Origin of the sequence: Paenarthrobacter nitroguajacolicus (genome assembly GCF_029952445.1) — a bacterium.
Taxonomy (GTDB): domain Bacteria; phylum Actinomycetota; class Actinomycetes; order Actinomycetales; family Micrococcaceae; genus Arthrobacter; species Arthrobacter nitroguajacolicus_B.
Window position 1 is genome coordinate 1 of record NZ_JAQPPK010000034.1, and the last position, 48,361, is coordinate 48,361.

53 protein-coding genes and 1 pseudogene are annotated in these 48,361 nt (G+C 59.9%); 23 read left to right on the forward strand and 31 right to left on the reverse strand.

Annotation, left to right across the window (positions count from 1 at the left end; translation table 11 throughout):
• The 7 genes from PJL15_RS19660 to PJL15_RS19690 form a co-directional block, all read right to left on the reverse strand.
• A partial coding sequence (locus PJL15_RS19660; protein WP_281452821.1) for a hypothetical protein occupies positions 1-987 on the reverse strand: 987 nt, incomplete at its 3' end.
• Positions 980-1,717: a hypothetical protein gene (locus PJL15_RS19665; RefSeq protein WP_281452822.1), complete on the reverse strand. Its 738-nt coding sequence runs from the start codon at positions 1,715-1,717 to the stop codon at positions 980-982. The genes PJL15_RS19665 and PJL15_RS19660, both read right to left, overlap by 8 nt.
• Before the next feature lie 10 nt (positions 1,718-1,727).
• Positions 1,728-2,048 carry a TrbC/VirB2 family protein gene (locus PJL15_RS19670; RefSeq protein ID WP_281452823.1) on the reverse strand — a complete coding sequence of 107 codons (321 nt, stop codon included), beginning with the start codon at positions 2,046-2,048 and terminating at the stop codon, positions 1,728-1,730.
• Positions 2,045-2,527, reverse strand: a complete 483-nt coding sequence (locus PJL15_RS19675; RefSeq protein ID WP_281452824.1) for a hypothetical protein — start codon at positions 2,525-2,527, stop codon at positions 2,045-2,047. Before PJL15_RS19675 ends, PJL15_RS19670 begins: the two co-directional genes overlap by 4 nt.
• Positions 2,527-3,048: a hypothetical protein gene (locus tag PJL15_RS19680; RefSeq protein ID WP_281452825.1), complete on the reverse strand. Its 522-nt coding sequence runs from the start codon at positions 3,046-3,048 to the stop codon at positions 2,527-2,529. Before PJL15_RS19680 ends, PJL15_RS19675 begins: the two co-directional genes overlap by 1 nt.
• Before the next feature lie 11 nt (positions 3,049-3,059).
• A complete protein-coding gene (locus PJL15_RS19685) occupies positions 3,060-4,133 on the reverse strand; it encodes a CHAP domain-containing protein (RefSeq protein ID WP_281452826.1) in 1,074 nt (357 codons plus the stop codon).
• Positions 4,130-4,348 carry a hypothetical protein gene (locus PJL15_RS19690; RefSeq protein WP_281452827.1) on the reverse strand — a complete coding sequence of 73 codons (219 nt, stop codon included), beginning with the start codon at positions 4,346-4,348 and terminating at the stop codon, positions 4,130-4,132. Before PJL15_RS19690 ends, PJL15_RS19685 begins: the two co-directional genes overlap by 4 nt.
• Before the next feature lie 224 nt (positions 4,349-4,572).
• Here PJL15_RS19690 and PJL15_RS22755 point away from each other — a divergent pair, with 224 nt between their 5' ends.
• Positions 4,573-4,830: a MarR family transcriptional regulator gene (locus PJL15_RS22755; protein WP_432443843.1), complete on the forward strand. Its 258-nt coding sequence runs from the start codon at positions 4,573-4,575 to the stop codon at positions 4,828-4,830.
• A gap of 77 nt (positions 4,831-4,907) precedes the next feature.
• Here the strand turns inward: PJL15_RS22755 and PJL15_RS19695 are convergent, their stop codons facing one another.
• The 4 genes from PJL15_RS19695 to PJL15_RS19710 all read right to left on the reverse strand — a co-directional run bounded on the left by PJL15_RS19695 (position 4,908) and on the right by PJL15_RS19710 (position 8,022).
• A complete protein-coding gene (locus PJL15_RS19695; protein ID WP_281452828.1) occupies positions 4,908-5,294 on the reverse strand; it encodes a hypothetical protein in 387 nt (128 codons plus the stop codon).
• Positions 5,295-5,366: 72 nt separating this feature from the next.
• Complete coding sequence (locus PJL15_RS19700) at positions 5,367-6,293, reverse strand: alpha/beta hydrolase family protein (protein WP_281452829.1); 927 nt, start codon at positions 6,291-6,293, stop codon at positions 5,367-5,369.
• 242 nt (positions 6,294-6,535) lie between these two features.
• Entirely contained in the window at positions 6,536-7,519 is a 984-nt protein-coding gene (locus PJL15_RS19705) for a hypothetical protein (protein WP_281452830.1), read from the reverse strand.
• Positions 7,519-8,022, reverse strand: a complete 504-nt coding sequence (locus PJL15_RS19710; RefSeq protein ID WP_281452831.1) for a hypothetical protein — start codon at positions 8,020-8,022, stop codon at positions 7,519-7,521. The genes PJL15_RS19705 and PJL15_RS19710 overlap by 1 nt, the downstream gene beginning before the upstream one ends.
• 491 nt (positions 8,023-8,513) lie before the next feature.
• Between PJL15_RS19710 and PJL15_RS19715 the strand changes: the two genes are divergently transcribed.
• A complete protein-coding gene (locus tag PJL15_RS19715) occupies positions 8,514-8,747 on the forward strand; it encodes a hypothetical protein (protein ID WP_281452832.1) in 234 nt (77 codons plus the stop codon).
• A gap of 391 nt (positions 8,748-9,138) precedes the next feature.
• Positions 9,139-10,788 (forward strand): MarR family transcriptional regulator, encoded by a 1,650-nt coding sequence (locus PJL15_RS19720; protein WP_348651500.1) that lies wholly within the window; start codon positions 9,139-9,141, stop codon positions 10,786-10,788.
• A gap of 158 nt (positions 10,789-10,946) precedes the next feature.
• Here PJL15_RS19720 and PJL15_RS19725 read toward each other — a convergent pair whose 3' ends face one another.
• The 4 genes from PJL15_RS19725 to PJL15_RS19740 form a co-directional block, all read right to left on the reverse strand.
• The gene (locus PJL15_RS19725) at positions 10,947-11,618 is read right to left on the reverse strand and encodes a hypothetical protein (protein WP_281452833.1); all 672 of its coding nucleotides are present in this window, start codon (positions 11,616-11,618) and stop codon (positions 10,947-10,949) included.
• Positions 11,619-11,624: 6 nt separating this feature from the next.
• Entirely contained in the window at positions 11,625-12,560 is a 936-nt protein-coding gene (locus tag PJL15_RS19730; protein ID WP_281452834.1) for a ParA family protein, read from the reverse strand.
• Positions 12,561-13,108: 548 nt separating this feature from the next.
• Entirely contained in the window at positions 13,109-13,549 is a 441-nt protein-coding gene (locus PJL15_RS19735) for a hypothetical protein (protein ID WP_281452835.1), read from the reverse strand.
• A 761-nt stretch (positions 13,550-14,310) separates the two neighbouring features.
• Positions 14,311-14,886, reverse strand: a complete 576-nt coding sequence (locus PJL15_RS19740; RefSeq protein ID WP_281452836.1) for a recombinase family protein — start codon at positions 14,884-14,886, stop codon at positions 14,311-14,313.
• 229 nt (positions 14,887-15,115) lie between these two features.
• On the opposite strand from PJL15_RS19740, the gene PJL15_RS19745 reads away from it, so the two are divergent.
• From PJL15_RS19745 to PJL15_RS19760, 4 genes and pseudogenes are all read left to right on the forward strand, one after another.
• Positions 15,116-15,616, forward strand: a complete 501-nt coding sequence (locus PJL15_RS19745; protein ID WP_281452837.1) for a hypothetical protein — start codon at positions 15,116-15,118, stop codon at positions 15,614-15,616.
• A gap of 36 nt (positions 15,617-15,652) precedes the next feature.
• Positions 15,653-16,016, forward strand: a pseudogene (locus tag PJL15_RS19750) (integrase core domain-containing protein); the annotation flags it as partial.
• A 68-nt stretch (positions 16,017-16,084) separates the two neighbouring features.
• Complete coding sequence (locus tag PJL15_RS19755; RefSeq protein WP_281452838.1) at positions 16,085-16,627, forward strand: hypothetical protein; 543 nt, start codon at positions 16,085-16,087, stop codon at positions 16,625-16,627.
• 250 nt (positions 16,628-16,877) lie between these two features.
• The gene (locus tag PJL15_RS19760) at positions 16,878-17,882 is read left to right on the forward strand and encodes an AlbA family DNA-binding domain-containing protein (protein ID WP_281452839.1); all 1,005 of its coding nucleotides are present in this window, start codon (positions 16,878-16,880) and stop codon (positions 17,880-17,882) included.
• A 135-nt stretch (positions 17,883-18,017) separates the two neighbouring features.
• Here PJL15_RS19760 and PJL15_RS19765 read toward each other — a convergent pair whose 3' ends face one another.
• The 3 genes from PJL15_RS19765 to PJL15_RS19775 all read right to left on the reverse strand — a co-directional run bounded on the left by PJL15_RS19765 (position 18,018) and on the right by PJL15_RS19775 (position 21,774).
• Positions 18,018-18,743, reverse strand: coding sequence for a DUF5677 domain-containing protein (locus PJL15_RS19765; RefSeq protein WP_281452840.1), 726 nt, complete (start codon positions 18,741-18,743; stop codon positions 18,018-18,020).
• 80 nt (positions 18,744-18,823) lie between these two features.
• Positions 18,824-20,812, reverse strand: coding sequence for an SIR2 family protein (locus tag PJL15_RS19770; RefSeq protein WP_281452841.1), 1,989 nt, complete (start codon positions 20,810-20,812; stop codon positions 18,824-18,826).
• Positions 20,813-20,994: 182 nt separating this feature from the next.
• Positions 20,995-21,774 (reverse strand): DUF6414 family protein, encoded by a 780-nt coding sequence (locus PJL15_RS19775; protein WP_281452842.1) that lies wholly within the window; start codon positions 21,772-21,774, stop codon positions 20,995-20,997.
• 56 nt (positions 21,775-21,830) lie between these two features.
• On the opposite strand from PJL15_RS19775, the gene PJL15_RS19780 reads away from it, so the two are divergent.
• Positions 21,831-22,298: a hypothetical protein gene (locus PJL15_RS19780; protein ID WP_281452843.1), complete on the forward strand. Its 468-nt coding sequence runs from the start codon at positions 21,831-21,833 to the stop codon at positions 22,296-22,298.
• Positions 22,299-22,437: 139 nt separating this feature from the next.
• On the opposite strand, the gene PJL15_RS19785 is transcribed toward PJL15_RS19780, so the two are convergent.
• Both PJL15_RS19785 and PJL15_RS19790 read right to left on the reverse strand, forming a co-directional pair.
• Positions 22,438-22,827 (reverse strand): hypothetical protein, encoded by a 390-nt coding sequence (locus PJL15_RS19785; protein WP_281452844.1) that lies wholly within the window; start codon positions 22,825-22,827, stop codon positions 22,438-22,440.
• Positions 22,828-22,913: 86 nt separating this feature from the next.
• A complete protein-coding gene (locus tag PJL15_RS19790; RefSeq protein WP_281452845.1) occupies positions 22,914-23,609 on the reverse strand; it encodes a hypothetical protein in 696 nt (231 codons plus the stop codon).
• A gap of 200 nt (positions 23,610-23,809) precedes the next feature.
• Between PJL15_RS19790 and PJL15_RS19795 the strand changes: the two genes are divergently transcribed.
• Positions 23,810-24,172, forward strand: a complete 363-nt coding sequence (locus PJL15_RS19795; RefSeq protein WP_281452846.1) for a hypothetical protein — start codon at positions 23,810-23,812, stop codon at positions 24,170-24,172.
• Positions 24,173-24,276: 104 nt separating this feature from the next.
• Here PJL15_RS19795 and PJL15_RS19800 read toward each other — a convergent pair whose 3' ends face one another.
• The 5 genes from PJL15_RS19800 to PJL15_RS19825 all read right to left on the reverse strand — a co-directional run bounded on the left by PJL15_RS19800 (position 24,277) and on the right by PJL15_RS19825 (position 27,046).
• A complete protein-coding gene (locus PJL15_RS19800) occupies positions 24,277-24,420 on the reverse strand; it encodes a hypothetical protein (RefSeq protein ID WP_281452847.1) in 144 nt (47 codons plus the stop codon).
• A 9-nt stretch (positions 24,421-24,429) separates the two neighbouring features.
• Entirely contained in the window at positions 24,430-24,828 is a 399-nt protein-coding gene (locus PJL15_RS19805; RefSeq protein ID WP_281452848.1) for an antitoxin Xre/MbcA/ParS toxin-binding domain-containing protein, read from the reverse strand.
• Complete coding sequence (locus PJL15_RS19810; RefSeq protein WP_281452849.1) at positions 24,828-25,136, reverse strand: hypothetical protein; 309 nt, start codon at positions 25,134-25,136, stop codon at positions 24,828-24,830. Before PJL15_RS19810 ends, PJL15_RS19805 begins: the two co-directional genes overlap by 1 nt.
• A gap of 516 nt (positions 25,137-25,652) precedes the next feature.
• Positions 25,653-26,402: an ATP-dependent DNA ligase gene (locus PJL15_RS19820; RefSeq protein WP_281452851.1), complete on the reverse strand. Its 750-nt coding sequence runs from the start codon at positions 26,400-26,402 to the stop codon at positions 25,653-25,655.
• 320 nt (positions 26,403-26,722) lie between these two features.
• Positions 26,723-27,046 carry a hypothetical protein gene (locus PJL15_RS19825; protein ID WP_281452852.1) on the reverse strand — a complete coding sequence of 108 codons (324 nt, stop codon included), beginning with the start codon at positions 27,044-27,046 and terminating at the stop codon, positions 26,723-26,725.
• A 1,473-nt stretch (positions 27,047-28,519) separates the two neighbouring features.
• On the opposite strand from PJL15_RS19825, the gene PJL15_RS19830 reads away from it, so the two are divergent.
• The 9 genes from PJL15_RS19830 to PJL15_RS19870 all read left to right on the forward strand — a co-directional run bounded on the left by PJL15_RS19830 (position 28,520) and on the right by PJL15_RS19870 (position 35,961).
• Positions 28,520-29,524, forward strand: a complete 1,005-nt coding sequence (locus PJL15_RS19830) for a DUF4192 domain-containing protein (RefSeq protein ID WP_281452853.1) — start codon at positions 28,520-28,522, stop codon at positions 29,522-29,524.
• A 223-nt stretch (positions 29,525-29,747) separates the two neighbouring features.
• On the forward strand, positions 29,748-29,882 hold the full coding sequence (locus PJL15_RS19835) for a hypothetical protein (RefSeq protein WP_281452854.1): 135 nt from the start codon (positions 29,748-29,750) through the stop codon (positions 29,880-29,882).
• A 532-nt stretch (positions 29,883-30,414) separates the two neighbouring features.
• Positions 30,415-31,323, forward strand: coding sequence for a DNA-processing protein DprA (gene dprA, locus PJL15_RS19840; protein WP_281452855.1), 909 nt, complete (start codon positions 30,415-30,417; stop codon positions 31,321-31,323).
• Positions 31,324-31,904: 581 nt separating this feature from the next.
• Positions 31,905-33,245: a ParB/RepB/Spo0J family partition protein gene (locus tag PJL15_RS19845; protein ID WP_281452856.1), complete on the forward strand. Its 1,341-nt coding sequence runs from the start codon at positions 31,905-31,907 to the stop codon at positions 33,243-33,245.
• A gap of 244 nt (positions 33,246-33,489) precedes the next feature.
• On the forward strand, positions 33,490-33,858 hold the full coding sequence (locus PJL15_RS19850; RefSeq protein WP_281452857.1) for a hypothetical protein: 369 nt from the start codon (positions 33,490-33,492) through the stop codon (positions 33,856-33,858).
• A gap of 450 nt (positions 33,859-34,308) precedes the next feature.
• Positions 34,309-34,515: a hypothetical protein gene (locus PJL15_RS19855; RefSeq protein WP_281452858.1), complete on the forward strand. Its 207-nt coding sequence runs from the start codon at positions 34,309-34,311 to the stop codon at positions 34,513-34,515.
• Entirely contained in the window at positions 34,515-34,772 is a 258-nt protein-coding gene (locus tag PJL15_RS19860; RefSeq protein ID WP_281452859.1) for a glutaredoxin family protein, read from the forward strand. Before PJL15_RS19855 ends, PJL15_RS19860 begins: the two co-directional genes overlap by 1 nt.
• 5 nt (positions 34,773-34,777) lie before the next feature.
• The gene (locus PJL15_RS19865) at positions 34,778-35,644 is read left to right on the forward strand and encodes a single-stranded DNA-binding protein (protein ID WP_281452860.1); all 867 of its coding nucleotides are present in this window, start codon (positions 34,778-34,780) and stop codon (positions 35,642-35,644) included.
• 53 nt (positions 35,645-35,697) lie between these two features.
• On the forward strand, positions 35,698-35,961 hold the full coding sequence (locus tag PJL15_RS19870) for a ParB family protein (RefSeq protein WP_281452861.1): 264 nt from the start codon (positions 35,698-35,700) through the stop codon (positions 35,959-35,961).
• 106 nt (positions 35,962-36,067) lie between these two features.
• On the opposite strand, the gene PJL15_RS19875 is transcribed toward PJL15_RS19870, so the two are convergent.
• Both PJL15_RS19875 and PJL15_RS19880 read right to left on the reverse strand, forming a co-directional pair.
• Positions 36,068-36,610: a CPBP family intramembrane glutamic endopeptidase gene (locus tag PJL15_RS19875; RefSeq protein ID WP_281452862.1), complete on the reverse strand. Its 543-nt coding sequence runs from the start codon at positions 36,608-36,610 to the stop codon at positions 36,068-36,070.
• A gap of 733 nt (positions 36,611-37,343) precedes the next feature.
• On the reverse strand, positions 37,344-37,679 hold the full coding sequence (locus PJL15_RS19880; protein WP_281452863.1) for a hypothetical protein: 336 nt from the start codon (positions 37,677-37,679) through the stop codon (positions 37,344-37,346).
• A gap of 207 nt (positions 37,680-37,886) precedes the next feature.
• On the opposite strand from PJL15_RS19880, the gene PJL15_RS19885 reads away from it, so the two are divergent.
• The 4 genes from PJL15_RS19885 to PJL15_RS19900 all read left to right on the forward strand — a co-directional run bounded on the left by PJL15_RS19885 (position 37,887) and on the right by PJL15_RS19900 (position 42,456).
• Complete coding sequence (locus PJL15_RS19885; protein WP_281452864.1) at positions 37,887-38,270, forward strand: plasmid mobilization protein; 384 nt, start codon at positions 37,887-37,889, stop codon at positions 38,268-38,270.
• Between the two features lie 3 nt (positions 38,271-38,273).
• Positions 38,274-40,043, forward strand: coding sequence for a relaxase/mobilization nuclease domain-containing protein (locus PJL15_RS19890; RefSeq protein ID WP_281452865.1), 1,770 nt, complete (start codon positions 38,274-38,276; stop codon positions 40,041-40,043).
• Complete coding sequence (locus PJL15_RS19895) at positions 40,043-41,146, forward strand: hypothetical protein (RefSeq protein ID WP_281452866.1); 1,104 nt, start codon at positions 40,043-40,045, stop codon at positions 41,144-41,146. The genes PJL15_RS19890 and PJL15_RS19895 overlap by 1 nt, the downstream gene beginning before the upstream one ends.
• A 356-nt stretch (positions 41,147-41,502) precedes the next feature.
• Positions 41,503-42,456, forward strand: coding sequence for a hypothetical protein (locus PJL15_RS19900; protein ID WP_281452867.1), 954 nt, complete (start codon positions 41,503-41,505; stop codon positions 42,454-42,456).
• Here the strand turns inward: PJL15_RS19900 and PJL15_RS19905 are convergent.
• From PJL15_RS19905 to PJL15_RS19915, 3 genes are all read right to left on the reverse strand, one after another.
• Positions 42,442-42,855 (reverse strand): hypothetical protein, encoded by a 414-nt coding sequence (locus PJL15_RS19905; protein ID WP_281452868.1) that lies wholly within the window; start codon positions 42,853-42,855, stop codon positions 42,442-42,444. The two genes, PJL15_RS19900 and PJL15_RS19905, sit on opposite strands and share 15 nt — an antisense overlap.
• A 422-nt stretch (positions 42,856-43,277) precedes the next feature.
• The gene (locus PJL15_RS19910; RefSeq protein WP_281452869.1) at positions 43,278-44,198 is read right to left on the reverse strand and encodes a nucleotidyl transferase AbiEii/AbiGii toxin family protein; all 921 of its coding nucleotides are present in this window, start codon (positions 44,196-44,198) and stop codon (positions 43,278-43,280) included.
• Positions 44,195-45,289: a type IV toxin-antitoxin system AbiEi family antitoxin domain-containing protein gene (locus PJL15_RS19915; protein ID WP_281452870.1), complete on the reverse strand. Its 1,095-nt coding sequence runs from the start codon at positions 45,287-45,289 to the stop codon at positions 44,195-44,197. The genes PJL15_RS19910 and PJL15_RS19915 overlap by 4 nt, the downstream gene beginning before the upstream one ends.
• A 562-nt stretch (positions 45,290-45,851) precedes the next feature.
• Here PJL15_RS19915 and PJL15_RS19920 point away from each other — a divergent pair.
• Positions 45,852-47,183, forward strand: coding sequence for an SEFIR domain-containing protein (locus PJL15_RS19920; RefSeq protein ID WP_281452871.1), 1,332 nt, complete (start codon positions 45,852-45,854; stop codon positions 47,181-47,183).
• 379 nt (positions 47,184-47,562) lie between these two features.
• Here PJL15_RS19920 and PJL15_RS19925 read toward each other — a convergent pair whose 3' ends face one another.
• Positions 47,563-48,159 carry a hypothetical protein gene (locus PJL15_RS19925; protein WP_281452872.1) on the reverse strand — a complete coding sequence of 199 codons (597 nt, stop codon included), beginning with the start codon at positions 48,157-48,159 and terminating at the stop codon, positions 47,563-47,565.
• Between the last annotated feature and the right edge of the window lie 202 nt (positions 48,160-48,361).

Consider the following 48,361-nt stretch of genomic DNA (forward strand, 5'->3'; position numbering starts at 1 on the left):
CGCCACCCGCGTCGGAAGCCGCGGATGGGTGTAAGCGACAGCTCCGGGGCCTGCGCCGGCTGCGGAGGCTCCCGAGGGGGCACCGCCGGTGGCTACCGCTGCGCCAACGGCGACGCCGGCGCCCACGACGGCTGCCGTCATGCCCATGGCCATCACCGCGCCGGCCATCTTGCCCATCGCGGCAGTGACCGGAGCGATCAAGCGCAGGAGGGCTGGCAGGGCCAAGACGGCAAGGACTATGAGGATCCAGCCGTTCACCAGTCCTCCGATGCCCTCATCCCCGTTTTTCAGCCGCCATGCCAGTGCGTAGATGCTTGCCGCCAGGGGGCTGTAGACGATGAAGGCGAGGATCCATTTGGTGACGCCCTCGAAACTCTTCTTTCCGCCCTCCAACATTGCTGACGCAGCCGCGACGGGCCAGTAACCGGAAAGAAGTGGCAGGAGCGCGCCCCGAAGAAACATCAACGCCCACTGGCACAGAACCGTCAGGATCCCGAACAAGCCGATAATGATGGCCAGACCAGGGGCCGACGCCACCGCTGCACCACCGACGGTGAACGTTCCGGTATCCAGCCCCGCCGAGTCCAGAATCCACTTTCCGTAGGCGTCCCCGGCAGTGACGAACACCTGGATCGACAAAGAGCCGGCGACGGTCACGAAAACAACCCGGCCAAGCGCTTCAAACACCTCGCGTGCGGGCCGGCCATTCCGGTCCTTGAACGTCTGGATCCCGGCAACCATCAGACCGATGGTCACGAGAAACAACGTCACGATCGAAGTCGAGGCCTGAAACCAATCAACAGACGGGCCATTCAAATCAACCACGATGCCCTGGCCCAGCCACGACGTGGCGAAGTCCTTCAGGAGTTTGTCGTAACCGGCCATCATCTGCTGGCCCAAGTTGTTGGCCCCGTCCTGGGTGACCTTCTGCACGCCGCATTCGATGGCATTGATCGCGATGGCCGCGGGGTTGCTGCAATCAGCCATTGGTGGGCTTCCACTCGACGAACTGCCCCTTCACCGGAGCCGAGGGCGAACCTGCCCAGGTCGCTCCACTGTCGAGGACCTTCAGCCGCCAGTCGCTGTCCTTCCACACCACGGTGTATGGGAGCCCCGTGTATCCGGTCTGCGAATTGGGTGTGCTGAGCACGACCGTGATCTGAGCTTCCTCGGGGGTGAAGGAGTCGACGATGAACCCGGCGCTCGTCCATCCCTGTTCAGATACTTTCTGGGCCACGCCGCTTGGGCTTTTCTGCAGGATCTTTTTCCCGGGGGAATCGATCGCATAGACATCGACGACCTGGCTGACGGGGCCGGTCCACATCCGGTAGGTCAGGGTCGTGCCGAAGAGCGCCGCGCCCAAAGGCGACCGGGCGAAGCAGGCAGGGTACCCGCCGCGGGTTTTTGTCGGTCCGGCACTGGCCGAGACAGGCCAGGTGAGCCCCTGGGACGCCTCCCACCGAAGATCCGTGGGGATCTTCGGCCGCAGAGAGGTCTCCCCTTCCGGGACGTTGCATGTTCCGACCCCATTGGTGGGCTCTGCCGTTGGAGACGGCAGGGCCGGGCTCTCCTGTGGTGCTTGGGCTTCTGGTTTCGTCGGGGCTACGAAGGAGGCCACGATGGCCACGATGACGACCAGCAGCACCAGTGCCAGGACGATGCCTGCCGTGATGCCGGCGCCTTTGGAGTTCCAGGCCCGTTTAATCGGGTTCAGCATGGGCTGCTCCTTAGCCGTTGAGGGTGTTCACGCAGCCGGTGTTACTGGACGGGATGAACACGGTCGCGATGCCCGCAGCGGCTGAGACCAACACGACGCCGCCGATCCACCAGCCCAGGGCTTTGAGCATCTCGCCGCCGTCGCCGCGCCTGTGCTGGAAAAACATGCCGATACCGACCAGGATCAGAGCCACCACCGCCAAACCAGCGGCGACAACGGTGCACCAGAACTTGGCCGTATCCAGGGCTGTGGTGACCTGGGTGGGCATGCACAGCGGGGCGGCCGGGACACGGATGATGACCTCGGCCTTCAAGTTTTCGAACGCGCTCATTGATCGTTTCCTCTCGTTGTTTCTACGACTCCTCGGGGAACCCGCACCCGGGCCTCAGCCAAGCGATCCCTGACCCGTTGCACGGGTTTGGCGATCGCCGCCGCAACAGCCTGGGGATTTTCCAGGCCCCGAAGCTTGACCATCCATGGCACCTCGACCACCGGCACCACGGAGGAAAGAACTTTGATCCCGCGGACAGCTGCGGGAAGGGCACGGCCTGGGGCGTCAGCGACCACCAGCACGGCCCGGACACGGGCGAGCCCGTGCGAACCGATCAGTGCCTTGGTGGTGTTCAGCGCGGCAGGGGTTGCCCGGCACACTGCAACCACCGCACCTGCCTCCGGGAACGCCAGGCCGTGATCGGTTCCACCCAACAACGTCGCCCACGTGGACGTCCCGGCCCCGGGATGGACACCCACGAACATCTCCCTTGGGACGGTGAAGGTCCCGGCAGGGAACAGCCACTCGGATGCGCCCATCAGATGGCCTCCAAGGGCAGCACGTTCGAGGCCAGCCACGGCGCACCGGAGGCGGCGCGGGTCATGATGACCGCCCACTCCCCCGCGTTGGTGCTGAACTTGACCCGGACCTGGTGGCCGTCCGGGACCTCCGCCGGAACGACGGACCCGGCTGAAGTCACGGTGCGGGCTGACAGGCGGGGAGGCTGGATGTACTGCGCCTCGTGGGCGTATGCGGTCGTGATCAGCGGCGCCAAGGCCCTGAACCATTCCTCTTTGGTCTTGCCGGTGTCCGTGTAAGCGGCCATCACCTTCACGGCCGCGTTGATGGCTTCATCCTCCGCGGCAGGGTCCAGGGCCAGCGCGGACGGACCGGCATGGTCGGCCTGGGGCACGTCCTGGCACGAGACAATGCAGGACACCGAAGCATCCGGCGTCGGAGACTCCGACTGATTGGTCCCCGTCGCTCCGCCCCAGCACCCAGACAGTGCCAGAGCCACCACCGCGGCCGCAGCAGTCAGTGCCGCTGTCTTCTTGAGCATCGGGTTCTCCATCACATGGCCGCCTTCTCGAACTGTTCCCGGGTGGGGATGTACAGGTACCCGGCCGGGGCGCCGGGGTTGATCGTCATCGTGTAGTACGCGCCGTTGGGAGGAATACCGAAGTTGTAGCCCTCCTCGATGACCTTCCCATCGGCGGTGATTTCCTTAACCACCGCCACGTGGCCGTACTCGCCCGTGGTGTACCAGGTGATGGCGCCGACCTTAGGGGTCTTGCTGATCGTCCAGCCCGCCCGGGACCACGCATTGCCCCAGGTCTTGCCGTTGCCCGGGCCGAGCCTGGAGGAACTGACCGGCTGCAGGCCGAGCTGTTGGGTAAGCCGCCACCACGCGAAATCGGTGCAGTTCCGGTACGCCAGACTCGTGACAGGGTTGTTCGCGTTGTGCTCCGCGCCCCTCCACGGATAGTCGTCCCCGGACCCCGTGGTCCCGACGGCGAAACCGCCCGCGGCGCAGCCACCGGACCCGGCCGTGATCTTTCCCGCCGTGACCGCTGCCAGCACTTCCCGCGCAGCCGGGATGAACTTGGTGTACCCGGCCGGACTGTAATTGCCCTGGACCCGGTGACCGGCCACGTCCGGGGGCATGGCCTCCCACCCGGGGAGTCGCATCAGGGCCTTGAAGAACGTCGCCGCGGCCTTGGCCGGGTCCGTTACCTCAGCTTTGGTACCCCACGGGTTCCCGGGGAGGCACCACTGCTGCTGGAACAGGCCCAGGCTGCACGTCAGTGAACCATCCGGGTTGGTCACGCCGTGAATGTCATCGCCGTAGTTGAGGTTTTTCAGGCTCGACTCACCCATGGCGGTCATGACACCCACCAACAAGCCCTCCGCAGGCACGTTCAACTGCTGACCGGTCTTCACCACCACGGCAGCGTTCGCCAGCTGGTCGTCCGCATAACCGGCGACCACACCCCCAGGCGCACTCACCGTTACGGTCCCGGCCGGGGCGCAGGCCGCCAACGCGCCCTCTTTCCCGCCCGAACCGAGCATCATCACCAGAACCAGCACCGGCACCATAACGGCCGCCAACACCGCCCCCGCAGCTGCTCCCGCTCCGCCCTTCATCGCCGCCACCACCGACCACCCGAGCCCGGTTTGATGACGGGTTCCGAAACGGAACCGTCCACACCGAGCAGAAGCTCCATGACCTCATCCCCGTCAGTTACCCGCACGGGCCAAGGGCCGGGTTCTGTCACAACGGATGCCACATGGGCGATGACCACATAGGGAGCAGAATCTCCGGCAGGGACGACCACCGGGCGGCCATTCACAGACCACATCGGCCCCACCAAGTGCGCTACCTCGATCAAGACAATTGCTCTCTGACGCGCGTTGTCGTGCAGATTTCGCTGGAGAAATGCCAAAGAGGCCTAACTCTATTGTTTAGTAATAGAGTGATGTAAATTTGAGTTGGCTGCACCTGTGAGCTGTCCGGCAGTATTGATGCATGCCGCGACTGATTCGACCGAGCTTGCCCCTGGATGTAGAGACCGCCATCGCCTTCATGGGAAGTCGGGCTCAGGCGGATGTCCTGCGCCAGCTGGCTATCCTCGGACCCTCGACCATTGGTCAGCTGCAGAGTGTCGTTGATGTCAGCCGACCGAGTCTGAATCGTCTCCTGGATGCCCTCGGGGCAGCTGGTCTTGTTCTGACTGACCCTCCCGAGGGTGCTCGACAAGGGCGGGATGTGGTTTATGAGGTGCGACGAACCCGAATCCGGGACCTGTCGCGAGCATACGTCGATTACATCGAAGGTCGCTGATGCTGACGGAATCAACCCGTCGAACCTGGTGGCCATGATCCAACCCTAGCAGGAATGAAACATGTTTCGAACATGATTCAAGTGTCGCTTGGGTTGTTTTTCTCGAGCTCTTCCACGTCGTCCAGGAGGGCGTTGATCGCATCCAATGTTTTGGCGTCGATATCGCCCAGGGTCCTTGCTGCAATATTTTTCAGCTTGCTTCGTCGCATGCTCCTGAGGAGTTGTAGTTCCTTCTCGATGCGTTCCGGAAGTTCACCAGACTCATCAGTGAGATAGACAGGGTCGATGTCGAAGAACTTCGATAGTGCAACGAGAGCCTCGGTAGGCACCGTTTCAGGAGACTCCCCCGTCCTTATCCTCCACCACCTGGTTCTGGATAGCTCGTACCCATGTTCACGCACTCCGGCTTGAATGTCTGCGAACTCATATGGCCTGCCACCCTCCGCCACTACGACGTCAAGCAACAAATTCACCTTTCGCGAAAGAGCCTCTGCTCGAGCCAGCCGATCTCGAGCAGTTTCACCGCCAGCCATTATTCAAACCCCATTCGAATGTCCATCGGCAGAGTTCGCCGACTTTTTGTGAGCCGTACCGGTATGGAAGCACCTTTCATACCAGCGACGAACTGCCAAATCCCACCCTACCGGGTCTGAATTCCACTCCTGCGTATGGCCGGAACAGTCGAACTCGACTAGTTCAACCTTCTCGCTTCGCCGGTAGGCGAGGCGCCTTGAAGTCTCTATCGGTACAGACCAGTCATTTTTGCTGTGAAGAATAAGGATGGGAACTTCAATCGGCATTTCCAGCCTCGAGGCATCCGCGCCTTTCACATCGATCGTCTCGCTGAACCCTAAAAGTCGACTGGTCCGGTTGGCGGAAATAAGGGATGTCACGAAGGATCCCAAAAAGCCAGGCCATCCTTGATGTCGAGCATTAGCTCTAAAGACGTCTTCCCAGCGCAATGCAGGTGCCACCATGACAATCCCTCTGATCATGCCGCCGAGGCTGGAACGTTGGGTCGTATTGATGGCAATCGTAGCCCCTAGAGACCACCCGAAGATGACGCATTTTGTACCTCCTTGAGCGGCGATGAATCTTAGCGCATCCTCTAAGTCCTGCCATTCCGTCTCACCGAGGTGTGAACGACCGTCACTTGCTGAGGGGCCTTCGCCGTCGTTTCGATATGTGATGACTAGAGAAGTTAAATCAAGGGACGTTGCTGTCTTAAGTCCGCGCAGAGTCTGCCGCCGGTCAGAACCTTGACCGTGCACGTGAACGGCCCAAACATCGGAGCCACCATTTACGATCCACGCTGGGGCTGGCCCCAGGGACGTCTCAAGCACTACATCTTTGTATTCCGACTCAGGGAAAATCGCGGTTATGCCGCTCCACCTGCACTGTGAACCTTGCGATAGGGCCAGCGGACGATGCAGCAGACGGCGCTGAACGGCGGTTGTGGTCATGGAGACGACGTCTCCTACCACCGCAGGCTCATCTCCCCCAGCTATATGAAGTCCAAACGTGCCCGGCTCGATAGTGCGCCTGGTGATGGGTAAATCAATCGCATGGTCGGTAACTCGTCCGGAAACGAGATCATAGCGACGCCTGTAGTCCAACCGGACAGCTTGGTGGACTGCCCATGTTAACAATCCGACGACAGACGACACGGCCGCGACAGCCGCGACAGCTGCGATGCAGGCGGTCGTCATTTTGGACGACATGTAAGTCCCTCCAGAAACTCAGCAGCCGTAGATAGCTTGTCCATCCCGTCGGTGCCGATTCGGTTGGCGGTCGATGGGTCTCTAGCCAGGGAGTCTTGAATCTCCACAACCATTCGATGTAGCTTGCGTCGGGGCTTTTCTGGATGATCAGGCACCACACGCAGGTCCAGAGTGACGCCTCTATTGCCACGGATCGCTTTGGCCCAGACGGGTTCAAGCGTCCTCAGTACGGAGTTCGTCTCCGTAACGTCCCTGAGCCCAAGAATCCTCCGACGTGCGGGGGGGAGTGCCAGACCGGTGCACAACAGAGCGAAAGTTGCAGAATTTAGCGCCCCATAAAGGCTGTCAAGTGAAGACATCAACTGGAGCTGGCCAAGGAGATGCAGGACGTCAAGCATAAGAACCTGTATGACTAGGAGGACTGCGGAGGCGCATCCGCTGCCGATCAACGCAAAGGCCAGGGTGTAAACACCGGTGCTCCAAGATTTTCTAAACTTCAAGCATGTGTATCCAGCCGTAGCCATTACGGATCCGATGTACACGTATTGGACCATTGAGTAAAGCGCCGCGAAAGGCTGAGCTCCGTAGTCACGCATGAACGTCGTGGAAGTCGCAGGGGCATCGATAAGTGCGAAGAAGGTAGCCGCAAGGGTCGCTGCCAGAACGACGCTGCTCTTTCCCAAGAGACGTGGCGACGATCCGTCAGCTGGCGTTGGACTGGCTGCCCGGTGGATTGCCCTTGCCAGGAAGTAAATGCCTACAAGCAGCAACAGGTTGGCCCCTAGATCCGTGTAATTTCGTCCACCAAACTTCTCGTCCACGTAGATGTAGACATGGTTGAGGTTGAGAACAAGAGATAGGGATATCAACACAGCTGCCCAAAGAATGCTCGTGTCCTTGCCTTGGCGGCGAGTGGCCACGACGATCAGGGTCAAGAGAACCATGATGGTTGCAACAAAAGCTTCCACTAGCCGAAAACCTCTTCAAATGCGCCTGGCTCCCCCGGAGCCTCTCTGAGCGCTTCAGCCATTAGATCCGCTAGATACTCAGCTGTAGCTTCTTCCACTGTCCTGAACTCTGTTCTCATTAGAGCCCTTCTGACAAGTTCGGGGGACAAGTTTTGAAGGCCTTCATGGAGAAGCGCTCCGGCGCCGGGGTGCGCATCATGTCCCAGGATCATATGAGCCAACTCGTGCAGTATGAATTGCTGCCGTTGCAGTTCCCACGGAGTAGGAGGGTGGAAAACCCATTCTCGACTCTTCCCGGGCAGCCAGAGACCACAGATTGCCGTGCCGGCCAACTTCTCTGTGGCACGGATGCTTATTCGGCGGCCTCGGATGACTTCAACTGCCCGGATGATCAGCTCCAGGCTCAGCCTTTTCGGCAGCCCCAAAAGGGCAAAGGCGTCGGACGCTTCTCGAAACGCCCGCTGGGATGAGGACAGAGACAGCCCAAGAACGGTCTGCGGCACGGGCGACGACTCCTTAAACATGTCGGGTCGGCTAGGCTAGGATGAAACATGTTTCAAACAAGTTCCATAGTAAGTATGGCCAAGCGAGTGGCGGACCAAATTGGGGCAACCTTATCAAGTCGCTCGGGCGCGCGCCTGTCACACGAAGGGAGGGATGCAGCCTGGATGCCAGCTGTATCAGTGTTTCGGATACTCGTCCTAGCGAGGGCTGGAGTCCGCAAAGAGTCGTTGCCAGCGCAGGCCTCCTCGGCGATGAACTGCGACGTCTCACCGGATTCCGCAACCGAAAGTTAGGCTTACGGGACTTGGGAAGCAGCAGGCGACACGCTGATCTGTTTTCTGTAAACAAATCCCCGAAACACCTCTCCGGCAGTGTTAGGTTCGAGGCAGTCGATAGCTGTAAACAGAAACCCTGCATCGATCGGCTGTATGTGGCACCAACGATGAACCAGCTACAACCAAGAGTTGTACGAGATTCAAAGGACCTGACGATGAGCGCAGTAATCAATCGTGGAGGCGGTAGACCCAGCAAGGGTCTACGCAAATACATTGGCTTCCGCACCCCGGCCAAAACTGCCGAGGACGTTCATAAGATCGCTGCCGCCAAAGGCATGACCGTCACCGACTACGTTGCTTCTGCAGTCGACCGATCATTGCGTGAGGATCTGGCATTGCTGGATCAATTTAGCCAGCAGGATGAGTTACCGATCCGTATGGCCTCATAAACGAGGAAGGCCCGCACGAAGCGGGCCTTCAAAGCTGTAGATTCACGATCCGGAAAGCTTGCCGGCGAACAGATCGTAAATCGAAATATAAAGACCTTGGACAGGTCTTCCTTTTTGTTGTAACAACCGATCTTGCAGGATCGGTCCCTACGTATTCCCTGGCAGGAACAAAATCATCGTACATCAGCACGCTCGCGTGCTGCCAGCACTCATACCCGCTGGCGTGTCTCGCGACTCCTCCCCCGGCTCAGACGCCGTTCAGGCGTGGGCAGCACTTGCGCCTCTTCTCGCAGGTCAACCCCGCGTCAGACTGTCACGCGACGGCGGAAAAACGTACCCTCAAAAGCACGAACGCAGCCTGACTGAGACGCTCCCCACATTTCCAGCCGCCGTGAAAATCTTTGGCAAAGACGGCACTTGTGCGGCTATCTTCTTAGACTTTGACTCCGCAGTCGCTGGCATTGATTCGGTCGACGCCGACGTGCGCGCGCTTCAGTCGTGGCTACACAACTGTGGTGCTCGCTGGATCGAAGATCGATCTCCGAATGGCGGCCGTCACATCTACATTCCGCTCAAGAAGCGCGTTCCCTTTTCTGAAGCAAGAGATTTCGTAGAAGCCCTCGGTACTCGCTACCGGACTTTGGACAAGACTCCGCACCAGAACCTGATGCACGGTTGCATGAGGACGCCGGGGTCGCCCCACAAACGTGGCGGGTACCAGGAATTGGCCATGAGTTTGAATATGGCCTACGACGTTGCACGCCGCCCGAACAGCGAGAGTGTTTGGGAGACCATGCGCTCGGAGCTGGAGCACGAGATCACCGGAATCCGGGCCCTGAGGCTTACTCAATCGCTCCCGTCTTCAGACCAAGGGGTTGAGAGCTCCATGCCGGCCACCAGGATGTCTCGTCTCATGCAGCAGATGGCACAGACCGGCCTCTACGATGCGAACCGCTACTCTTCGGACTCCGAAGCCCGTCAGGCAATCCTGACAGCGGCTGCAGCTGCCGGCATGAAGCTCGTAGACGTGGAACGCAGGATTCTCCAAGGCACTTGGCCGGGGCTCGCCTCGTTCTACGCGCGCTATTCTGCACGCCACCGACTGCCGGCGCTAAAACGAGACTGGACCAACGCCGTCGTCTACATACAAAAAAAGCAGGCTTCCAAAGCAGCGAATAACAATGCCCACAAATCCCCCACAAGCAAGCCAAATACACAGCCCCTGCTACCTGGGGCTGTGACATCAGATCCCAGCTCAGAACACCGCTACATCCGGACCTGGAGAAGTGCACTTGCACTTCGGGAGCACATCTACTCAGCTTCCCGAAACGGCCTGGCGAGAAGGATGGTCCTGCGTGCATTAGGGGAAGCTGCTCACATGACAGCATCTCGCTTTGTTGAGTTTGGAGATCGTTCCCTGGCAGTTGCAACGGGACTCGATCACACAACTGTGGGTTCTCACCTGCGGGCGCTGCGTGCTGAGGCGGATCCTCTAGTTACGTTGGTAGAACGAGGCAGAGGGACAAAGGGCGATCTGTACATATTGTCGATCCCCCAAGACCTGCAAGCGGCCGCTGAGGATTTGTCTTGGCGGAAGGGAAAACTTCATGCTTTGCGGCCCGTGTTCAGGGAATTAGGGCTACCTGCTGCCTTTATTTACGAGGCTCTAGAACGTATCGCTGGAGGTCTCACCACGGCGGAAATCGTAACTTTGACTGGGTTGTCACGAACGGCAGTGAGTGAGGCCGTGGAGCTTATGGCCGCATGGAATATGGTGTCTCGTGATTCCGGACGTTCATGGTCAGTGGTGTCCACGACATCTTTGAGAGAGCTTGCGGAGTCTTTTGGGGTCCTTGAGGCTGTGGCTGCTCAGCTTCACCGATACCAAATAGAAAGAACGATTTGGCGAGAATGGTTGTCGAAGAACGTTACTACGGTCTCTGAGCTCCTCTCCCCCATTGACGACTATCCGTGGGAAGAGTACGAAGGCCCACCGGATGAGTGGGCCCTCACAGATATGGTATTTACGCGTGTGGCTTGAAAGGGGTGGTTCCCTTTTGCGGGTCCCGCAGGCGTTGTCCTCAGATAAATCAACCCTGGGCAACGGTTTCATGCCATAAACTAGGCCATAAGCACTATTGGCCTCCATGCCATAACGTCAGCCCGTACGTTCATCGCGCTGCTCATCTTCTTTTCGGCCTAACTGGAGAGATGAAGCCTGTAGGCAGCAGAGACTAGTGCACTTCGTGACGGCGCGTTGAACTCGACCACCTTGTCATCGAGCCACTTAACCTGATGGCCATCCAGTCGCACCTGGATCTGGATCCCCGCTTCTCCCCTCCGACGAGGGATTCGCCGCGGCATCCCTGAAGACGAGGGTACGTACTCTGCCTCAAATTCATGGGCGATGGTTTCAGCGGGCACGGCATCAAAGGCGTCTAAGAGAAGGTCAGCATACGTTGTTCGCTGGGAATGTATCGTCTCCTTGACGGTGTCCAGGAGATCTGGAGCCAAGTACACCCCGACGTTGCGCAAAGCGCCTGGAATAGATTCCGAAGCGGTTGCTTTGGTTCGACTGGCCGGCTTCTGCTGTTGTTGGTCCACTCCCCCGCGATTTTCGACGCCGGCCTTACTTGATTGTTTGCCCCCAGCGCTTGATCTGCTGGGTTGGCCGGTCGAATCTGCAGCTGTTGGTGATTCGTTGGGCAGGTCCGGAACAACAGAGATTGGTGTGGGATCCGGCGTAGTGGCTGCTTCTTGATGCGACTCATCCGACTTCTTGCGTTTCGGCGGCAGAAGACCTTCCAGTTTTGCACCACGTGGAGAGGCAGGGGCGAAAGCCTGGGAGAGATTAGGGCGGCTGTTACTCATCTAGGTTCATTCGCTTTCAATAGAGTTGAGTCGGGCCAAAATTTCACCGGTCAATTGCTCAAACTCTTCTGCCAAACCACCAGCATTTCGGGAGAAGAATCCGTCGGCCGGCTTTTCCCCAGCACGCAGCGCCTTCAGTCGTTTCTTCTGAGCATCCGTGACCGCCCCCTCGAGCTCATGAAAGAGCAATCCCTTGCGTCGGGCGTCTGCACTGGCGCTTTCAAGGCTTCGAATCCTGGTCTCGAAGACAGGGGCCACCTCGCCCAGCATCTCGGTGAGCGTTTCGCGAACGCTGCGCTCAAGACGCATCGATCTCGGACCGACACCAAACAGGACAATGCCAGCCAATTGCAGGGAAGGGTTGCGGTCCCGAACTGCCATGAACCTTCGAGCAATGCGTTCTACGCCGTCAATGCTCGCGTCGTCTGATTTGGTCGGAATCACTACCGCGCTGGAAATTGCGAACGCTCCTTCAACAAGCGTCCTCTCTCCCGGCGGGGTGTCAATGAGGATTAGGTCATAGTCTTCGGCAAGCGGCGAGAGTACCGCATAAAGCATGTCGCCGAAGTCGGGTGCGTCAGCACGGTTCGACCTTGAAACCATGAGTCCTTGGATATCCTCCAGGTCCTGCCCGCCGGGAATGACGTCCAGGTTCTCGCGGACATTCCGCAGTACCCGCGGAGGGGTGCCGGCAATAAGCGCTTGGAACAGTTCTCGTCCAGATTGACGTTCAAAACCAAGGTCTCTGGCCAGGTCTCCCTGCGGATCCAGATCAACCATCAGAACTCGGGATCCAGCAAGAGCAACATACCCGCCCACGTTCGCTGCAGTGGTTGTTTTGCCCACACCCCCCTTGCCGTTAGCGAACGCGATCACGCGATCTATGGCTCGCGCTTGGTTTAGCTGCGTATTGCCTTCGGCCTGCGGCGATGTTCGTGCCATTGCTTCTGACTCCCCTACTAGTTTCAATCTCTACGGTTCAGCCTATGAGGTGCCATGCGTTTTTGATTGCTGTGACACGCGCATGAAGTGATATTCGACCTCAAATGGTGATTCTCGTTTATCACCTTATGAGGTTCGTCGTAGGGGCACTTGTGTGGCAAAGGGTGTGATCACCAGTTTTTGTTACAGCATTGTGTACCACTGGTGCTTAGGTTGGTGATCCTGTAGTCGTCCGTGTTGAAGTCATGGCCATGGCCTTTGTTGATAGCGATGCGTGTCTCACCACCTTTGTTCTAGCTAGTGGTAAGGCGCTATTAGCAGTTGAGGGATCTGTTGACCGATTGGTGTGAAGGTCAACCTGTCCTATAACTGGACATTAGGTGTGTAGCTAGGCTGCCTTATTCATGGGTGTTCCAATAGTGGTTATGGCATTTGTTATGGCATGAACCGAAGTTCTGGGGGAGATCGGTGACGAAAAGGCAGGCTGCATGAGTTCAGGCCGCTGCGTTACAAGGGTTGTGAAGGCGGATTGGCGTCAGGCCAGCGTCTCATTCGCTGTTCCTCCAGCGAGCATGCGCAGACTGGCGGGATACCCCTAGCGCTGACGCTATGGAGCCCCAGGACAGTCCAGTGGCACGACTGTTCGCAACAGCTTCGGCGAGTCGTAGTTCAGCGGTGAGGAGGACGTTTTGGGCGAACCGCAGTTGTTCCAACGCGATGCGCTCATGAGCGTGGTGGTACCACTCTTCCTTCATCTGAACTTCTGCGGACAGCGGGGGAGTGGCAAAGCCCAGGTAGGGTACAAATGCCCGCCTCTCCTTGAGGCGCTCTTCGTCCTTTGACGCAACTCTGGACCACAAAGGGCCAAGCCATCCACAGCGGCAAGTGCTGCGCCAGCCGACAACGTCGTCGTCATCCACAATTTCGTGATCCCGCTGGACTGCATCTCGAGGGTACTTGCCGCTGACGCCCTCGACTAGAACTCCCATTCCACCAATTTCGTACGAGAGACGCCCGTCCGGCACGACAGCACCCAGCCGACCTTCATGTAAGTCGTTGCCGACGTCCCAATGCATTCATGCTCCTGCTCGCTGCTTTAGTGTCAGGATATCCTGACACGCGAATGACTGTTGGGCGGGGCCGCTGCCAACCTGGGGCCCGGCTGCCAGATGTCTAGATGCACGTTGGTAGCCTGCGCCGCATGTCTCGACGGGTCATCACACCACAAAGGGTTCTTGCCTTCCTGAGGTGGAGGAGCTGACGCAACAAGTTCCGTAGTGGATTTAATGCCAGGTGGACGTCAATTCCAGGACGGTGCGACGGAGGCCGCCAGACAGACTGGCGGCCTCCGCTCCCACTAAGGGATGTTGTGCCAGAACAGGCGGGCAACATCAACGGCTAGCCTGATGATGTTGACTACCAGGTTCCAAGCGCCCCATGGTTCCTCGCGTTTCCGTTTGGATTCCATGCCGGACACCTCCTCCCGGAGGAACAGGGCACGGCTCGCACGTGTTTATGGGCACAACAGCGTTGCGCCCGACGCGCGTAGGGCCATAGACTCAAAGTGTGATGTTCGAGGTTCTATAGCCCTCTTACCGCACCAATGAGCGCACCGCGCTGAACGAAGACCCGAGGCCTAAGTCGGGTCTTCAGTTCGTTAACGGCACAGCAGGCTGTCGCCTGATGGTTCAAGCCTATAGGGCCGCGGTATTGTGCCCAGCACGATGTATCGGGTTTTGCCGGTGGAGTCTTACGCGGCGGGGGAGCGGGGCGGCAGGTGTCGGTACAGGGTGGTTCGTGCAAGGCCAGTTTTGGCGACGATCTCGCGCATGGGTGCACCCCTCTCACGCAACATGAGGGCGTGTTCGAGCTTCGCAGCGTCAACCACGGAGGGCCGGCCGGTGCGGCGGCCGTTGGCTGTGGCCACGGCACGGGCATGTGCGGCCCTTTCGGCCGCGTAGGTGCGTTCCATCTCAGCGAAGAGTGCCAGCATAAGGACGGCGAGCTGCGCCATTGGGCTGTCCGGGTTCGAGGTGTCGATGCGGAGCGGATCGGCCAGCGTCCGGACGCCTACGCCCCGCTCCTTGAGTTCGTGCAACAGGTTCAGGGTGTCCCTGACGGTGCGGCCCAGCCTGTCCAGGGTGTGGACGACGATTACGTCGCCGGCCCGGGCGTGCTCAAGTGCAGCGTGAAGGCCTGCCCGGTCGGTTGTGGCCCCCGATCTTTTATCGGCGAACACTTTGGTGATACCGACGGATGCCAGGGCATCGAGCTGCCGGCTGAGGTCCTGTTTGGCCGATGACACGCGGGCGTATCCGATATCCATGCGTGCACCGTACCGGAAGTTGCGCCTGTGAGGGTCGTCTTTCTGGCGAGTTTTGGTATTACATCCGGTACAAAAATTTTTTGGGAAGTTACGCGGATCCAGTTACGGGAGAGGCGTCCCATCCTGGTGTGTTCCACTTCCAAGGAAGTGAGACACCTTTGTAGTCCTACTTAGACCACCAAAAACTCCCCCGGTAACGACCAGTTTTGGGGAACGTAGGAAGTGAGGAATGATTCTGGGAATGACACCAGTTCTTACCTCAGCTCAGACCAAAGAGAATCGGAAGGGGTTCGGGACCCTAACCTCGATTTCTGTATTGACCTTCATCGTATTTGCGGTAATGGTCCAGCCACCTATAGCGAACTTCGTCGGAGCGATGTTCGTGGGAGTTGGAGGCATGCTGATGGTCGGGATTCGCTTTTTTCAGCAGAACGCTGCAAGGGCATTGGAGGAAGCCGAGAAAGTCAGCCCAAACAAGGCTCCGACACTAAGAGCCCCGTGGGGCTCTCGCCCGGTAACTGCCCTGGTTAGTTGGGTCAAGCGCCCGTCATCCGCAGCAAGAAATGCGGAGCGCGAACGCGTGAAGGCGGAAAAGAGTGAGGCCATGGCAATAAAGAAGGCAGTCGAGGCCTTCGAAGATCTAGGTTTTGGCCTGCTGGGTCTCGGTGGTCTGATAGTCGCAGCATCCGCCCTGCAGGGCTGTATCGATGTACTCTTCGGATCTGCCTGACGACTTTTGTAGCCCGTCGCTGGACGCTCAAATCGCGCAGCAGCGATGCTCAGGCGGGCACTGTCCTGGTTTTGCCGCCCGCGGCGTCACCGTCGAGAGAGTCCTCTCCGACAACGGATCAGCCTACAAGTCCCACCTTTGGCGAGACACTTGCCGGGAGCTGAACATCAAGGTAAAGGAGACCCGGCTGTACCGCCCGCAGACCAACGGAAAGATCGAACGCTTCCACCGCACTCTCGCCGACGGGTGGGCCTTCAAACGCTTCTACGCCACGGAATCAGCCCGCAGAAACGCGCTCCCCGCATGGCTGCACCACTACAATAACCACAGATCCCACACCGCAATCGGAGGCCGCCCGCCCATTAGCCGTTCAACTAACCTGTCTGGGCAGTACAGCTAGTCCAGCCATCAGGGGTTCCAAGCAGGCTGCTCGGTAACCTTCTCGAGGCAAGCCATAAAGGAGATAGCGTGATCGACACTTCGCGCGAGGACGGTGAACAATATTCCTCGCGCTATAAGCGAATTACTGGTGACTTTCGTTCGTGGCATAACTGGGAGAATGAGAAGTCGGTCTATCGCGAGATCTACACTCGTAGTATTTCGGGTCTAGTTGTTGCGATTATTGGCTACTTCTTTGTAGCACTTGGAACCTCACTGAGGTTCGAGCCGCTTTCCTACATCGCTTGGACAGTCGTAGGCATTTCCTGTGCGATCGTGCTTTACACGTTGGTGGCCAAAGCGATTCGTCTGATGCGTGATGCCATAGGCCGGCGAAAGTTGGGAGAAACGGCCTGGCTAAGTGACTGGCAGGAACTTTCTCGAGACGAGCAACTGAAACTTGTTGAGGAAGAACTAAGGAACCCCCATCGACGCCGATACAACCAAGAGATGCGTAATGCAGCGCGACGGAGTGAGAGAGCGACCATTGTGAGAGGGATGATAGGCGTTTTTGGCGGCGTCGCAATGGGCATAGTAGTCAATTTGGCTTCCCAATGGCGGATCGCCCCGTGATCCGGTGACCCGCCTGACGCTGATCAGGCAACACGCGTCGTAGTGCTGTCATTACCTCAACGGCAGCAAGAAAGTAACTGGGAATGAGTTTTTCACCGTCCGCTAAGGAGCTCCAGTATCTAGCGACGGCGCCGCGCAGCAGAATATCGCCCATCCACATCGGCTAAGGGAGCGGGCGTTCGGTGAATGACCGACTAATGGACGGTCACCTCGGCTACCGATTTCCAGAAATGACTGGCACGATCATGATGTGGTTCTCTCAATCGACTCTTCGCGTGCGTTGCGCACCCCAGATCAGGTCCTTTCACTCGTTCAAGCTGTCTTCGAGGCAGCGCCCGAAGACGAGAGTCGATCCATCGAATGGAAGTCGGCATATACAGATCTCACCAGCACAGAAGCGTCCTTCGCTATCGGTCGCGCGATTCTCGGCTTGGCCAACCGTCCCGTCGCCGTCGCGGCCGCGTCCTTCGAAGGCGTGGGGTACGTCCTGGTCGGAGTCGAGCCGGGGTCACTGGAAGGGCAACAAGTCCCCGACAGCGCGGAGCTGCTAAATGCCATTCACCGATATACAGGGCACGGGTGGCCTTATTGGGACGCTCGGACACTCACGTTCAACGATGTGACGGTCCTCGTCATAACCGTGGAGCCTCCGCGAGATGGCGACCGAATCGCCTTGCTGCAGAAGTCATTTCAGGCGGCGAAGGGGCCAATGGTTTCAGAGGGAACGATATTTGTGCGGCGATCGGGAGCCACTGAGCGTTCTTCTCGTGCCGAGCTGGAGATGCTACAAGATCGGTTGCTCGCGGGTTCTTCAGAAGAAGGCGCCGCAGTGCGTGAGGAGACATGGAAGAGGGAACTTCGCGACATTGTCACAGAGATCGTGCAAGCGGGCAGTGGCTGGGCAGACACGATGCAAATCTTGGTGATGGCCAGTGCAGGCAACAAATGGAAGCCACGCGATTGGACGGAATGGGTACATACCGATGCCGGACGAGAGATGACGCGGAACGCTCAGTCGGTGACTAATAACATCAGGAAGCTTCGTCTCCACACGGAGGATCAAGACCTTCTACGGCCGGCGTTAGAGGCGCAGGGGAGGATCCAAGGCGGGAAAGCATTTAATGTCATTCATTCCAGTGCCACTGGCGACGAGGGCGACCGGGTTTCCGCATACCAAGAGATAAATGCAATCAAGGCAGACTTGGCGAAACTGGAGCACACCGCCATCAACTTGCTAGCTGGCTCCTGGAACTAGTCCCGGCGAACGGTGAGTGGCCGCAGGCGCTTATTGCTCGTCCAGGTCCGAACGATGAGGGAGGGCCTCAGATACGCCTAGTCGGAACCCTGGCTCAAACCACCAGCCCGAGTACGCGCGATGCCGTGCGGATGCTCAATGTGAGGGCTGGTCAATGAAGTAAGTGGAGTGCTGGTCGAGGATGGAGTGTAGCGCTGGTGCGAAATGTTCTTCCAAGCCTGTGATGCGGGAGTATCCATGAGCGGCACCAATGAGTGCCAGTATTGACACGGCTGCACAGTCGGCAGCAGCTCGTGGTCGGGACGTGGAGAGCAGTGCCATGTAACTGCTTCTCGGCTTTCTATCGATGTAGGGCTCGGCGGAGTCGATCGATGGGTGGCTTGCAGCTGTGTAAGCCAGCCACGCCAAATACATGCTCTTGAGCCGAGCTCTGATTTCCTCCGGGCTCTTGTCAATCACATGCTTAAGGTGTTTTAGATCAGCTAGGTCCTTGAATTCGTCGGTGTCCGTATCTACGTGTTGTTTGAGGTGATCGGTCATTGCCTCATCGAAACGCCAGCCCTCATGCTGGACAGCAAGCATCCTCTTGCTTGTGTCCTTCTTAGCAAGCATGGCTATTTCAACGAATTGTCCTTCACCTGAGTCGGCCCATACAAGGCGGATTGAGTGCTCAAGCGCAGATCGGAGGAGCGGGGCGGCCTCACTTCCGTACCCGCTCTTCTCCAGTTTGATCGCGGCTTCCCCGCTGCGAAGTGTCCGTTGTAGCCATCCCCAAGCCAGACCGGGAGCTGCTCCCCTTCGTTGCTCGCTGCCGGTTTCACTGTCTATCCAGATCGGTTTTGGTTTGGGCGCCTCATTCACGGTACGAACCAGGCTCCGGTGAATGGCATACCCGCGGTCCTTGTCCGTGGTCCTGGGCCGGTCTGACTTCTTACGTCTGCTCATATGGTCGAATTCACCAGATTCCCCGCGTAGGAGCGTTCGTCCAGCCATCGCGGGTCCATGTAAAACGAGGGCTGACCTTTGCTCCGTTGGAGGAGCGCGTGGGCAGCTGCGTGGCCTGCGACATCGACAGCGCGGAGAGCCACTACGAGATCGGTCTCTGACGTGGCGAAGCCAGCACGCAGCAAGGCCTCAAGGGTCCACGCGTCAGCTTGTATCCGCCGCACCTCAGGGACGTAGATCAAATTCTCGTTGAAGTCCTCGACTACTTCGATGTGGAGGTGTTCGGCATTTACCGATCCTCTTAGGGACGCAAGCGCACTCGTCGAATTTTGCCATGCCTGAGACAGGGCGAGCTGCGGGATGTAAGTGTCCTCACCTGATGCTCGCGCCTCATCACGGGCTCTTTGGGCCGTTGCAAGTGGTTCGTCGAGTTTTCGAACTTCCTCAGCCAGCCTGGAGAAGGCCGGATTGCTCAATACTTGATGTGCTAGGCGGAGGATTTCGAATCGTTCCCAAGTCCTCTCGACTGATTCGCTGCCGATAGCGAGAGTCTCGGTGAGGAGCGGCTTCACGATCTTGTAAAGGTCGGCCTTCAAACGTCCTATCGGGCCTGGGGCGGCTAGCACGTCAACTACCCGTTCGACTCGCTCACGCCTGCGTTTACCAGGCGTTTCAAGCCGGAGCAGTTTTAGGAGAAGGTCCCATCGTTCGGCAGCCACGGCAGCTATACCCGCTCCATAGTAGAGGCTTTGCCCTGCGACCCGGGACATCCCACCGATATCTGGCTGCGGGTGGGCCGACAAGGGGGTTGAGAAACGTGATATCGCATCCAGCAGCAGCTTCTCGTATTTGTCCCCATCACCCCAGTAGGCGAGACAGGTCACCAACGCCGTGGCCGATCGTGCCGCTTCCGCGGTGCGCATCGCCATATTCTGCGCACCACCCATTGCAGCCAGAGCATCGGACGCTTTGCCGGGATCTTCCGGAAGGGTTGTTTCCGGCAGAGCTGCTATAAGGCTGAGTTCGCTGTGGAGGGTGTCGTGGAGGTGGATCGACACAGGTTCCCTGGATAGTTCCCTTTTCGCTGTCGCGACCGCGACGTGGACGGCCAAGGGGTGCCGGCTACCCTTCGCGGCCATCGAGACCACAGCGTCCTCAAGGAATCCGAGTGCTTCGTCAGCGTTGCCTTCGATGCGAGTGGCTTTGAGCTGCGTGACGAGATCAGTCGCGTGTGAGGAGAGCGCATAGGGTTCGATCCAGGTGGGCGTAAACCTGCCGGGATAGTGCTGCTCGATGAGAGATTTGAGCGCTGGGTCGTAAACGGCTGACCAGCCGGCGACGATGAGGCCGTAGTTGGTGAGGATTTCTCGAAGGAATTCTTGGAGGCTGGCGTCATAACTCTCAAGTTCATCGTCTGTGTTGAGCATTGCTAACGGGCTCAGGTAGTCACCATGAAGGTGGACAACAACACAGTCAAGTGTGTGCAACGGTGAGAGACTGGCTCCGAGCTTCGACGGAGTCTCGATGACGGTCGGGTGGATACCAACCTCGTTCAGGGCGTCTTCCATGAGCTTGTCGAAATTCAACGTCAGGATTACCCGCACCTTGCGGTTCTTGACGAGCTTAGCGATGGCTCTGTGCGCGGCGGTAGGACGGCGCCCACCGTTGGACTGCGGATCGAAATGGGGCCGTAGCAACCGCTGCCGTTCTTCGGCTGTTGGGGCGAATTCCGCAAGCACGCCCTGGTAAGTGGGCTTTTTTCCTTTGCTTGCCTGATACCAGGCCTCAGGGTCTTCAGGCGTGTTACCGCCTGCAGAGACCTTGGCTGCATCAGTTATGAGGCCCTTTACTACATCCCAAGCTCCGGGAATCCCTGAACGGATTGAAACGCCAGCTCCGAGCAACACCGCATATGCACGAGGGTTGTTATTGACGGAGAACGCGAGAGAGATCAGCGTGTCCTGATCTTTGGAAGTAAGCCCCATACGGCCACCATATCCGTCCCGCGTCAACCCCAGGAACTTGCCTTCGTGCAGTGACCAAGGAGCGGCAACCGTCGAAGGGGTCAGGATCAGATCCTGGCCCCTCCCTTCTCCTAGTCGACCCCGGCTGAGTAACCCGACCGTGACCGCTGCCATCCTCCGCTGCCGGCCTTACTGGTACCGAGCTATCTGTAAATAGCAATAACATCCAGCATATAAGCAGGTCCTTCTAAGTATTGGCCCTGCTGATCTTTCTCAGGTTTTTTGGCTTCCAGCTCACGACGCTTCTCGCGAGATACAAGGTTCAACCCCGGCAGCGCCAGAAGTGATTTCCATCTATTTTCGCCCCAGTAAGAAGTTACCTTGCCAACAACTGTGGCCAGTCCATCGATATCAGCATTTCGATATTTATCGATCAACTTCCCAGCGACTCTTCGGCCGGATTCATCATGTTCGCCTACGGCAATCAAATCCGAGCCCAGTACACCCGAAATAGACTTCATCGCCTCGATTTGACTTTTTGGCGGTAGTTGTAATTTGTCCAACCCAAAGGCATCGGCACTATTTCCGAATAGTTCCATCATGTTGATCATGTCGCCGAGTCCACTAGTGCTCGAAAGCGCGCGAACAGCTTCTGGGACATAGACATCACATCGAATTTCGACTATCGTGCCCGTTCGCACGGAAGCAAGATCAGCATCATCGTCAGGGATGACTGTCCATCCAGTAGCCTGAGATTGCTCCGAAGCGAGACGCTGGAGGCGTTCAAATCTCGATTCTGGGGTATCGACCCGCGAATTAACCTGATGCAATCCCGCTTCTCCTCCTCCGTGAATGCCTTCGACGGGCTCTTGAACTTGGTTCTTCGTGATGGTGTCTTCCGCCGATGCTCGCAGACCGTCTTCGAGGCTGCTGAGGTAGCTGTCAACGGACTGAGAGTTCAGATACAAAAAGTTCTTAAGCATGATCCATGGTATCCGAGTAAATGCAGGAAATGGACAGTGTGTTCTAAACTGCCCCCATGACAGATCCTTGGACTAAATCTAGTGCAGTAGTGGCCGTAGGCGCTTTGGCCATCACCATAATTCAGTTCTTCCTGGGGGCTCCGCCCTCTACCAGAGAAGTAACATTGATGGCTTTGGCAAGTATTTTCGGCTGCTGCATTGGTTGCATCCTCGCTTTTCGTATTGAAGCTGCTCGAAGACCCAAAGCCATTACTCGCGCGCAGCGCGTAAAAGACTTGGATGATGAGATTGAGAGTGCCGAACTTGAAAGTGCTGCACTTCAGGGAACTATTGAGGTACTTCAGGGAGAGCGTGCAAGTATCTCATACATGAATCGACAAGACCTTACTGCAGATTATGATGCCAAAATTAGAAGTGCACGATTAAAAGCCACGCAGACCGAGCGAACCGTTAGGAGTTTGGAGGCCGAACGCCTACGAATGCTTCAAATAAGCAATAGAAAATTCCGCAAAGAATTTTCATAACCATTCTGCGCCGTAAGGGAATGTAGATCCAGCATCTTCAAAGGTGTGCATGAGAAACCTCGGCCGCCTTACTCCATGTTCGCTTCCTCGGTACATGATCGTGAGCAGGAACGATCGCTCACGAACCGGGACTGTATAGCTAACGGATAATTTGGACTTCGACGTCAGTTTGCCGGTCACTGCCGGCATAGTTCAGGTAGCCGCGAAGTTTAGGGGATTGCCCAAGGTCATCAAGCGGGGGCGAGGGCAACGGTGTGTGGATTACACGCGGATCGTCGCCAACTGGAACGTACTCGAAGTTTTCTTGCCGCGCCGCGTTGTGGTCGAACACAAAGTTAGCAATGCATTTGCCATCCAGGAATTTGATGCCTAACTGCCGAACAACCTGGCCGTCTTGGCTTGCGCCGTGGACGCCTACGAGGAAGGTATCTGACGAGGGGACTGGTCCGCTCAGCTCATACTTCACAATGAAGGAACCGTTACCTGGGTACAGCGAAACAGCGGTCAGCGAAGGCACAGGAGTTGTCATGATGCCAGCCTACTGCGGGCGTGAGCGGGAATCGGCCCAACCGGCGACGGCACACCAAATGGCGTTTCGGATTTGACGAGGTGGAGTTACGCCGATTCTCTTGGCGCAACAATGAATTGCTCTTCACAGTCACCGTGTCCCTCCAGGACGCGAAGTGTCGTTGTCGTGATGCTCCGGATCCCTTGGGCTGTGACGATTCTCTGGTGACTGACGAAGTGTCCCAGTTCTTCGCCTTCGAGGGTGAAGACAGTGCGTCCGATGTGGTGTGGACCGAAACTCTTGGCCTTCATTGGCCGGACCGGGAAACTAAACGTCTTGCGATGATGGTTCAGCTCCGGGGAGCAAGCAGTACACGCGACATAGCTGTTGAGGGCTTCGGCTTCTTGGCGAGTGAACAGCCGAGGCATTTTAGTCACGCTGAGGGTGGCGGGCCGGAGCGTGGAGTATCCATGCACTACTGGTGCCCAAGCTTCGAATCGATCGAGTGTGGGGCGGACATGGTGACAGGTCGTAATGTGCACCCTATTGGGGCCGTAGGCCGTGACTGCGTATATGGGACTGCCTGATTGCAGTTTGTCATCAATGATTGCCTGTTCACGCCGGATCTGTTCCTGGATGTCCTCCAAGCTGGGCTTGGCACGGTACGAATCTGATGGCCAGTAGGGGTCTTCGTCAGGTTCCTCTTGAAAGACGGTGGAACCACGACCTGCCGCAATCGCATCGATGAGGTTCACCCACTCATCAGCGCTCAGCCGCTCCGGGCCTTCAAATTCGTGGGTCACGGCCCGTCCTTCTGTGTTTTGTACATCGACCAGTTCATTTTCTCAAACAGTTACGGTGTGCGACAGCCAAGTGAAGGGGTGCGGATATTCGATATCGTGGCGAGGTGTCTGCTGTTCCCAGTCCCTCGATGCCTGGTGGTCCAGTCGCGTCCGCTCAGCAGATCATCGCGTTCTACCTAGAGGTCGGGACGTTACCGCGCGTGACGGCCGCTTCTGGCGGTGAAGAGGAGGAGCTGTACCGCGCGCTGAAGCGCATGCGGATCCTGCAGCGTCAAGGTCGATTCGACCCGGAAGCAGCGTCGTTGCTGGACGCAGGTTGCACTGGTTGGGCGAACGGGCGGGCTTTCGGCAGTCAGCGCTTGTGGCAGGAACGACGCGATGAGCTGCTCGACTGGACGGCGAAGAATGGGCGGCGGCCGCATCCGTCGGCCGGTGACGAGACTGAGCGGTCTTTGACGAGCCTTGTGGCCGCGTACCGTAAGCATGCCCTGCGCGGCCGCCACCCGGAACGCATCAAGGAGCTGAACGAGCTGATTCCCGGGTGGGCGGGGACCCCTGAATAGGTGCCGAAGGCCTGACTGGCGCACCTGGGAAACGAGTGAAGGTCGCTTCCCTGTAACCAGCACTGCACTGTCCAGCACAACACTTCCAAGGAAACGCCCTGGGATTATGCTGTGCGGATGGCGATGGCTTTTGAGCCGTCGGGGATCTGGGTTTCGGCGGCGACCTTGGCTGCTTCGTAGGTGTCGGCTTCTGCTTCGACGCGGCTGAGGTCGCCGTTGCCGGCCTGTACGGTCAGGGTTACTTTCACTCCCATATTTTAGGCAACCGCCCGCGCCAGCGTTGACTCCAGCGCCGCGTGCAGGGCTGCCCTATCGCCGGGTTTGAGCCGGTCGACCGGGCGGGATCCGTCCAGTGCGGGGCAGGGCGTCATCATCCACAGTGCGAGATAGTTGTGGGGGATCCGCAGCTCCATGGCCCGGTCGAACAAGCCTGTCACCACGGGGTTGAGGGTCAGGTCCGGCTGGAACTGGTAGCCGGGGCGGTAGGTTCCTTGGTCGTGAATGAAGACACGCACGAGCCGCCGCATCACCGGCTCCGGATTCTGCGACACGGCGGTGAGGCGTTCCCTGACCTGCTCCAGGGTGGGCAGGCCGTATTCTTCCCGGATCCTGTCCCACAGCTGGGGCGGGATGGGGGAGCGGTACAGGTCTGGCATTAGCTGATGGAATCCAGCAGCCACTGGTCGGTGCCGGGGTTCCGGCGCAGCAGGAAGGTGCGCAGCTCGGCCCGGGCGGAGAGTTTGACCTGGACGCGCCAGTACTCGATGTCCACGATGTTCCCGACTCCGACCGGGGCGGCGCGGCGGGTTTCCCACCAGGAGTCCCTTTCGAACCAGTGGACTGGTTCTTCGGTGATCACCCAGACGCGCCCGTCATACCGGACGGCCAACGGCCGGCCGGTCGGGCTGAACCGGACCTCGACCACGGTGCCGGTGCTGGTGTCGTGGGCTGCTGTTGCTGTCACGGTGTACGCGCTCTCCTAGGTTCCTGCTGTTGATCTCGTCGCGGCGGGTGACAGCTGACGCCCACACCCATGTCCGGTAGGTCATGGGCCCGTCCTGCCATCTGACTTCCGCGGCCTTCGTTGTCCAGGCGAACACTTCGCCGTCGACGAGCTCGGCGCAGTTCGGGAACCTCATCCACGCCTTCACCGGGATCCCCGGGAAGCCATGGGAGACAGGAAAGTTCTTGAAATCAAGCTCCTCCAAGGTGAGCCCGAACGGCTGCGCACGCTTGGAGTACCGCGCGTGCAACGCCTTCACCGACTCATCTCCCATTACCACACCTATTCGAATATATATTCGAATGACACGCCAAAAGTATAGCGGCCCGTAAGGTGGGCCGCTGGACCTAGCCTCCATTGAGGCCCTGACATTTAAGGCCAGGGGCGGGTTTCACACAGTGGTGGACAACCTGAGCTGCGCGGAGGGCTCCACCTGACCACCATGTGCAAAACCCGCGCCTGCGCGACGAACGGGGGCTACTGGGTGGGAAGCTGCGGCGGGATTTCGACGTCGGCGGGGTCCAGGTCGGGGCGGGCCCGGACGTAGCTGATCGGGTGCCGGTAGGCGTTCCCGGACCATGCCACATCTGTTGTGACTTCGAGGACGATCGGATCGATGAAGGTGAGGTGGACGGGGCTTTTGTCTTTGCTGAACCTGTTCAGCGCTGTTTCGCTGATGTCCTCGGGCCAGGGGTGCCCCGGCTTCGCCGGGCGCAGGTACTGGCGGAGTTCCCTGGCTGTGACGGTGGACAGGACGGTGGAGCGGCCGACGATGCGTAGTTGCCCGTCCACGGGGAGCCCGGCGATGAAGGCCTGGGGCTGGGTGATCGGTCCGATCACCGCGGCGCACGCGATGTCGGTGAGGTCTTTGTGTTTGAGCTTCAACCACGCCCTGACCCCGCTGTGGTAGGGCTGGTTGCCTCCCTTGAACACCAGCCCTTCGACCCCTGTGGCGGGCAGCTCCTTCAACCACGTCTTCGCCAAGTCCATGTCCGTGGTTGTGGGGGAGAGGTTCAACGGCGCGGCCCAGTCCGTGGCCAGTTCCTCGAGCAGAGCCCGCCGGTTCGTGAACGGGATCTCCCTGATATCGTGTCCGGCGACGGCAAGGACATCGAAGGCCGCGAACGCGGCCGGCAGTTTCTTGACCACGCCCGGGGGCGCCGCCCTGGCGGTGACCATGCGCCGCTGCAGCGCGTCGAAGTCCAGCCTGTCCCCGTTCCGGATCACCGCTTCACCACCCCGGCGGCACCTGCGCTTCCAGCGCCCGGGCGTGGTCGGGAAAGACCCGGGTGAAGTCCTTGCTTTGCCGGGAGAACAGCCTGACCCCGTCGGGAGCGATGAACGCGATTGATCGGCATGCATGTTAATTGCCCACTTGGGTTTGGCGAAAATTCCACCCGGAAGGGCATTGGGTCCGGGGAATGCCTTTACGAGTTTCGCCAGGGCAACTGCAACCGGTGGTTGCAGTGCCGGTGGGATGGACTCGCTCATCGATCCCTTTCCGTTCGTGCCGCGACGTGCGGCCCGGCCATGGGAGTGGCGCCCGGTTAGAACTCCACGGGGTGCTCAACAGCGAACCGCACGGGGGACTCGCCTTTGACCAGGTTCTCCGGTTCGGGATTCATGACGGACATGGTGATCTGATCGATGAAGTATTCAATATCCGCTTCGGGGGCGTCATCGCGGGGTTCCATGGGGCCGGGCCGGCCAACTTCGAAACCGGTGATCTCGTCGTACTCTTCCACGGCCATCTGCAGGGTTTCGTGAACTGCGTTCGCGAAACCCTCTGCCGTCTCCTGATCCAGGAAGCCCTGGATCTCCAACTCAGCGTTTTTGTCCTCGTTTTGTACGTTCACTTTGAAACCAAGCATGCTGCTCCTTTGAAGTATTCGGGATGTTTGAGGATGGCCTTGCTCGGCCAGCCTTAATCGCCTGGCATTTGCCAGCAGACCGTGCAGAATGGGCGTCTCTGGCTGCGCTCACCCTTCCCAGGCTCAAACCTATGGGCCACAACGAGGGAAAGCCGGTGGGTTCCTCGCACGCGGCATATGAGGCCGCCCAGTCGATAGTGCGCCCTGGCTCGCATCGGAATCATGGTTATCCCTCTCATTATTGCTGGATACTCATCCAAGCATGGGCCAGGGCTCCGACAGGATAGCGGCCAGCTGTTCCCACATACCGAGGGGTGCAACCATCTGAAGACAGGTTCCGCTGCGCTTCACCAGGAAACGGACCCTCGCTTCGCTTCGGCCTGCAAAAGCCTCTTTTTGCCTTACAGATGGCTGGCTTGTTCTCCGTACAAGGCCACTGATCGTAGCCGTCCGGGGGCCCGACCCGTCAACCCACGCGACCGGGGAATCCCGCCCGGTCGCTGCGCTCCCTTATTTCGCGGGATTGCCCGCTCACTCTTCGGGGTTGACGGCCCACCCTCGACCGGCTGCGACGTGGGGGCCTCGCACGGCGGGGCAGAAGGGGGGTGGCTACATGAGCATCGACGAAGCGATCAAGCTCGCGACTTCGGTCGTGAGCCTGATGACAGCTGTCATCGCTCTACTCTCCACGCGGAACGCGCGCTTAAAGAGCAAACGCTCCCGAGCTGGAACTCGGAAGCGGAAGCGTAAAGCGAGGAGGTAGTAGTCACACAATCCGGTGGTCGTGACCGCTCAGGTTGCGGCCACCGGTCTCCTTTCTCAGGATATGGCCAACTCACCGATAAGGAAACCTCATGGAACCGATGACCATCGTGAATTTCGTTCTCTCACTCACAGCACTGGGAGCTTCGATCATGGCGTACCGCGCCAACTCCAGGATCCGCAACGACGAAGGAAGTTAACCGGACCCATCGCCTTCCTCTCCCTCTAAGAAAAGTGTCCCGCCTGGGATTGGGGGAAACCAGGCGGGACGTTCCTTACCTTAGTGGCCCAGACTGACAGTTTCGGGAATAAGGCATGCTCGCGGGGCTCGCACCCTTTTGGGCGTCCACTTCGCTTCGCTCCGTGGCCGGCTGTTGGGTCCAGGGCGCGCCGTCGCAGAGCTCCGGACACCCTGCACCTTTGTGTCTACGACGTTTTTTGGCTGCTGTCCTTCGGATTCTATGTGTCCGCTCCACCCCGTCTAGCCCCTCCGCAGGCTCCGGGGCCTGCGGTGCAGGAATTTCCCTACGGCGCTCCTGCGTCGCTTATTTCCTCCGGGAATTTCCTTCACCTTGCCCAAGGGTAGACAGGCCTCCGTCGGCCACAGCTCCGCAAGCTTCGCCAGCAGCCAAAAAACAACGGGGGAGGAAAGAAAGTAGCTGGCCGGGTCACACCGCTCCCTCACCATTCCTCTGCAAAAGGACACAAACCATGAACGAGCCCCTCAACATCAGCACCCCCGCCGACATCCTGGCCTACGTCCCGCACATGCTGGGCGAGACCCCCAAGGAATCCTTTGTCCTGATCACCATGCAGGGCAACGCACTCGGCGCCACCTTGCGCCTTGATGCCCCGCTTTGCTTCGAACCCAAGGCATTCGCCCAAACCGTCGTCAGCTACGCGACCGCCGACGAAGCCGCGACGGGAACTTTGTTGGTCATCTACACGGACGAGAACACCACGGCGGACCCCCGCCCGTTCTCCGAATACGTGCAGGCGCTACGGATCGAGTTGGAGACAGCGCGGATGCCCCTGAAAGACGCATGGATGGTGACCTCAGAAGTATGGAGCAACTACCTCTGCATGGACCCGGTTTGCTGCCCCGAGCGGTCACTGGACGAGATCACCAACAGCAGCGGCAACGCAGCCCTGATCTACCGGGGAAGCAACGTCACCGGCTTCACGAACCCCGAGCCGTTCACCGGTGAGGCCGCAGCCCGCGAAACCATCGCCGCACACAAGCCCGACGGCTGGCCCGAGAACACCGAAGCACGACGCGCCCAGTGGGCCGAACTCCTGCAAAACCCCAAAGGCCTCACGCATGAAGCCGCGCTGGAACTGGCAGGAGCGTTGCAGCACCCCATCACCCGGGATTACCTGATGGCGGACACCATCACCAACGCCCCGGATCAGTTCACTTCCGTGCTGCTGGGTGTGTTCGTTGCCCGGCCCGACTGGACCCGCGTGGACACCGCCCAGGAACTCGTATTCGAACTGATGAAAGTCACCCCCGATGGACAACGTGCCCCGATGCTGAGCGTGATCGGCTGGATTGAATGGCTCAAAGGCAAGTCCAGCTTCGCGGCCCGCTACTTCAAGCTCGCACTGGAGGACGTAGAAGGGTTCCGGTTCGCCGAACTCATGGCCGATCTGGTCAACCGTGGCCTGCTGGCGGACTGCGTAAGAGACCCGAAAAAGGCCTACACCCGCCCATAGGCCGCTAAACAAAGTAGGGCCGGACCCCAGCACAAGGGTCCGGCCCTACCCGTGGGATCTCGCCCAGGGGCGCGCGGCCTCCCCCGCTCCGCTCCGCCGGCCGCGATAACGCTGCCGCGGGCGTAGCCACTATCCAGCCAAACCGCAGAAACAGCCGATACGGTGAAAGGACAAGCAGCCCAACACCCGAAGGCAGGTCCCCGCCGTGGCCGAAGAGATCCGCATGACCGAGGCAGACACCGTCGCCCCCGACGCCAGCCCAGCCGAAGACGTCCTGGAGCTGCGCCTACTCACGGCCGGACCCGTCACCGGACCAGTTGACCGGCCCCTGGTAGACCACCGGTTAGACGAGCTGTAAAGCACGCAGGGCTGACGCTGCCCCCACAATTTTCTTTTGCCGAGAAAACAGTAAGAGCCGGCCCCGGTGGGGCCGGCTCTTTCGCCTTACCAACTAAGGGCAACTTGGGTGGATCCGCGGGGACCGGGGCAGAAGCATGCTCGCGGGGCTCGCACCCTTTTGGGCGTCCACTTCGCTTCGCTCCGTGGCCGGCTGTTGGGTCCAGGGCGCGCCGTCGCAGAGCTCCGGACACCCTGCACCTTTGTGTCTACGACGTTTTTTGGCTGCTGTCCTTCGGATTCTATGTGTCCGCTCCACCCCGTCTAGCCCCTCCGCAGGCTCCGGGGCCTGCGGTGCAGGAATTTCCCTACGGCGCTCCTGCGTCGCTTATTTCCTCCGGGAATTTCCTTCACCTTGCCCAAGGGTAGACAGGCCTCCGTCGGCCACAGCTCCGCAAGCTTCGCCAGCAGCCAAAAAACAACGGGGGAGGAAAGAAAGTAGCTGGCCGGGTCACACCGCTCCCTCACCATTCCTCTGCAAAGGACACAAAACCATGAACGATCGCGTTGCACGCGCCGCCCTTACTCGGCACTTTGACCCCCAGGACACAACAGGCCGCGCCCTCGTGCGAGCGTTGGGCGCATTTGCGGCGCTGAGAGTGGCCACTGGGGAACAACCGCCCCACACTTTCCGGCACATCACAGAAGCGGACCTCACCGAGGCGCTGCGGCGATGGGCACCCCGCATCCAAGACGTGGACCCTGAGAACGACTTGGCTACCATCGAACGCTTGGGCGGCGGTTTCCTCATCCCGGGAGACGAGCACTGGCCCATCGGCCTCGATGACCTGCCCGATGCCCCGTACGGCCTCTGGTACGTCGGGAACATCGCCCACGGGATACCCCCGGTGAACCGCGCGGCCGCGGTGACCGGATCCCGAGACTCGACCAGCTACGGCGCTGCCGTGACAGGCGAGATGGCCCACGGACTGGCCCAACGCGGCCTCTGCGTGATCTCCGGCCTGGGGTATGGCATCGACGCCCACGCTCACCGCGGTGCCCTCGCTGGCTCTAACGGCAACGTCACGGCGACGATCGCCGTCGCCGCTGGTGGTCTTGACCGGGTTTACCCATCCGGAAACGCGGACCTCGCGGCCGCGATCAAAGCCACCGGCCTGATCATCTCAGAGCAGCCCCCAGGAAACGCGCCGACGCGGCACCGTTTCCTCCAGCGCAACCGCATCATGGCCGCCCTGGCCGGAGTCACCTGCATCGTCGAAGCAAGGTGGCGTTCCGGGGCACTGAGCGCAGCGCACCACGCCGAAACCATCGGCCGTCACGTCGCCGCAGTACCGGGCAGCGTGCACAGCGCCAACTCGGCCGGATGCCACAAGCTCCTTCGAGAAAGCGGTGCCTTTCTGGTCAGTGACGCCGCCGACGTAGCCGAGATACTCGCCGACTAACCCCACTGGTGGCCGGTCCTTCGGGGCCGGTCGCCTTGTGTGGGCGGGCGGTCCGCCGCAGCTGGCCGGCCCTTGTGGGTGGTCGCCGGCGACGGACCGCCGTCCCGCGACAGGTCCGGCCGTGGTCACCTAATGCGCGCGGCAAGCCCACGCCTGGAACAACTTGGGCGGATCCGCGTGGGGGCCAGGGCAGAAACATGCTCGCAGGGCTCGCACCCCTTTTGGGCGCCCACTCCGTGGCCGGCTATTAGGCGCTGCCGGTCCGTCGCAGAGCTCCTGCCCGTCATCACCTGCTTGTCTACGACGTTTTCTGGTTGCTGTCCTCCGGATTGTAGGCGTCCACTCCACCCCGTCTAGCCCCTCCAAAAGCAGTCGGGGCCTGCGGCACTGGAATTCTTCGACGGCGCTTCGCTTATTTCCTTTCGAAGATTTCCAGCACCTTGCCCTGCGGGTAGACAGGGATCCGCTGGCCGCCAAGCAAGCAAGCTTGCCAGCAACCAAAAAACAACGGGGGAGGAAAGAAAGTAGCTGGCCGGGTCACACCGCTCCCTCACCATTCCTCTGCAAAAGGACACAAAACCATGAACGCAGCACCAACGCTGGAAATGCTCGACCCCACCACCCTGACCGTGGATATCAACGTCCGCAAAGACGCCGCCCTGACCGTTGACTTCGTTGCCAGCATCAAAGAACACGGTGTCATGGAGCCAGTGATCGCCCACCGCAAGGACGACGGCACCGTGCACGTGCTGATGGGACAGCGTCGCACCCTCGGAGCCGTCGAAGCCAAGCGCCCCGAAATCCCTGTGATGATCATCAACAGCCCGGAAGAAGCCGAACGCATCGTCACGCAAGTGGTGGAGAACATCCAGCGGGCCGAACTGACCGACGCGGACGAAGCCGACGCCTACCACCAGCTGTCCCTGATCGGCGTATCGGCGGCAGCGATCGCCAAGAAGACCGGACGGAAAAAGGCCACCGTGGAAGGCGCATTGAAAGCCAAAGCATCCGAGGCCGGAACCGCCGCCCTGGGCAGAGGCTTCACCATCGAGGAAGCCCTGATCCTCGCCGAATTTGAAGGCGACGAGGAAGCAACCCTTGAACTGGAAACGGCCATTCAGGACGAACCGGACCAGCTGTTCCACGTCGCGCAGCAGCTCCGCGACGACCGGGCAGCAGCCGCTGCCCTCGCGGCGTACACCGCAGAGGTTGCAGCAACTGGCGAAACCATTGTTGAAAGGCCCGGTTACGACGATGAAGAAACCGCCACGGTTACGTCGCTGAAGCGGGTAGACGGAGAACCGGCCACCGAAGAGGACGCGAACGCCGTCTACATCAGTCAGGACTATCGGGGTGAATTCTCCACCGTCCCGGTGATCGTCGGGTGGAAGGAACTTGGTTTCACCCAGCGGTATGGCTACCAGTCGTCATCGGCCAATAAGGGGCCGATGACTGAGGAACAGAAGGCCGAACGTAAAACCCTGATCGCCAACAACAAGGCCATGGAATCGGCCACCACCGTTCGTCGGGAATTCGTCAAAACCCTGTTGGCGAAGAAGCAGGCACCGAAGGGCTGGCAGTACTTCACTGTCCACGCGATCACGCACCACTCCGACGTCGCCCGGACTTACGACGGAGAAGTTGCAGCCGAAATGGTCAGCGCCAAGATCGAGGGAGAGAAGTCATGGGCGTGGAACCCGCTGAGGGACCACGTGGCAAAGTCCACAGCCCGGCCCGAGTTCTCCCTGATTGCGCTGGTTTGCGCCGGATACGAGAAGTCCATTGCCAAGGACTCGTGGCGGTCCCCGTCCAATACCCACCGGGACTATCTGAACCAGCTCGTCACATGGGGCTACACGCCGAGCGAGGTTGAGCAGATCATCATCGACAGCGGAAAACCAGCCGAAGAAGAAGCGGCCTAGGAACCCCTTGCCGGGCGGAACCCCACCGCCCGGCAAGGCCCCCGCCACTCACCACTAGCTGGGCCGGGAACCTCCCAAACGTCGGGCGGGCCGTCGCCCAGGGCGAACCACAGTAGCCACTCACCAGCGACGGACCGCCGTTCACCGCCACCAGGCAATCACCCGCCAAAAGCCGCGTTTCGCCGGCCACCTGGCTACTCCATCGACTCGCCACCGCGAAGCTCATCCCATGGCAGGAGTCACCATGACCAAGCCACCGATACCGGATAACCCCCTCAGCGACTTCATGAACAGCGGCTTCGCCGGGACCTTCGACTGGTCACTGCTGGCCATGCTCCTAATGAACGCCGTCCTTGTTTTCGCATATGTGGCAGCTGCCGCAGCCTTCCGACAGGCACCACTGCGAACCATCGGGAACCCCGCAGGCATCGACCTCGCTTTCGGCACGGCGATCGCAGTTCCCCTCGCGTCCCTGATCGCGCAAGGCAGCCGCGGCCTGTTCGGCGGCCTGATCGTGGGAGGCTTCGCATCCGCTATCGGCGTCTTCCTGTGGGGACAGGCGCACGACCGTAAGCCACAGGCCCGCCAGCAGAGCAAAGCCAAAGTCCGCTAGACTGAACCACAGATTTCCTTTGCAGAGGGAAAACAGGAAGGGCCGGCACTTTCAAGTGCCGGCCCTTCCGCTCTTAACCCAAGGACCCGCCGAACGGGCACCTTCCCCATGGTCCAAGCCAACCGCCGCCGTCGTACCGGCCGCCGTGGAACAGTTCTTTCAGCCTTGACGACACACTGGGGGAGCGGGGCCGACCTGACACAGGCATAGGAACCACACGCACAGGGCAGCTTTCACAGCGGCCGGGGGAGTTCCGATGGACTACTACCCGCGATCTTCCAAAACACACCAGACGCCTGAATCACCAGAAAAACAACTACCAAAGAGAGGCAGAAAACCCCTAGATTTCGGGGTAAAACCCTAGTTATTCAGGTGAATAAACGCTAGAATATAAGTATCAAGTCGCCCAGACGAACCTAACCAAAACTCATACGAAACCGAGGACTGAAAATGACTACCTCCACCACCGACACCGCAGCCCGGGACTTCGCCATCGCAGAATTCTTCCTTGGCCTCGCAGCAGTCGCCCAAATCGCCGTCGCCGCACTCGGAATCTGCGCAATGACCGGCCTGGGCGTCGTCCCGACAGTGGCCATCACCGTGATCGCCACCCTCGCCGGTGCCGCAGCATTCATCATCGGCATGGGGAGGAAGTAATGGCCACCGCATACACGGTCTACACCAAGCCGAACTGCCGGAACTGCGACCGCACCAAGGAATACTTCGACTCCAACGGAGTCACCTACACGACCGTGGACATCACCGAAGTACCCGCCGCCCTGGAATACATCACCACGGAGCTTGGCTACTCCCAGGCACCCGTCATTGTGAACAACTCCGATGACCAGGACCACTGGTCCGGACTGCGCCCCGACAAGCTCGTCCAAGCAGCCATGAGCCACAAGGCAGCGTGAAGACCATGACCACACCGCACCCGGTGGACGGGTTCAAAATCAACCCACGGATCCCGCTGGAAGTGGACCTGTTCCGGCAGGGCAACCCCAGCGGCAGGATCACCCCCGACCCTGTGGAACCCGAGGTCATAGACCTGTACGACGGTTTCTATGCCGTCCCTTACCAAGGAGGAGATGACCGGTACCTGGAGGCGATCACCCGCGCCCCACTCGGTGCCGGCGGTCTATGGGACGAACACACCGCAGACCAGCACCAACCCAACGACCTCACCCACGATGAACCACATGCGACCGAACCTCAGAACGAAACCACAACAGACATCGAGAACACCACCAGCACACGAGGAAAAGGAACCATCATGGCCGGCGAAACCACCATTACTGTCATTGGAAACCTGACATCAGATCCCGAGCTGCGCTTCACACCTTCGGGATCGGCGGTCGCGAATTTCACCATCGCGTCAACGCCCAGGACCTTTGACCGTCAAGCCAACGAATGGAAGGACGGGGAGACGTTGTTCCTCCGCGCCAGCGTATGGCGGGAAGCGGCCGAGAACGTGGCCGAGTCCCTGACCAAAGGTACCCGCGTCATCGTTTCCGGCCGGTTGAAGTCCCGGTCTTACGAAACCAAAGAGGGCGAGAAGCGCACCGTTATTGAACTCGAGGTAGACGAGATCGGCCCGTCCCTGCGATACGCCAACGCCAAGATCAACCGCACCCAACGCACCAACCATGGCGGCGGAAATGGGGGAGGGTTCGGCAACCAGGCAAACACCGGACAGCCCCGCCAGCAGGATGACCCGTGGGCCGCGAACTCCGCAGCCAACTCCGGTTCCTGGGGCAACGGCCCCGACTCCGAACCGCCGTTCTAAACCTCCGCAGCCTGATGGCACTACCGGCAAGCTGCGAAGAAGGATGACCAGCCATGACTAGACCCACGGGTAGGGAAAAGGGCTCGTACTTCACCGAAGACGACCTGAAACAGATCCGCGCCGCCGTCGCTGCCGTCGGCCAGCAGGAAGGTTACGTGTCGATCGCTGACTTCGTCGAAGCAGCTGCACGCAGGGAACTGCGTCGGCTGCAACGCAAATACAACCATGGCCGGAAATGGCCGGGGGTTGAAGCAGGCCAACTCCGACCAGGGCGACGGACGCGCGCCGAAGCGGCAGCGAAAGAGGACCACCCGTAAGTCAAGGGTTTGGCGGTGAAGAACGGGTGAAATGGCAGAAGGAGGAGGCCCATCGGCCTCCTCCTTCTTTGGTGTCTGTGGACGCTGGCGAACGCGGGTTTTAGGGCTAGTAGAGAGTGACTGGGGCGTTGTACAGGGCGTGGGCGATGATGCCGGGAATGAGGCTCTTGAACCGGATCGTCATGATGGCTGCCGCTATTCCGAAGGTTCCGGCTGAGAGGACGTTGCAAACGCCTGAGAGGCTGTGCACCGAGGCGAACCAGACGGTGGTGACAGCAGCCAAGGCAACGACGAAGACGGTCATCATTCTGACGGTGATCTTTTGCCGGGCGGTGGCAAGGTGGAGTACCCACATGCCGACGACGAGCGGGCCCCGGTAGAGAAGTTCTTCGGACAGGGGAGCGTACAGAAGGCCGTGAACGAAGGTCATAGCCGGGGTCGCGTTCTCCTTGGGTGTCATTCGCGGATCCACGCTGGGAAACCAGTCCTCCTGGGGGAAGTGAACGTTCGTCAGGACCAGGTAGTTCAAGCCAAAGAAGAAGGCAGCTACGACGATCCCAAGCAGGAGCATGCCCCGCCACTGGCCCAGGGTGTAGTTCCGAAATCCGAGAACCTTTAGGGGTCCTTCGGACTTGGAGCACGACACCACGCCACGCCATCCTGGGATGACGGGCTGCGGGTACATCGGAGGGGCGAGAGACGTTGATGGCGAAAAGAATCAACGGGGACCCAAGGAGCGGTCCGACGATGCCGCCGATGACGGCAGCGAACCGCGACTGACCATAATCCATCCCTGGCAATGACATAGCTGCCAGAGTCGTAAGCTGGCCCCACTGCGGCTAAGCAGAGAACGAGCACGACAAGGCCAATGGTGAGGGCGATTGCATTCGTAACCCGGGTGACAGTCGGCCCGGGGCTGTCGTGGTTCTGTGCAGTCCTGGTCATTGGTTCCCCATTCTGGGGCGCGGTCCGTTGCGTCATGTTTGTGGTAGTGATGGTCGCCGTTCCCGGCTGTGGTGATCGCCGCCAGTAGCTCACTGGTAGCCCCCTGGGCGCCTGAGATCCCGGCCCTGAGTTGAGGGTTCCTGTCACCAGCTGCGCCAGGACCCGCAAACAGGATGTGTGTCGTCCCGGCTGAAAAACGCCAGTCACGACGACCAGGGGAGACGGCAGCGCCACGGTTTGGAGCATGGGGAACTTTGCCGGTTGTACGTGAGGCTTACGCGTGGAGGCTGTGCACAGCCACCGCCCGCTGTGGGCGACCAATGATCGGGCGGTGACGTGGTGGTTGTGTGCAGAAGGTCAGCTGGGTCCCGTCGTCCACCTGTGTGCGGGAAAAGCCCGAAGGAGTTAGCTTTTGCCGTGCACCTGTGGACGAGGGGTTACTCTTCGTTGCGACTCGGAATCTCGATGCCGGAAGCGTTGCTGCCATTCGTGTCACGGCTGGCTGCGCGACGTTCAGGTTTTTGGCGGGGACGGCCGCCCAGGTTTTTTGGGTTGGGTTCAATGCCAAAGTCCTTCAGATCCTTCTCAGTCCAACCGTGGGTCCTGGCTGTGCGGTGCAGCTGGCTCAGAATCAGTTCTGCGGCGGTGAGGTTCGCGCGTGCTTCGCGGTACTTGACGGAGGCTTCGGCGATTTCGCGAATGAAGCTGATGCGCTCGTTGCGGTCGGCGTCGAGCTTTGCCGCGGCTGCTTGTTCGATGCTTTGAATGTCCATGCCAGCAAGCCTATTGCGACGCGCAGGCGCAACCCGGGTTTTACACGCCCGAGCAGAAGGTTTCGAAAACCACGCCAATTTCTGTTGGCGGTGCAAGTTATCCAAACGCATATGCGTTTGATTTGATTCCTGGAGGAATGGTGCCAGACTGGTGTCTTGGTCCCCATGCTGGGTGGGGTCGCTGCGCTGGCGTGGGGGGGTGTGTTTGTGGCTGAGGAGGCGGACCGTGGTGTCCAGGTCAGTCGTGCGCACGCGTCGGAGCGGCGGGAGAAGCAGTACTCGCTCAGGTTGAACACGGAGGAGCGGGAGAAGCTGGACGCGGCGGCGTTGCTGCATGGCATGAAGCTGTCCCGGTATTTGATTGAGGCCGGTTTGGCGATGGGCCGGGGTTCGGGGTTGGCGGAGCAGCGGCAGAGCGTTGATGAGTTGATGCGGATCCGGGTCCTGCTGGGCCGGACTGCGTCGAACATTAACCAGATCGCCAGGTACGCGAACGCGACCAGTGAGTTCCCTGATGATGCTGCGGCTGCGGTGCGGTACGCGAAGGATCTGATGATCCGCATTGATGCGCTCGTGCGGAGGGTGGTGTAGCCGGTGTTCGCGAAGATCACGAAGGGTTCCGGCGCGGTCAAGCTTGCCGTGTATTTGGCGGGGCCTGGCCGGTCGAATGAGCACACGAACCAGCACGTGGTGTGCGCGTCGGACATGATCGCAACCGTGGACATGGGCACCGAACTGGACCACCAGAAAGCGGTGGCGTTGGGGTACGAACTGGACCACCCGAACCGGATCTACGGGAGGGGTTCGACCCGTCACCACATCTGGCACGCTTCGCTGTCGTTGGATGCCGGGGCGGGGGTGAAGGACGACGCTTTTTGGGAGGGCGTGGTCCGGGAGTTCCTGACGGAGATGAAGTTCGAGGGCGTCGACGGTGACGACTACCGCTGGGTCGCTGTCCGCCACGGACTGAGCACCAACGGCAACGACCACGTGCACATTGCGGTATCCATGGTCTCCGAATCGGGGAAGCGCTGGGCGACCGATAAGGACTGGCCGCGCGCGTCGGCCGCGTGCCGTGACATCGAGAAGCGTCACGGGCTGCGGTTGTTGAACCAGGGTGTGAAATCACCCGGGTACGCCGAGGGCGAGCTGCACGCCCTCGCGAGGCGCCGGGCGTACGCGTTGCACGAGAAGCAGCGCGCCCAGGACGCGTTGATGGTGCCGTGGAAGTTCCTGGACCGGACCGCCCGGGAATACCTGATCGAGGCGCAGATGCCCGAGGTCCAGCCCCGGTACGAGCTCGCCATGAAACTGCGCGCCGCGATCGCCGGCGCACGGTCCGAGGCAGAGTTCGTCCGCCGTGCCCGCGGCAATTCGATGCTGATCCGGCCACGCTACGCCGAGGGCGGCGAGACCGCCGTCGTCGGCTACTCCGTCGCCCTGAAACCCGTCCACGGGGAAACGCCGATCTGGTACGGCGGCGGCCGCCTCGGCGGTGACCTGTCCCTGCCCTCCCTGCGGGCCGCTTGGCCAGAGCAGTCACCAGATGCGGCCGTGCCGGAGTGGGAAGCAGCACGATGCAACCGCCCGACGGTTGCCCCGGAAGCCGGTGAGGTTGCCGGCGTGGATCTGGCGAAGTACTTCGAGGAACTCAACGGCTACCTCCGCACCGTTTCCGAAGTGTCCGTGGATGATCCTGTGGCTTATGCCAGGGTCGCCCGCGAAGGCGCCGGGTTGTTCTCCGCCTGGGCCGTCGCCGCCGGCAAAGACGGCGACACTGCCGCGAAAGAACTCCGGGAAGCGGCAGCTATTTTCGCCAAACACGCCCAACTCACCGACCAGCCAGTACGCGCCGTCGTGGAACCCTCCCTGGCGTACGGGGACCTGTGCACGCACGCGGCGATCAGCAAGTCCCGCCGGGCCGGTGCCGTCGCGGTGGTACGGGCCTGGGCGAACATGGGCGAACACCTCGGCGGTGCGTTCAAAGCCCACGGCTGGGCCGTCCGCTCCGAATCCCTCGGCACCGAACTGCGCACCAAACTGGACGCCGTGCACGACCAATACCGGACCATCAACCCGGCCAAACCACAGTCCCAGAACGGTGGCGGGGGAGTGGCCACGATTGAGAAACCGGTCCGACTCTCCGCAACGCAAACCCGCGAGCTGCGGCTGCACCAGATCGAGGAACGACTCCGAGCAGACGGTGTGCCCGAGCAGGCCATCGCGGCCCGCATGTTCGCCGAACGTCAACAAGCCGGGGCGCCGGTCGAGAGGCGCGGAAAGATACCCGGCACACCCAGACACGCAAGTGACGACAAGGCGCGGCAGCAGCAGCGCGGACAGCAGGAAGGGAAGGGATTGTGATGAGCGAAGACATTGATCAGCCGTTGGAGGAAGCGCTCCAACATGGCCTGGCCATTAGCGCACAAATCGGCCGCGAATTGGCTCGCGCTTGGCGCAACCACCTGGAAGAAAGAGCCCGCACCGACGACCGGACCGCCGCCCTCGTCCAACACGCCTTCAACACCGAACGCGACACCGCGGCCGCGACCCTCGCCCCCGTCAAAGACCCCGCCTGGTGGGACGACGCCACCGTGAAAGAGATCTGCGACGCCTACCAGATCGCCAACGCCTGGGCCGACCACGACCCCCGCACAGCCCACGCCGAAGAAACACTGCGCCTCGCCGCCGCCGAACGGTACGGGATCGACCCGGACCGGCTCCTCCGTGAAGGCCACCGGCACACCGACACCATCATGAACACCCCACCCGAACGACTCGCCCAAGCACAACGCTGGGCACGGCTGGAAGGGTGGAAGAGCGACATCCCGGAGTTCTACCCCGAAGCCCAAAAAATCCACAGCCTCCTGAAGGACTACGACCGAGCCGTCACCGGTGCTACACGGGCAGAAGCCCTCGCCGAAGAAGCCCGGAAGCAGGCCGAACAACAAGCCTCCGAATCGAAGGACCTCACCGGCCAGGCCGGCCGCGACCACGAGCTCGCAGACATCCTGGACCAGCACGCGACAGAACCCTCACCGGCAGACCTCGACAAAGCCCGGGCCTGGTCCATGGCCAACGACCCGGAATACGCCGACAAACCCACGGCCGAAAAAGACCGGCTGGACCGTGAACTCCTGAAGCATTGGAACGGCGCCGGGGATCCCAAGCAAGCAGCTGAAGGTGGCCCCGTCCGCAAGGACGCCAAACAGCACGAACACGCAGGGGAGAAGGCTGCCGTCGCCGCAGGGGCCGCGTACGACCAGGCCAGTCGCCTGGAAGCCGAAGCAGTCAGGATGCGGGCAGCCGGAGCACCCGAACGGGCCATCGCCGCCAAACAATTCGGGCAATCCCAGCAGAAATACCCGGCAGCCCACGCAGCCGCCGGCGCCAGCAAGACCACTGGTAAGGTCAAAGCCAACCCCGCACAACGTGTCCGGACCCAGGCTCAGCACCTCGGCCGCTGAACGACTCCCGCCGTAGGCGCGAAGAGGGGTCCTGCGGCGCTGAGCCGCGGGTCCCTCTCCCACATTGAAGCCTGGATTAACTATCAGCTATGTTTGTGGGCTTCCAATGGTGTGTGGTGCCAGCAGCGTCCGAGACAGCTTGGCTCGCAGGCATTCAGTGAATATCCGCAGCGCGGGACGGCTGGCGCGCCCGACTAAAGTGTATCGGGGTGTAGCTAGACCGTGAACAGCCCATGCACTACCAGCGCTCCCAGGCAGACCGTCACGATCGTAGCTATCGCCTCACGTTGATGGCCTCAGGACATGGTCGTCGGCTCAACCCCGTCATCAGACTGTGCCACCGATAGTCTTTTGCCATGATGGATTCGGTGGCTCACCTGTTCACACGGCTTCCTGTCCGCATGGATGTCCTTGGAACGAGCTTTGAAGGCCGCGTTTCAATGGCGGACTTCACTGTTTGGCTCCCGCGGGTAAGGCGCGACGAATCCGGACGCATATCCGGCAACTTGGTCGAGCCGTTTCGAAGCGACTTGTGGCCCACCATCCCGGGTGCCGAACCATGGGGCGAAATATGGTTCGGCGAGACTAACCATGGCCCGGGGGATCCGCAGGCGGCTGGCGTCTCACAGGTGGCGTTCAAGGTGCGTCCGAAGCCCGGGGCCGGCGAGCAGGTTGTCTTGTCCCACAACGTTGGGACTCAAATAAATGAATGGTTTAGCCGGGCTGTCGTGTGGATGGAGCTTTGGAGTGGTAACAACCTAAATGTCGAGGATGGTGTGGAGCCGACCACCATGTGGTCGGTCCAGTTCAAAGAACCGGGAAGTCCCAACACATATACCTGGTTTCCCTCGGAACGCATCTACGATTTCTCTACGGATCGGGCGCTCACGAAACTAATCCTTGAATCAGCATTCAGGAAGGCCACGGAGGCGGTGCAGCCTGCAGACGCGTGGATGTTGTACCTTTCGGCTTCAAAATCCGAGGATCCGAGACTCTCTGTGATCGAGCTTGGTACAGCGGTTGAGGTGGCGCTCTCTCGATCGATCCATGACCGCCTCAACGGTCTCAGCGAGGCGGCCAGGAATCAGATAATCGTCAATGCAGGGGGGGTGGTGGGTTTGGTCCGCATACTTGAGAAGCTGGATGAATCCCCGCAGAAGTCCTTCGCGAAGCGAACCATGGATCAGTTAGCGTATCCGCGCAATTTAGCTGTACACGCCGCCGGCCAACCAGCGTTAGAAACGGTCCGTAACGCGTTCCATACGGGCAGGGAGTTGCTCTCCAGATACGCACCGCTAGCCGGCCCCTAGCCCGCCGCAACGACACCTGTCGCAGTGGCGATCCGACACCGGGGGCGAGACCGCGGGCCCAGCATCGGCCAGTAAGTCGATGTGTTTCAAGCAGAAGCGCGAACGGCCATAAGGCAGCGAACTGCTAAAGAAGAAGCCTAAGGTGACTCGAACTACTGCTGCCACGGCGTCGTTGAGTTGGGCCTCAATCTTCTTGAGCTGCTCGCCCAGGGTGCTGATGGTGTGGAGGTGGAGGTCTGGGGCGATGTGAGAGTGCCATTGATCGATGAACAGCGGTTCCAGGTCTTCGCGGTCGCTGACGTAGGTGGCCTCATCGCTGGAAGGGCCGCCGGCGTAGATGCGGTGGTGGGTGAGGTCTTCTTCGGCGGGGTCCCAGACGCGCGTCCAGAGCTGGTCCATGATGACGTGCTTTTGGAAGGGTTCTTCCAGCCGATCACTTGGGAAGGTCGCCGCCAGGCCACCCTGTCCGGGTCGGTGTTGTCTTCCCAGATCGTGTTGCCGTCGGGCGTCATCAGGCTGATCTGCCTGTGTTTCCCGCCGGCGCCGTACATGCCGTCGGCGAAGACGCAGACGACGTAGCCTTCATGGTCGCTGCCCTCGCCGCCAAACAATTCGGAGAATTCCAGCAAAATTAACCGGCAGCCCACGCCGCCGCAGGGGCCGGCAAATCCACAGGGAAGGTCCAAGCCAACCCCGTGTAACGCGCCCGGACCCAAGCCCAACACCTCGGCCATTGAGACACGTCGTAGAGGCCGTAATTGAGCCCTGCAGCACCTTGGTGCCGGGCTTAGACGCCGAACATAATGTAGCGTCGCTCCATCTCAGGAAGCTGCGATCGCCACCCACTGAAGGGTGTTGCAATCCCAACGCTGCTCCGCAGCCTCGCCGCGGCAGGCTGGTTCTAAAAGCTTCGTGGCCAGTGCACTAGCTGATTCGAATGTCGTGTATTCGCCGCAAGCGGGAACTTCACGCGCAAGTAATGGGTATTGGTCTCGCCATTCCAGAGGCGGGTCAAAGGTCGGATCGCCCTCAAGTTTGCGTACGGCCCACTCTGAGCTTATTGCGAAGGACAAAGGTGCACCATATATATCTTGAGAACGAGCAAAGACTACTAAATCGATCAGATCACGAACTCTGCTTGATCGCTTGTTTGCGGAACCGTATCGAGCTTGGGTAGCGCAAAGTTTGTCCGCTATATGGTCGACAACGGGATAGAGCAGCATTCTGGGGGAGTCCAAGCCGTCGATCTCCAGTACAGACCTAAAGCTTTCCTCCGGATCCGCAGTCATGATAGATCCCACCACCAGGTCGACCTTTACTGAATGCACCTTTTGGCTCCCGCAGTACGCGTCGAACACTACTCGCACTCCTTCTACTGCGGGTTGGTCTCCGCCTTGCCCAGCAGTGGTTTTCTTAACGGGTTCAAAGCGGAAATGGTCCTTGAGATCCGCCTTCGCGGCGGCAATAAGGTCCTGGTAGGCCGCGTCTAGGTCGACAAGCTGGCGCAATAGATCCACATCCTGGGTTGTGCGCGCGTCGCTGACCCTGGCGAGGACAGCGTTTCCCCCTTTCAGCACCCAATTTCCCGGTCCGTTAAATATGCGCGCTAAAAATCGTTCATGTACGAATTGTCCCAAGAAGGCGGTCACGGTTCGTTCACCACTCTTACTGGCAGTTTTCGCATGCTCGGTAACAGCACGCCAAAAGCTCTGGCTGGTCTTGTAAGAAGTCGGTGATTTCAAGATGCTTCCTCCCGGGGCGCGTCCTTGGTATTTTGTAGGCTTTTGCGTGGACCGTCCTTGACTGTGTAACGACGACTTGCTTCACCCAGCTGCTTGATCGTTTCGGCCATTCCGTTGGTGAGCGTGGGATTGGCGAGGTTTGCCATGGAGGCCGATGAGGCCAGCTGCTTGATCGTTTCGGCCATTCCGTTGGTGAGCGTGGGATTGGCGAGGTTTGCCATGGAGGCCGATGAGGCCAGCTGCTTGATCGCTTCCGCCATTCCGTTGGTGAGCGTGGGATTGGCGAGGTTTGCCATGGAGGCCGATGAGGCCAGCTGCTTGATCGCTTCCGCCATTCCGCTGCTAAGCACAGACGTGGAGAGCTGATCGAACAGGCCCTCCTGATATTGTTGAATGGCTGTGGCGGCTATGAGCTGCCCCACTGGGGACCTGGCGGTCGCCGTTGCAAGGGCGGCGGTGCTCAGTCCCACTAGATCGAGCAGGTTCTCCAGGAGCTCACTTCCATCGCCGTATGGGGTGCGGTAGGCGACTGTATCTAGTTTTTCACGGAGCTTTGCGAGGTCGAGTACGCCGGAGATGTGCCCGTCCTTTATGGCATCGGCGACATGTGTGAGGTCGTGACCGCTTTGGATAAGGTCGGCGATCGTCCGTTCGGGAGTTGTTGTAGGTAGAGCATCTACAAGGACCACATCCTCCGGGATTAGTGGAAGTCGATGCAGCCTCATGGAACGGACAGTTTGTTTCCGCCTGTTTGTGTTGAGCTCAGGTACATGGTTCAGCAGATCACCCATAGCGTGCAGCGCGGCCGCTGAAGTATGGGACGCAACGATGGCTTCACGACTCTCGCTTATCCGCTCTTCTACCGTGCGCCCAGGATCGAGACTAAGCCATGCAGCGTGAAGGGCCTGGAAACGATCTGTGCTGGACACCATTGTGTAAATTCCCTGTTCCACACGTTCCAGGAGTCCAGCATCCACGAGGCGTACAAGTTGCATACGACTTACGCCATGCGCTACTGCCTGCTGAGTGGTTAGAAGCCCCCATTGGGCTGCCGCGAGCTCACTTACTGTCGCCAGTACTTCAGATGACATACTGACATTGTATCGTTAAAAGAGACAAACTCAGCATGAGCAATCATTTCTCAGCTCTAAGTGCTGATTTTGTAACCCCAAGTGATACAAAATCTGTATCTAGAGTCCGTTGTGGCGCAGGCTTCGCACCTGAGATGGGATCGGTGCCGTGCTTCTTCCAGATGAACAATGTTTGGATGCGAGAGGCCCATCGGCTGGTGCCACGGATGCGGGACAGTACAGTTCAAGTCTGAGATGCCTACGAATACGCCCCTCGGTTGACGGGGCAGTTTGGCTTCTCGTCCGGCCGGAGGATCGATCTTCCTGTGCCCGAATGGACTCTTAGCCATGATAACCATGACCCCTTCCGCGCCTGTGGCTGACGGGCTCGTCACCGGCGCGGCCTAAGACCAGGCCGGCCGGAGTCGGAGTCGAATGGATACGTGCCGCCATAGGCGCCCGAAAAGGTAATCGTCGCGAAGCATTCCGGGAAGTCCCAGCGGGAAGTATCCCGCGAGCTAAGCAGTCGCGATAAGGGCATACGTTCCCCGAGAATCGGCCAGGTCGGCCGTAAACTCAGTCCATGAATGGGTTCGTGGGACCAACCGCTCTCGTGAGTTGGGCGCATCGAGATGAAGACTGGTCTGACCTCCAGTCCGAAGAATGGATTGAGAAGGTTGTTCAATTTTCAACGCTCTTGATGTCCAATGGCGTCACGGTTTCCCTCGATCTATGGAGTGAAACGGATCCCGACGTCGATTGGACTCGATGGGGACAACGACAGGTCCAGAACTGCGATCTCGTACTGATTTTGGTTTCGGACGCATGGCGTCAACGGTGGGAGGGTACCAACTCCCCTCATCTCGGAGCTGGTGTCGTATCTGAGGCGGATACCCTCAAAGGGGTGTTCAACGAAGACCAACTCGCGTTTCAAAGGAAGGCCCTCTTGGTCCTCCTCCCAGGAGTGGGCAAAGAGAGCATCCCATTGGACCTGCACAGGTTGCAGTGGTACCGAATCACGAGCATGGATGCGCGTGGAATTGAGCCGCTCCTTCGTAGGATCTACGGTCGGCCCCTGCATGCACGGCCTGTAAGAAAAGACGCCCCAGAGCTTCCGGCGAAGTTGCCCGGAGACGCAGCTCATGGTGCTGCTTCAAGCCCTATCGCGGCCAAGCGAGGCGAGCTAGATGAAATCAAGGCAGGAGACCCGGACGCCGGGAGTAGCTCTGACCACTCGGTATCTCTCAGCAAGCCACCGCTCGGAGAGGCCCCGCGAACTCGTAAGGGTTCCTTGTGGGCGAAGGTGACGATCGGTGGGGTGGTGGCGGCCCTCATTACCTTTGCGGCATTCGCCAACAACGCTTCTGGTGCCCTTAAAAACTTCTGCGACATGGCCCGGTGGTCTGTTTGTTCGACGAGCCCTTCACCGTCCGCTTCGCCGAATAACCCAACAGCTGTTGACGTAACCCCTCAGCCGCTTCCTCCGGAGACGGATCAGGCAAAATTGGCGGCCGCATATGACGGGACCAATCCAAGCGGCTGCGCTGATGCTGGCACCTCCACCATTGATACGCTCCAGATAAAGCGACTGGGCACGGACAACCCACTAGCAACCGTGCAAATCAAACATGCCCCAAAGTGCAACACAACTTGGGTGAGGGTCATCAATACCTTGGATGGATCGACAGTTAATAAGGTGGTTGAGCGACGAGCTGGTGATGGACTGGCTGCGTTCAAGTCAGAAGTCCCTGAGTTCAGTGGCAATTTTTCCATTCCAGGACGAAATACCTCCTACGGCAACCAGGTGTATGCGCCGGGGTGCGTTACCGCCTCCGTTCAGATCACGGACGCCGCCGGGTCGCTGGCAGGCGAGCTCCCTCCTCAGGAGTTTTGTTGGATAAGCCCTCCGAGCTGAGAAGACCTGTGGCTCCGCTCATGGTCGTTGCCGCGACCAAGGTCTGACGCGAGCGTTGACTCCGACAATTGGTCAGGTTACGTAAGTCTGGTTGGACAAGGGGTGCCGCGATGCATCGGCGCGTATGTGCCCAACGGAACAGCGGCTCAAATGCGGCCGCGGGCGCTGACTTGGGGCTTTTTACGTCGGGCCAACCAAGGCCCTGATCCGATCAAGGTTCCCCCTCGTCGCCGGCCTCGTCCTTCGGCTCAGCCAAGGGGCCCCTTAAACCCAGCTTTAGGGCATCTGAGCCATGTTTAATCATGGTCGAGCTGGCTGTCTGAGAGAGCTGCTGGTCTCAGTGGTAGCCGAACCGTCACTGCTGTTGGGAAAGCCGCGGTCAATGCCCAGTGCTTATTCCCTGGGTATCCCAGCGCTTGCGTGCTCCCTGCCGGGTGATTCCGTACGCTCTGCCGATTTTGTCCCAGGAAAGACCGTCGGCGCGGGCAGCCGCTACGGCTTCGTCGAGCTGAGCTTCGATCCTTTTGAGCTCTGCGCCGAGGGCGCTGATGGCGTGGAGATGCGCGTCCGGGGCTACGTGGTGGTGCCACACGTCCAGGAATAGTGGTTCCAGATCCTCCCGATCACCGACATATTCCGGGTCATCGCTGGAGGGATCCCCGGCGTAGATGCGTCCACCCTCGAAGTCCTCGTCTGCCGGATCCCACACCCTCGTCCAGAGAGGGTCGAGGATGACGTGTTTGTTGAGCGGCTCGCAGCTGCAGGCGACTTTCCAGCCGACCACCTGGGATGGCGGCCGCCATGCCACGCTCTCCGGGTCGTCGTCGTTTTCCCAGATCGTGTTGCCGTCGGGTGTCATCAGGCTGATCTGCCTGTGCTTCCCGCCGGCGCCGTACATTCCGTCGGCAAAGACGCAGACCACGTAGCCCTCATGGTCACTGCCTTCGGTAAACCAGCCCATCGTGCCTCCCTTCATCGCCTCATCGTTGCTATAGTGATCAGTATGCCGGAAGACAACAATAGTTGCCAGTAGTAGATTGTTCGGCAACCTTAGTGGCGTCCCTGCGGATTAGATGTGGACGTATTCGGTTATTCGGACGTACCCATGCTGCAGAATAACCCGTGTGGAAAGAACAGAAATTGGTCGAGTCGGCCTTCGCTGGCGCACTCAAGCTGCG

What these genes read in the sequence shown, in the direction of transcription:
- PJL15_RS19770 (WP_281452841.1), bottom strand. Translation starts at nt 20,812, where the DNA reads ATGGGGCTTACTTCCAAAGATCAGGACACGCTGATCTCTCTCGCGTTC.
- PJL15_RS19745 (WP_281452837.1), top strand. Translation starts at nt 15,116, where the DNA reads ATGATTCTGGGAATGACACCAGTTCTTACCTCAGCTCAGACCAAAGAG.
- PJL15_RS19855 (WP_281452858.1), top strand. Translation starts at nt 34,309, where the DNA reads ATGACTACCTCCACCACCGACACCGCAGCCCGGGACTTCGCCATCGCA.
- PJL15_RS19735 (WP_281452835.1), bottom strand. Translation starts at nt 13,549, where the DNA reads ATGGGAGTTCTAGTCGAGGGCGTCAGCGGCAAGTACCCTCGAGATGCA.
- PJL15_RS19880 (WP_281452863.1), bottom strand. Translation starts at nt 37,679, where the DNA reads ATGGACATTCAAAGCATCGAACAAGCAGCCGCGGCAAAGCTCGACGCC.
- PJL15_RS19675 (WP_281452824.1), bottom strand. Translation starts at nt 2,527, where the DNA reads ATGGGCGCATCCGAGTGGCTGTTCCCTGCCGGGACCTTCACCGTCCCA.
- PJL15_RS19690 (WP_281452827.1), bottom strand. Translation starts at nt 4,348, where the DNA reads ATGTGGTCTGTGAATGGCCGCCCGGTGGTCGTCCCTGCCGGAGATTCT.
- PJL15_RS22755 (WP_432443843.1), top strand. Translation starts at nt 4,573, where the DNA reads ATGGGAAGTCGGGCTCAGGCGGATGTCCTGCGCCAGCTGGCTATCCTC.
- dprA (WP_281452855.1), top strand. Translation starts at nt 30,415, where the DNA reads ATGAACGATCGCGTTGCACGCGCCGCCCTTACTCGGCACTTTGACCCC.
- PJL15_RS19835 (WP_281452854.1), top strand. Translation starts at nt 29,748, where the DNA reads ATGACCGAGGCAGACACCGTCGCCCCCGACGCCAGCCCAGCCGAAGAC.
- PJL15_RS19925 (WP_281452872.1), bottom strand. Translation starts at nt 48,159, where the DNA reads ATGAAGGGAGGCACGATGGGCTGGTTTACCGAAGGCAGTGACCATGAG.
- PJL15_RS19850 (WP_281452857.1), top strand. Translation starts at nt 33,490, where the DNA reads ATGACCAAGCCACCGATACCGGATAACCCCCTCAGCGACTTCATGAAC.
- PJL15_RS19730 (WP_281452834.1), bottom strand. Translation starts at nt 12,560, where the DNA reads ATGGCACGAACATCGCCGCAGGCCGAAGGCAATACGCAGCTAAACCAA.
- PJL15_RS19905 (WP_281452868.1), bottom strand. Translation starts at nt 42,855, where the DNA reads ATGGACCAGCTCTGGACGCGCGTCTGGGACCCCGCCGAAGAAGACCTC.
- PJL15_RS19670 (WP_281452823.1), bottom strand. Translation starts at nt 2,048, where the DNA reads ATGAGCGCGTTCGAAAACTTGAAGGCCGAGGTCATCATCCGTGTCCCG.
- PJL15_RS19685 (WP_281452826.1), bottom strand. Translation starts at nt 4,133, where the DNA reads ATGAAGGGCGGAGCGGGAGCAGCTGCGGGGGCGGTGTTGGCGGCCGTT.
- PJL15_RS19780 (WP_281452843.1), top strand. Translation starts at nt 21,831, where the DNA reads ATGACAGATCCTTGGACTAAATCTAGTGCAGTAGTGGCCGTAGGCGCT.
- PJL15_RS19870 (WP_281452861.1), top strand. Translation starts at nt 35,698, where the DNA reads ATGACTAGACCCACGGGTAGGGAAAAGGGCTCGTACTTCACCGAAGAC.
- PJL15_RS19725 (WP_281452833.1), bottom strand. Translation starts at nt 11,618, where the DNA reads ATGAGTAACAGCCGCCCTAATCTCTCCCAGGCTTTCGCCCCTGCCTCT.
- PJL15_RS19825 (WP_281452852.1), bottom strand. Translation starts at nt 27,046, where the DNA reads ATGCTTGGTTTCAAAGTGAACGTACAAAACGAGGACAAAAACGCTGAG.
- PJL15_RS19895 (WP_281452866.1), top strand. Translation starts at nt 40,043, where the DNA reads ATGAGCGAAGACATTGATCAGCCGTTGGAGGAAGCGCTCCAACATGGC.
- PJL15_RS19845 (WP_281452856.1), top strand. Translation starts at nt 31,905, where the DNA reads ATGAACGCAGCACCAACGCTGGAAATGCTCGACCCCACCACCCTGACC.
- PJL15_RS19805 (WP_281452848.1), bottom strand. Translation starts at nt 24,828, where the DNA reads ATGCCAGACCTGTACCGCTCCCCCATCCCGCCCCAGCTGTGGGACAGG.
- PJL15_RS19775 (WP_281452842.1), bottom strand. Translation starts at nt 21,774, where the DNA reads ATGCTTAAGAACTTTTTGTATCTGAACTCTCAGTCCGTTGACAGCTAC.
- PJL15_RS19680 (WP_281452825.1), bottom strand. Translation starts at nt 3,048, where the DNA reads ATGCTCAAGAAGACAGCGGCACTGACTGCTGCGGCCGCGGTGGTGGCT.
- PJL15_RS19700 (WP_281452829.1), bottom strand. Translation starts at nt 6,293, where the DNA reads ATGACCACAACCGCCGTTCAGCGCCGTCTGCTGCATCGTCCGCTGGCC.
- PJL15_RS19830 (WP_281452853.1), top strand. Translation starts at nt 28,520, where the DNA reads ATGAACGAGCCCCTCAACATCAGCACCCCCGCCGACATCCTGGCCTAC.
- PJL15_RS19865 (WP_281452860.1), top strand. Translation starts at nt 34,778, where the DNA reads ATGACCACACCGCACCCGGTGGACGGGTTCAAAATCAACCCACGGATC.
- PJL15_RS19715 (WP_281452832.1), top strand. Translation starts at nt 8,514, where the DNA reads ATGAGCGCAGTAATCAATCGTGGAGGCGGTAGACCCAGCAAGGGTCTA.
- PJL15_RS19915 (WP_281452870.1), bottom strand. Translation starts at nt 45,289, where the DNA reads ATGTCATCTGAAGTACTGGCGACAGTAAGTGAGCTCGCGGCAGCCCAA.
- PJL15_RS19785 (WP_281452844.1), bottom strand. Translation starts at nt 22,827, where the DNA reads ATGACAACTCCTGTGCCTTCGCTGACCGCTGTTTCGCTGTACCCAGGT.
- PJL15_RS19920 (WP_281452871.1), top strand. Translation starts at nt 45,852, where the DNA reads ATGAATGGGTTCGTGGGACCAACCGCTCTCGTGAGTTGGGCGCATCGA.
- PJL15_RS19665 (WP_281452822.1), bottom strand. Translation starts at nt 1,717, where the DNA reads ATGCTGAACCCGATTAAACGGGCCTGGAACTCCAAAGGCGCCGGCATC.
- PJL15_RS19740 (WP_281452836.1), bottom strand. Translation starts at nt 14,886, where the DNA reads ATGGATATCGGATACGCCCGCGTGTCATCGGCCAAACAGGACCTCAGC.
- PJL15_RS19900 (WP_281452867.1), top strand. Translation starts at nt 41,503, where the DNA reads ATGATGGATTCGGTGGCTCACCTGTTCACACGGCTTCCTGTCCGCATG.
- PJL15_RS19860 (WP_281452859.1), top strand. Translation starts at nt 34,515, where the DNA reads ATGGCCACCGCATACACGGTCTACACCAAGCCGAACTGCCGGAACTGC.